This window comes from Thalassospira sp. CA1, from assembly GCF_059052855.1.
Genome location: NZ_JBZCIA010000005.1, coordinates 1 through 57,671 on the forward strand (window position 1 = coordinate 1; position 57,671 = coordinate 57,671).

General features: G+C 55.3%; 52 protein-coding genes, 2 tRNA genes and 1 rRNA gene (1 of these 55 running past the window's edge). 20 read left to right on the forward strand and 35 right to left on the reverse strand.

The genetic code is table 11. The annotated features are described in order from the left end of the window. Positions 1-167 precede the first annotated feature (167 nt). Positions 168-282: ribosomal RNA gene (gene rrf / locus AC5Q5A_RS10165) — 5S ribosomal RNA — on the forward strand. Positions 283-399: 117 nt separating this feature from the next. Then, positions 400-476, forward strand: a tRNA-Met gene (locus tag AC5Q5A_RS10170). A gap of 543 nt (positions 477-1,019) precedes the next feature. On the opposite strand, the gene AC5Q5A_RS10175 is transcribed toward AC5Q5A_RS10170, so the two are convergent. Together AC5Q5A_RS10175 and AC5Q5A_RS10180 are read right to left on the reverse strand one after the other, a co-directional pair. Continuing rightward, complete coding sequence (locus AC5Q5A_RS10175; protein ID WP_493895185.1) at positions 1,020-1,907, reverse strand: COG3904 family protein; 888 nt, start codon at positions 1,905-1,907, stop codon at positions 1,020-1,022. A gap of 108 nt (positions 1,908-2,015) precedes the next feature. Then, positions 2,016-4,421 carry a hypothetical protein gene (locus AC5Q5A_RS10180; protein ID WP_493895186.1) on the reverse strand — a complete coding sequence of 802 codons (2,406 nt, stop codon included), beginning with the start codon at positions 4,419-4,421 and terminating at the stop codon, positions 2,016-2,018. Between the two features lie 99 nt (positions 4,422-4,520). On the opposite strand from AC5Q5A_RS10180, the gene AC5Q5A_RS10185 reads away from it, so the two are divergent. Beyond that, complete coding sequence (locus tag AC5Q5A_RS10185) at positions 4,521-5,009, forward strand: hypothetical protein (RefSeq protein ID WP_338188192.1); 489 nt, start codon at positions 4,521-4,523, stop codon at positions 5,007-5,009. Between the two features lie 138 nt (positions 5,010-5,147). Here AC5Q5A_RS10185 and katG read toward each other — a convergent pair whose 3' ends face one another. Further along, the gene (gene katG, locus AC5Q5A_RS10190) at positions 5,148-7,331 is read right to left on the reverse strand and encodes a catalase/peroxidase HPI (protein ID WP_493895187.1); all 2,184 of its coding nucleotides are present in this window, start codon (positions 7,329-7,331) and stop codon (positions 5,148-5,150) included. 505 nt (positions 7,332-7,836) lie between these two features. Here katG and AC5Q5A_RS10195 point away from each other — a divergent pair. The 6 genes from AC5Q5A_RS10195 (at position 7,837) to AC5Q5A_RS10220 (ending at position 12,407) form a co-directional block, all read left to right on the forward strand. Then, the gene (locus tag AC5Q5A_RS10195) at positions 7,837-8,847 is read left to right on the forward strand and encodes a cation diffusion facilitator family transporter (protein WP_493895188.1); all 1,011 of its coding nucleotides are present in this window, start codon (positions 7,837-7,839) and stop codon (positions 8,845-8,847) included. A 109-nt stretch (positions 8,848-8,956) separates the two neighbouring features. Continuing rightward, a complete protein-coding gene (locus AC5Q5A_RS10200; protein ID WP_493895189.1) occupies positions 8,957-9,889 on the forward strand; it encodes a 2-dehydro-3-deoxygalactonokinase in 933 nt (310 codons plus the stop codon). A gap of 65 nt (positions 9,890-9,954) precedes the next feature. Next, on the forward strand, positions 9,955-10,614 hold the full coding sequence (locus AC5Q5A_RS10205; RefSeq protein ID WP_493895190.1) for a 2-dehydro-3-deoxy-6-phosphogalactonate aldolase: 660 nt from the start codon (positions 9,955-9,957) through the stop codon (positions 10,612-10,614). A gap of 122 nt (positions 10,615-10,736) precedes the next feature. Then, positions 10,737-11,519 carry an SDR family oxidoreductase gene (locus tag AC5Q5A_RS10210; protein WP_493895191.1) on the forward strand — a complete coding sequence of 261 codons (783 nt, stop codon included), beginning with the start codon at positions 10,737-10,739 and terminating at the stop codon, positions 11,517-11,519. A 170-nt stretch (positions 11,520-11,689) separates the two neighbouring features. After that, positions 11,690-11,962, forward strand: coding sequence for a GIY-YIG nuclease family protein (locus tag AC5Q5A_RS10215; protein WP_062957575.1), 273 nt, complete (start codon positions 11,690-11,692; stop codon positions 11,960-11,962). Between the two features lie 97 nt (positions 11,963-12,059). After that, positions 12,060-12,407 carry a hypothetical protein gene (locus AC5Q5A_RS10220; RefSeq protein WP_008890446.1) on the forward strand — a complete coding sequence of 116 codons (348 nt, stop codon included), beginning with the start codon at positions 12,060-12,062 and terminating at the stop codon, positions 12,405-12,407. An 81-nt stretch (positions 12,408-12,488) separates the two neighbouring features. Here the strand turns inward: AC5Q5A_RS10220 and AC5Q5A_RS10225 are convergent, their stop codons facing one another. From AC5Q5A_RS10225 to cysD, 10 genes are all read right to left on the reverse strand, one after another. Continuing rightward, complete coding sequence (locus AC5Q5A_RS10225) at positions 12,489-13,592, reverse strand: ABC transporter substrate-binding protein (RefSeq protein ID WP_493895192.1); 1,104 nt, start codon at positions 13,590-13,592, stop codon at positions 12,489-12,491. Between the two features lie 181 nt (positions 13,593-13,773). Next, positions 13,774-14,412 carry a CDP-alcohol phosphatidyltransferase family protein gene (locus AC5Q5A_RS10230; RefSeq protein ID WP_493895193.1) on the reverse strand — a complete coding sequence of 213 codons (639 nt, stop codon included), beginning with the start codon at positions 14,410-14,412 and terminating at the stop codon, positions 13,774-13,776. Positions 14,413-14,504: 92 nt separating this feature from the next. Continuing rightward, positions 14,505-15,440 carry a glucosaminidase domain-containing protein gene (locus tag AC5Q5A_RS10235; protein WP_493895194.1) on the reverse strand — a complete coding sequence of 312 codons (936 nt, stop codon included), beginning with the start codon at positions 15,438-15,440 and terminating at the stop codon, positions 14,505-14,507. Positions 15,441-15,503: 63 nt separating this feature from the next. Next, complete coding sequence (locus tag AC5Q5A_RS10240) at positions 15,504-16,214, reverse strand: GNAT family N-acetyltransferase (RefSeq protein WP_493895195.1); 711 nt, start codon at positions 16,212-16,214, stop codon at positions 15,504-15,506. Positions 16,215-16,332: 118 nt separating this feature from the next. Beyond that, positions 16,333-19,695 (reverse strand): error-prone DNA polymerase, encoded by a 3,363-nt coding sequence (locus AC5Q5A_RS10245; RefSeq protein ID WP_493895196.1) that lies wholly within the window; start codon positions 19,693-19,695, stop codon positions 16,333-16,335. A 4-nt stretch (positions 19,696-19,699) separates the two neighbouring features. Further along, positions 19,700-21,325, reverse strand: a complete 1,626-nt coding sequence (locus AC5Q5A_RS10250; protein WP_493895197.1) for a Y-family DNA polymerase — start codon at positions 21,323-21,325, stop codon at positions 19,700-19,702. Beyond that, complete coding sequence (locus AC5Q5A_RS10255) at positions 21,237-22,049, reverse strand: ImuA family protein (protein ID WP_493895198.1); 813 nt, start codon at positions 22,047-22,049, stop codon at positions 21,237-21,239. Before AC5Q5A_RS10255 ends, AC5Q5A_RS10250 begins: the two co-directional genes overlap by 89 nt. 86 nt (positions 22,050-22,135) lie before the next feature. Next, the gene (locus tag AC5Q5A_RS10260) at positions 22,136-23,038 is read right to left on the reverse strand and encodes a GIY-YIG nuclease family protein (protein WP_493895199.1); all 903 of its coding nucleotides are present in this window, start codon (positions 23,036-23,038) and stop codon (positions 22,136-22,138) included. Between the two features lie 153 nt (positions 23,039-23,191). Further along, positions 23,192-25,111: a sulfate adenylyltransferase subunit CysN gene (gene cysN, locus AC5Q5A_RS10265; protein WP_287444142.1), complete on the reverse strand. Its 1,920-nt coding sequence runs from the start codon at positions 25,109-25,111 to the stop codon at positions 23,192-23,194. Beyond that, the gene (cysD, locus tag AC5Q5A_RS10270; RefSeq protein WP_063088424.1) at positions 25,111-26,016 is read right to left on the reverse strand and encodes a sulfate adenylyltransferase subunit CysD; all 906 of its coding nucleotides are present in this window, start codon (positions 26,014-26,016) and stop codon (positions 25,111-25,113) included. Before cysD ends, cysN begins: the two co-directional genes overlap by 1 nt. A gap of 343 nt (positions 26,017-26,359) precedes the next feature. On the opposite strand from cysD, the gene AC5Q5A_RS10275 reads away from it, so the two are divergent. Further along, positions 26,360-27,160 (forward strand): hypothetical protein, encoded by an 801-nt coding sequence (locus tag AC5Q5A_RS10275; protein WP_493895200.1) that lies wholly within the window; start codon positions 26,360-26,362, stop codon positions 27,158-27,160. 157 nt (positions 27,161-27,317) lie between these two features. Further along, a complete protein-coding gene (locus AC5Q5A_RS10280; RefSeq protein WP_493895201.1) occupies positions 27,318-28,535 on the forward strand; it encodes an aminotransferase-like domain-containing protein in 1,218 nt (405 codons plus the stop codon). Positions 28,536-28,643: 108 nt separating this feature from the next. Here AC5Q5A_RS10280 and AC5Q5A_RS10285 read toward each other — a convergent pair whose 3' ends face one another. The 4 genes from AC5Q5A_RS10285 to AC5Q5A_RS10300 all read right to left on the reverse strand — a co-directional run bounded on the left by AC5Q5A_RS10285 (position 28,644) and on the right by AC5Q5A_RS10300 (position 32,264). Beyond that, entirely contained in the window at positions 28,644-28,778 is a 135-nt protein-coding gene (locus tag AC5Q5A_RS10285) for a DUF2474 family protein (protein WP_083952901.1), read from the reverse strand. Beyond that, positions 28,778-29,770 (reverse strand): cytochrome d ubiquinol oxidase subunit II, encoded by a 993-nt coding sequence (gene cydB / locus AC5Q5A_RS10290; RefSeq protein WP_493895202.1) that lies wholly within the window; start codon positions 29,768-29,770, stop codon positions 28,778-28,780. Before cydB ends, AC5Q5A_RS10285 begins: the two co-directional genes overlap by 1 nt. Before the next feature lie 2 nt (positions 29,771-29,772). After that, positions 29,773-31,161, reverse strand: a complete 1,389-nt coding sequence (locus AC5Q5A_RS10295; RefSeq protein ID WP_493895203.1) for a cytochrome ubiquinol oxidase subunit I — start codon at positions 31,159-31,161, stop codon at positions 29,773-29,775. A gap of 206 nt (positions 31,162-31,367) precedes the next feature. Then, positions 31,368-32,264 carry a LysR family transcriptional regulator gene (locus AC5Q5A_RS10300; RefSeq protein WP_493895204.1) on the reverse strand — a complete coding sequence of 299 codons (897 nt, stop codon included), beginning with the start codon at positions 32,262-32,264 and terminating at the stop codon, positions 31,368-31,370. 109 nt (positions 32,265-32,373) lie between these two features. Here AC5Q5A_RS10300 and AC5Q5A_RS10305 point away from each other — a divergent pair, with 109 nt between their 5' ends. Then, entirely contained in the window at positions 32,374-33,378 is a 1,005-nt protein-coding gene (locus tag AC5Q5A_RS10305) for a YeiH family protein (protein ID WP_493895205.1), read from the forward strand. A 172-nt stretch (positions 33,379-33,550) separates the two neighbouring features. On the opposite strand, the gene AC5Q5A_RS10310 is transcribed toward AC5Q5A_RS10305, so the two are convergent. After that, on the reverse strand, positions 33,551-33,952 hold the full coding sequence (locus AC5Q5A_RS10310; protein WP_493895206.1) for a DUF779 domain-containing protein: 402 nt from the start codon (positions 33,950-33,952) through the stop codon (positions 33,551-33,553). Positions 33,953-34,024: 72 nt separating this feature from the next. Then, positions 34,025-35,545 (reverse strand): aldehyde dehydrogenase, encoded by a 1,521-nt coding sequence (gene adh / locus AC5Q5A_RS10315; protein ID WP_493895207.1) that lies wholly within the window; start codon positions 35,543-35,545, stop codon positions 34,025-34,027. Between the two features lie 406 nt (positions 35,546-35,951). Here adh and AC5Q5A_RS10320 point away from each other — a divergent pair, with 406 nt between their 5' ends. The 4 genes from AC5Q5A_RS10320 (at position 35,952) to AC5Q5A_RS10335 (ending at position 43,656) form a co-directional block, all read left to right on the forward strand. Continuing rightward, positions 35,952-37,853 (forward strand): sigma-54-dependent Fis family transcriptional regulator, encoded by a 1,902-nt coding sequence (locus AC5Q5A_RS10320; protein WP_493895208.1) that lies wholly within the window; start codon positions 35,952-35,954, stop codon positions 37,851-37,853. Between the two features lie 93 nt (positions 37,854-37,946). Next, the gene (gene asnB, locus AC5Q5A_RS10325; RefSeq protein ID WP_493895209.1) at positions 37,947-39,881 is read left to right on the forward strand and encodes an asparagine synthase (glutamine-hydrolyzing); all 1,935 of its coding nucleotides are present in this window, start codon (positions 37,947-37,949) and stop codon (positions 39,879-39,881) included. 251 nt (positions 39,882-40,132) lie between these two features. Beyond that, positions 40,133-41,677, forward strand: a complete 1,545-nt coding sequence (glpD, locus tag AC5Q5A_RS10330; RefSeq protein ID WP_493895210.1) for a glycerol-3-phosphate dehydrogenase — start codon at positions 40,133-40,135, stop codon at positions 41,675-41,677. A gap of 191 nt (positions 41,678-41,868) precedes the next feature. Beyond that, the gene (locus tag AC5Q5A_RS10335) at positions 41,869-43,656 is read left to right on the forward strand and encodes a Na/Pi cotransporter family protein (RefSeq protein WP_493895211.1); all 1,788 of its coding nucleotides are present in this window, start codon (positions 41,869-41,871) and stop codon (positions 43,654-43,656) included. Positions 43,657-43,668: 12 nt separating this feature from the next. Here the strand turns inward: AC5Q5A_RS10335 and AC5Q5A_RS10340 are convergent, their stop codons facing one another. Both AC5Q5A_RS10340 and AC5Q5A_RS10345 read right to left on the reverse strand, forming a co-directional pair. Next, positions 43,669-44,121 (reverse strand): GNAT family acetyltransferase, encoded by a 453-nt coding sequence (locus tag AC5Q5A_RS10340; protein WP_493895212.1) that lies wholly within the window; start codon positions 44,119-44,121, stop codon positions 43,669-43,671. Positions 44,122-44,332: 211 nt separating this feature from the next. Further along, positions 44,333-44,983, reverse strand: a complete 651-nt coding sequence (locus tag AC5Q5A_RS10345; RefSeq protein ID WP_493895213.1) for a hypothetical protein — start codon at positions 44,981-44,983, stop codon at positions 44,333-44,335. A gap of 210 nt (positions 44,984-45,193) precedes the next feature. On the opposite strand from AC5Q5A_RS10345, the gene AC5Q5A_RS10350 reads away from it, so the two are divergent. The 3 genes from AC5Q5A_RS10350 (at position 45,194) to AC5Q5A_RS10360 (ending at position 48,997) form a co-directional block, all read left to right on the forward strand. Next, positions 45,194-45,919: a response regulator gene (locus AC5Q5A_RS10350; RefSeq protein WP_063088408.1), complete on the forward strand. Its 726-nt coding sequence runs from the start codon at positions 45,194-45,196 to the stop codon at positions 45,917-45,919. Continuing rightward, entirely contained in the window at positions 45,916-47,466 is a 1,551-nt protein-coding gene (locus tag AC5Q5A_RS10355; RefSeq protein WP_493895214.1) for an ATP-binding protein, read from the forward strand. The genes AC5Q5A_RS10350 and AC5Q5A_RS10355 overlap by 4 nt, the downstream gene beginning before the upstream one ends. Before the next feature lie 226 nt (positions 47,467-47,692). Further along, complete coding sequence (locus AC5Q5A_RS10360; RefSeq protein WP_493895215.1) at positions 47,693-48,997, forward strand: adenylate/guanylate cyclase domain-containing protein; 1,305 nt, start codon at positions 47,693-47,695, stop codon at positions 48,995-48,997. 6 nt (positions 48,998-49,003) lie between these two features. On the opposite strand, the gene AC5Q5A_RS10365 is transcribed toward AC5Q5A_RS10360, so the two are convergent. The 14 genes from AC5Q5A_RS10365 to AC5Q5A_RS10430 form a co-directional block, all read right to left on the reverse strand. Next, complete coding sequence (locus AC5Q5A_RS10365; RefSeq protein WP_493895216.1) at positions 49,004-49,600, reverse strand: hypothetical protein; 597 nt, start codon at positions 49,598-49,600, stop codon at positions 49,004-49,006. 85 nt (positions 49,601-49,685) lie between these two features. Next, positions 49,686-49,946, reverse strand: a complete 261-nt coding sequence (locus AC5Q5A_RS10370; RefSeq protein WP_008890480.1) for a RebB family R body protein — start codon at positions 49,944-49,946, stop codon at positions 49,686-49,688. A gap of 58 nt (positions 49,947-50,004) precedes the next feature. Continuing rightward, positions 50,005-50,328: a RebB family R body protein gene (locus tag AC5Q5A_RS10375; protein WP_008890481.1), complete on the reverse strand. Its 324-nt coding sequence runs from the start codon at positions 50,326-50,328 to the stop codon at positions 50,005-50,007. Positions 50,329-50,414: 86 nt separating this feature from the next. Then, the gene (locus AC5Q5A_RS10380) at positions 50,415-50,639 is read right to left on the reverse strand and encodes a RebB family R body protein (protein WP_008890482.1); all 225 of its coding nucleotides are present in this window, start codon (positions 50,637-50,639) and stop codon (positions 50,415-50,417) included. Then, positions 50,636-50,821, reverse strand: a complete 186-nt coding sequence (locus tag AC5Q5A_RS10385) for a hypothetical protein (protein ID WP_063088406.1) — start codon at positions 50,819-50,821, stop codon at positions 50,636-50,638. Before AC5Q5A_RS10385 ends, AC5Q5A_RS10380 begins: the two co-directional genes overlap by 4 nt. Before the next feature lie 41 nt (positions 50,822-50,862). Next, positions 50,863-51,141 (reverse strand): RebB family R body protein, encoded by a 279-nt coding sequence (locus AC5Q5A_RS10390; protein ID WP_008890484.1) that lies wholly within the window; start codon positions 51,139-51,141, stop codon positions 50,863-50,865. Positions 51,142-51,155: 14 nt separating this feature from the next. Next, a complete protein-coding gene (locus AC5Q5A_RS10395; protein WP_287444157.1) occupies positions 51,156-51,452 on the reverse strand; it encodes a RebB family R body protein in 297 nt (98 codons plus the stop codon). 140 nt (positions 51,453-51,592) lie between these two features. After that, a complete protein-coding gene (locus AC5Q5A_RS10400; protein ID WP_008890486.1) occupies positions 51,593-51,928 on the reverse strand; it encodes a RebB family R body protein in 336 nt (111 codons plus the stop codon). A 234-nt stretch (positions 51,929-52,162) separates the two neighbouring features. Next, entirely contained in the window at positions 52,163-52,486 is a 324-nt protein-coding gene (locus AC5Q5A_RS10405) for a RebB family R body protein (protein WP_008890487.1), read from the reverse strand. A 232-nt stretch (positions 52,487-52,718) separates the two neighbouring features. Beyond that, on the reverse strand, positions 52,719-53,042 hold the full coding sequence (locus AC5Q5A_RS10410) for a RebB family R body protein (RefSeq protein WP_008890488.1): 324 nt from the start codon (positions 53,040-53,042) through the stop codon (positions 52,719-52,721). A gap of 153 nt (positions 53,043-53,195) precedes the next feature. Next, positions 53,196-54,422, reverse strand: coding sequence for an RNA polymerase sigma factor (locus AC5Q5A_RS10415; RefSeq protein ID WP_493895217.1), 1,227 nt, complete (start codon positions 54,420-54,422; stop codon positions 53,196-53,198). A 508-nt stretch (positions 54,423-54,930) separates the two neighbouring features. Continuing rightward, positions 54,931-55,431 carry a hypothetical protein gene (locus tag AC5Q5A_RS10420; RefSeq protein ID WP_493895218.1) on the reverse strand — a complete coding sequence of 167 codons (501 nt, stop codon included), beginning with the start codon at positions 55,429-55,431 and terminating at the stop codon, positions 54,931-54,933. Then, entirely contained in the window at positions 55,431-57,032 is a 1,602-nt protein-coding gene (locus AC5Q5A_RS10425) for a hypothetical protein (protein ID WP_493895219.1), read from the reverse strand. Before AC5Q5A_RS10425 ends, AC5Q5A_RS10420 begins: the two co-directional genes overlap by 1 nt. Before the next feature lie 205 nt (positions 57,033-57,237). Then, positions 57,238-57,313, reverse strand: a tRNA-Thr gene (locus tag AC5Q5A_RS10430). Between the two features lie 195 nt (positions 57,314-57,508). On the opposite strand from AC5Q5A_RS10430, the gene AC5Q5A_RS10435 reads away from it, so the two are divergent. Further along, positions 57,509-57,671: the beginning of a class II glutamine amidotransferase gene (locus AC5Q5A_RS10435; protein WP_493895220.1), read on the forward strand. 611 nt of this gene lie beyond the right edge of the window; the window shows 163 of its 774 coding nt (coding positions 1-163); it begins with the start codon at positions 57,509-57,511; its stop codon lies off the right edge, out of view.

Genomic DNA, 57,671 nt, shown 5'->3' on the forward strand with positions numbered 1-57,671 from the left:
AACCAGTACTAATTGATCGATCGGCTTGATTGATCCCTCTTGCTACTGATCTGCATATGACTTGCGCAGCGGTAAAACCAGCAAGACCAATACGTCACAACAATCAATAGTTCGCATAACATCACGATCTTGCAAAGATCTCCGATCTCTTCGCTGTGTTTGGACGGCCCGGTGGCCATAGCGGCCGGGAACCACCTGATCCCATCCCGAACTCAGAAGTGAAACCAGCCTGCGCCGATGGTACTTTGTCTTAAGGCACGGGAGAGTAGGTCACCGCCGGGCCTTCCAAATACAGCATCCATATTCCCTATATACACACCCCAAACATCCAACGCCGCTTCAAACTTGAGCGGCGTTATCTGTTTAAAGCCCAGCGCCTAAACAGAATACACCCACTGACGCGGGGTGGAGCAGCCCGGTAGCTCGTCAGGCTCATAACCTGAAGGTCGCAGGTTCAAATCCTGCCCCCGCAACCAACATTAAATAAGCTCGCCCTTGTGGCGGGCTTTTTTAATGTTCGATTGTCGGGTGCATATGGATTGGAACATCGCAAACAGGCCAATGCCTGTTTGCATAAGGTTCTTTGCGTAGGCCAAAGGCCGGAGCTGAGCGAGCAAAGCGAGCGCTAATCCTGCCCCCGCAACCAACATTAAATAAGCTCGCCCTTGTGGCGGGCTTTTTTAATGTTCGATTGTCGGGTGCATATGGATTGGAGCATCGCAAACAGGCCTATGCCTGTTTGCAGGTTCTTTGCGAAGGCCGTAGGCCGAAGCTGAGCGAGCAAAGCGAGCGCTAATCCTGCCCCCGCAACCAAAACAACAAACCCCGCCAGTGGCGGGGTTTTGTCGTTTTAGTCTTGGGTCAGCATTCGAACCTGCAACCTTCCTTGGCTTATGAGCCTTCTCATAACTTGAAGGCTGAGGCTGTGAAGAAATCGCTCCAGTGGAGCGATTTTAAGCCGAAGGTCGAGCACGGCGAAGCCGCACGCAGACTGCGCAGGTTCAAAACGCGCCACAAGCTCACTCCCCCTCAACCACCCCATCGACAACCCCGGCCTCTATCAGCTCCGCCACCTCCGGGAACCAGATCCCGGAATGCGGGGCGAGGAAGGCTTGCTTAAGGAAACTCTCGGCAATGCCCTGGCTGCGATAGAAGGTGATTTCCTTTTCCTGCTGGCCCTTGATGTCATAAAGCGGGACGGGGTAGTCGAGATCGATCTTGTATTGATGAAAGCCCAGCCGGGCATCGGGGCCAAGGTAACGTTTGGCACCACCGATAAAGGCGGTCGTGCAGGCGGAGCTACAGGCCTCAAACACATAGGTGTCCAAGCCCCGGTCGCGGATCAGGAAGCCAACACCACGCCCTTCATAGACATGCCCGCCAACACTGTGCAGGACGATGCCGGTGACACCCGGATTTTGATCGAGCAAGGCGGTCAAGCGCTGCGCCATGCCAAGGGTAAAGGTGCCGGTGATCTGAATGCGGGTGTTATCCGGGCTGAGTGTGAGCGCATATTGGCTGGCGCGGGCATCTTCAAGCTCGGTCAGGTTGACCGGCATAAACCGCTCCGGGGTAAGCGCACGGAAAGAGGCCGCGATGCTGAGTACGGTAAAGACCAGACAAAGCCCGATCACCCCATAGGTCAGAACGGTCCAGATATTGGCAAGAATGCTCGATTGATGTTGGGTGGCGCGCAGCACACCGACCACCTGCCAGACAAAAACAACGCCATGAAAAAGAAGGATAAACGCAACCGTCGCGATCAGCGCCGGGATGCGATCAGCGATATAGGGCGGGAGCGTAAAGCGATCGGCAAACAGGATCAGAGCCCGGATCAGGATCAGGTTGACACACAGCGCGAATAACAGCGCGTGCTTTCCTTGCCAGTGATCCCGGATATATCGCAACTCATCTTCCCCTAAGTGTTAGGTCCGACGCTTGTCAGCGCAATGTTCTCCAGAAATCTAACAAATCGCTAGTTAAGCGTAGAGCGGATTCTTATATAGGTGTGCTACCTAGCCTAAGTGTATTTTTTGGGTGGAACGTGCAATATCTTCTAACGATTTGCAGTGGTGATAGTTCGCAAAAGGTGCGTATTCTTCTCCTGCTGTACTCCAGATATGTTCAAAATCATAATCGCCAAATAGTTCAATTCCTGTGAGTAAAATCACTGGATTGGTAGGGTGTCGGTTTGATGAGAAACGATTAGTCCATTTCACTAAAGAGCGAATCAGGTCTGTTTCTGTCGCTGTAAACTTGTCTCGAAGAACTGTGATTACTATTACAGCGTCAGGGAAATAAGTGGCGACCTTCTTAATCTGAGAGATATCTTTCTTTTTTATCAGTTCGCCATCACCGAACGATTTTGCTTCTCCTATCACAATTCTCGGGTTGTATTTCTCTCCATACAGCTTTTCTGTGATCCACCCAAAATAATCGACCTCACATAGCTCACCGTTTGGCAGCTTTATACTAAGTGCCGGAGAGAATGTAGAGGTGTTTTCGAAACGGTGGTAGCCGCTGAGAGTGTTGATCGCGAGTAGTGCGCCATAGGAACCGCGTGCATAATCGTGGACAGCAAAGGGACCTATTACCCGATAGCTCCAAAGCACATCATTCGTATTTGCGGTTCCCTGTGGGAAAGGATAGGTGGCGAGGCATCTTTCGCATGTTAATTTATAACTAAGTTGATCAAGGTCATGCCAGTTGGCTTCGGTGCAAGATGGACACTTGGTCGTGGTTCCGAGCCGAATAATACTGCAATCAGTAAATTTAGAAATGCTAACTCGCGATGTCGGGTCAGCTTGTTTGCGTGTCTGAACTAATTGAACCCATCTATTAGCTGGCTTTGCGCGTGGCCCAAATAGCTCTTCGTCGATATAATTCTCTTTATCATGTCGCCTTCGGCGCCCGGCCATCTCATTCAAGAGGCGTAGTGTTTCTTGGTGCTTCAGCAAGTAAATGCCCCATAAGCCACCAATATGATGAAGCACTTGTTTTGCGATATGACCCGGTTCAGATAATTTGGCCTCAAAGCCTAATTCGACGAGGTAAGAGATCACAGCGTCTTCTTGTTTCGGAAGTTCAATGGATGTTGTGGAGTCTACATACGATTGAGCGATAGACCAGCCACTGCGGCCAATAACAATTGCTTCTCGCCCAAAGGTTAGTCGAGGGTAAAAAGGATTGTTGACGTTAAAGGGATACGACGTGGCGTAGACCTCGTTGGTGCTGGTTAGGTCGACCTCATTAATCCATCTGGTGTGATGTCCTCCGCCTGCAATGGTTGCAAAACTAGGTTGCAATGAAGCGAACTCAACCATCGAGTAATCTTGTTTTTTGATTTCTAGCGTTGTTCTGCGCTCTGCTGCTCTTAGATTAAGCCGATCATACTTTGGGCCAACGTTTGGCCGCCGTTCTCGCCAAATCTCATTGCGGAAGAGTTTGGCGGCCCATGATCTATCCGGTAGGTTTTGATCAATTTGAGCAAGGACCTCTTTGATTTGATCTTCTGATAGTGAACGAGAGAGCTCTATCGTTGTGTTGTGCATTATACCGTGTGGGTTACCCTGTAAGGGACGGTATTGATCCCGAATAAATTCGTTTATGTCTTTAACAAGTTCATTCCACCAAGTAATTGGGACAGGTAAGACCGGGGACGATTCAAGGCGAATATTCCAAAGATCAATTAGGTCAAGCGTACTCTCTGGATTGAATACGTAGACAATTGGGTCATTTTGCCAGCCACGATCGAGTTCTATTTTGTAGGAAGTGGAGAAGAGTGGAGTTTCTGCATGTTCTTGATAGACTTTACGCCAAGTCTCTGGCGAGGCAGCTACTTCGGATGGATTGAATACGCTGTGGTAAATATCGTAGAAGTACTTGGAAGCTTTCTCCGATGGATAAAGACCAAACATTGCTTCAACAAGTCCGTTCGCACTCTCTTCTTTGACATATAGGCCCTCATTTTTATCGCGCAAAACGAACTGGCGTTCTCGTTCGTACCGTTCGTGCAAAGCATCAGTAATTGAATGGCCCATGGCTAGTTCGGAATAGGAGCGATAGCTCTCAGGCTGAAGCATTCTGTTTAAGCTAACAGCTCTGGAACCAATTGAGTTCTTGTCCTTAAAAGCATCAAGCCCACACCGCTCCAGAAGTCCTGGTTCAGCCTCCACATATGCATCAGGTTCGAAAAAATTTAAGTATCCCTGAGCAATTGTTTTGCCGCTAGGTTTTGGGCTGTAGGTATTTCGCCAAGCAGGTGGTGCCGATCTGAACACCGGAATAATTGGATTAAATCTACCACCCCACATGCAGCAACAAATGCGCATGAATTTTCGAATGCTCGTTAAATCTGTTGGGCGCACCAGTAGTGCGATTCTAGTTGGTCGAAGGCGAATGGTTGCGTGTAGATCAATCAATTTTCACCTCGGTGCGGGAAGGCGTCTATTTTTCTAAATTTCGCATATCATGATGTATACCTTGGGTGCTGCGCAACTAAAGATGGAGCCTAGGCGAAGATGGAAAGCTATGGAAAAGGAGATATTTTCACGCGAAGGATAGCAATAAAGACATTGAACGCATGGGAGCCATACACTGACTGCGTTTCAATTCTTTTTTCTTTTCAATACCTTGATGTAGCAGATGGTGAAGACGAGTTGCCGGAGTGGCGCATATTCTGGGTGGCCGGTCTAACGCTCTTAAGAACTATTGGTCACGTCTTGGATAAGGTAGATAAACCGGTGTCTTCTAAACACGCTGACGTTATTGGTCGCAATTGGATGCGTATAAAGACGGATCGTCAGCAAAATCGGATTTTTTGGGATTTCGTTGAAGACGGAAGAAATAATCTTTTAAAAACATATTCATGGGGAACAAGCTTAGTAAAAGACGAGCACGGATACTTCGTCGAGTACAAAAGCGGCGATGATGCATTTCAGTTGTTTCGTGAAGCTGTCTACTGGTGGCGGTATCAACTTGAGAAAATCGAGTCTGAAATAGCTGAATAGACCACTTGGTGCGTGTAGTAAGTGGTCGCTATGTTTCCAAGATGTTTGGTCCTGAAAAAAAAACACCCCCGGCGATCCAACCGGGGGTGTTCTCTTTCCGGAACCCTAAAGCTCCAAATCACATCAAGCGATCAGCCCTCACGCCAGATCAAAGCGATCCGCGTTCATGACTTTGGTCCAGGCGGCAACGAAGTCCTTGACGAACTTCTCGTGGTTGTCGTCCTGGGCGTAGACTTCGGCATAGGCGCGCAGGATCGAGTTGGAACCAAACACCAGATCCACGCGGGTGGCGGTGTATTTGGTTTCGCCGGACTTGCGATCAACGATGTTGTAAAGGTTGTCGCCCGCCGGTTTCCAGCTGTAGCCCATGTCGGTCAGGTTGACGAAGAAGTCGTTTGACAGAACACCAACACGATCAGTGAAGACACCGTGTTTGGTGCCACCATGGTTGGTGCCAAGGGCCCGCATACCACCGATCAGGCAAGTCATTTCATGGGCGGTCAGGCCCATGAGCTGTGCGCGATCGAGCAGCATTTCTTCCGGTGAGACAACATAGTCTTTTTTCGACCAGTTGCGGAAACCATCCGCAAGCGGTTCGAGGACATCGAAGCTATCGGCGTCGGTCATTTCATCGGTTGCATCCCCGCGGCCCGGTGCGAACGGGACGGTGATGTTAACCCCGGCATCCTTTGCGGCCTTTTCAACCGCAGCCGTACCGGCGAGCACGATGAGATCGGCAATCGAGACTTTCTTGGCAAGACCAGCCTGGAAGTCTTCGAGTGCCTTCAGGACCTTGGAAAGGCGTGCGGGTTCGTTGCCTTCCCAGTCCTTCTGCGGGGCCAAGCGAATACGTGCGCCATTGGCACCACCACGGCGGTCCGACCCACGGAAGGTGCGGGCACTGTCCCACGCGGTGTTGATCAGATCGGTCGCGGAAACGCCAAGGCCGAGCAGTTTGGACTTGAGATCAGCAACTTCGGCATCCGAAAGGGTGTAGTCAACAGCCGGGATCGGGTCCTGCCAGATCAGGTCTTCTGCCGGAACGTCCGGGCCGAGATAGCAGGCCTTCGGGCCCATATCACGGTGGGTCAGTTTGAACCATGCACGGGCAAAGCAATCGGAGAAATAGTCAAAGTCGTTATTGAATTTCTCGATGATGGCGCGATAGGTCGGGTCCATCTTCATGGCCATGTCGGCATCGGTCATGATCGGCATGCGGCGGATCGACGGATCTTCGACGTCAACCGGCATGTCTTCTTCTTTAATGCCGATCGGTTCCCACTGGTTGGCACCGGCCGGGCTTTTCTTGAGCTCCCACTCATAACCAAGCAAAAGCTTGCAATAGCCGTTATCCCACTTGGTCGGGTGGGTGGTCCAGGCGCCTTCGATGCCTGAGGTCACGGTATCGCGGCCAATGCCACGCTTGGTGTGGTTCATCCAGCCAAAGCCCTGTTCATGGACATCGGCGGCTTCGGGTTCGGCCTCAAGCAGGGATGCATCGCCATTGCCATGCGTCTTACCAACCGTGTGACCACCGACGGTGAGGGCCGCGGTTTCTTCGTCATCCATTGCCATGCGGGCAAAGGTTTCACGCACCTGGGCGGCGGTCTTGAGCGGGTCTGGCTGACCATTGACCCCTTCCGGGTTCACATAGATCAGTCCCATCTGGACTGCTGCCAGCGGGTTTTCCATGGTGTCAGGCTTGGAGACATCGTCATAACGATTGTCAGATGGGGCAAGCCATTCGCGCTCAGCCCCCCAATAGGTGTCCTTTTCCGGGTGCCAGATATCTTCGCGGCCACCGGCAAAACCAAAGACCTTAAGACCCATCGACTCATAAGCCATGGTGCCGGCCAGAATGATCAGGTCGGCCCAGGAAAGCTTGTTGCCGTATTTCTTTTTGATCGGCCAGAGAAGACGGCGCGCCTTATCCAGGTTGGTGTTATCGGGCCACGAGTTCAGCGGGGCGAAACGAAGGTTGCCCTTGCCGCCACCACCACGGCCATCGGCCAAGCGGTACGACCCGGCAGAGTGCCAAGCCATACGGATCATCAGCCCGCCATAATGGCCCCAGTCGGCCGGCCACCAGTCCTGGCTGTCGGTCATGAGATTTTTGATGTCGGTCTTGACCGCTTCAAGGTCGAGCTTTTTGAATTCTTCGGCATAGTTGAAGTCTTCACCATAGGGGTTCACCTTGGTGTCGTGCTGGTGAAGAATGTCGAGATTAAGCGTCTTTGGCCACCAGTCGCTTACTGATTTGCCCGTCTCGGTCATGCCACCATGCATTACCGGACATTTCCCTGCGGTATGTTTTCCGTCCATTTTTTCTCTCTCCGTCGTGGCTGAGATGTTTTAAACAGCTCCTGGACCCGTATCGCGTGTATCGCGCGGTCGTGGGACGCGTTGGTGTGTTGCGTCCGTTTGTTGTTTCTCCCTGATCTAGTTTAACCAAAACCGGCACGATGAAACCAGAAGTTATGCGTGACGGTTTAATGTTGAAGGTAATCATCAACTCAGGGATCGCAATGCGACACGGGGTAATCAATTTTGTGCAACGGGTTTCCCATCGCTTTGAGAAGGCTAACAACGATACAGGTTATAGGGGAAATAGTTATTTCATGTGTTTTCGATAGTTTTTATCGATGAATTGATTTGGGGTGGTGAAAGTGCCGGTTTTGGCCAGGCGCGGTTGGGGCCGTGACATTTGCAATCAGTCGGGTAGACTGTGTTCGAGTTCACAGTCTTAAGGCCTTAAACATGCGGGGTTTTCCTGATCCCGAATGTTGCTAGGCCAAATCATCGCCCCACAGAAAGCGGAAATCCCCATATGTCTCATTCTTCAAAAGGTGCCATCTATATGGCGGCAGCGGCCAATTTTCTGATTGCTGTGGCCAAGTTTGGCGGGGCGGCGATTACCGGATCGGCCGCGATGATGTCAGAAGGCATTCATTCGCTTGTCGATACCGGCAATCAGGGGCTTTTGCTTTTGGGGCTAAAGCTTTCGACCCGTGAACCCGATGAACGGCACCCGCTGGGCTATGGCAAGGAAACCTATTTCTGGTCGTTTCTGGTGGCGGTGATGATTTTTGGCCTTGGTGCAGGCGTTTCGATCTGGGAAGGGGTGGACAAGGTCATTCATCCGCATGCGCTTGATGTGCATGTGGTGGCAACATTTGGCGGGTTTGATATCCGCACCTATCACGTGGTGTTTTCGATTCTGGTCATTGCGATTGTGCTCGAAGGCCTGGCGTTTCGCACGGCCTATATCACCTTCCGCGCACAGCATCCGAACGTGCCGCTGATCAAGGCGGTGCGCAGCAGCAAGGACCCGACGGTGTTCGTCATCCTGTTTGAGGACTCAGCAGCGCTTTTGGGGCTTGTTGTGGCGTGTGTCGGGATTGCGGCGGCCTATTTGCTTGAAATGCCGGTTCTCGATGGTTTGGCATCGGTGATGATCGGGCTTATTCTGGCGGTGACGGCCTTTATGCTGGCGGTTGAGTGCAAGGGGCTTTTGATCGGCGAAAGTGCCAATAGCCAAAGCCGCAAGAAGATCAATGATATGGTCGCGGCCATTCCCGGCATCCTTAAGGTCAACGAGATCATTACCCTGCATCACGGGCCGCAAAGCCTGATTGTGTGTGTCAGTGTTGATTTCGAAGATACGGTCACATCGGTCGCCTTGGAGGCCGCCGTATCGCGGCTTGAAAGCGATATTCGCGCCGAAATTCCCGAAGTATCGAAAGTGTTTATCGAAGCACAGAACTGGCGGGCCCATCAGAAGCTTCTTGATGAATTGGGCAGCGACCCCGATGCCGCCCCCTTAACCCACCCGGCTTAAAGCTTCGGTGCTATTGGCGTGTGCGCTGGTTGCAGTTGAACTGGCGTGCGCGAAATAGTATGAGGAATAAAACCAATAAGCAATTTCACGGGAAGGGATGCGTTCGAACATGACTAAAAAGATCTTCCCGACTTGGATCGCGGTTGATTGGGGGACCTCAAACCTGCGCCTTTGGGCGATGGATGATACCGCGAACATCCTTGGTTCGGCGGAAAGCCCACTGGGCATGAATGCGATTGCAGGCGACCCGAAACTTTCGTTCGAGGCGGTTCTGATCGACCTGATCGAAGATTGGCTTGGCGCTGCCCCGGCAAAGCTGCCGGTGGTGATTTGCGGCATGGCCGGGGCCAAGCAGGGCTGGATCGAGGCGCCTTATTGCGATGTGCCGGCACGGCCATCTGATCTGGCCAAGGGGGCGGTGACACCAAATGTGAGTGATCCTCGCATTTCTGTTTTTATCCTGCCGGGGCTTTGTCAGCGCGGTGACCCTGATGTCATGCGCGGCGAGGAAACCCAGCTTGTTGGCTTTATGGCGCAGAACCCGGATTTTTCCGGCTGGGTCTGTCTGCCCGGCACCCATTCGAAATGGGCACATGTCGCCGATGGCGTGATCAAGGCGTTTCGCACCTATATGAGTGGCGAGGTGTTTGCCTTGCTTTCGCAGCAATCCATCCTGCGTCATTCGGTGGATGATGGCTGGGACAATGCTGCCTTTGCCGATGCGGTGCGCAAGGCATCCGAACAACCAACCGCCTTCCTGCACAGCCTGTTTACCGTGCGGGCCGGGGCGTTGGTGGCAAAGGCTGATGCATCTGTTGCGCCGGGGGCAGCGGTTTTGTCAGGCACGGTCATCGGGGCCGAGATTGCCGATGTTTTAAGGCGCCTTGCACCGGGGGATGACATTGCCCTGATCGGGGCGGGCAAGCTGGCATCGCTTTATCAGGCGGCCTTGGCGGTTCATAACCACAAGGCAACGCCGCAGGACGGGGCTGCGATTACGCTTGCCGGGCTGTCGCGTGCTTACGGCGTTGTGACGGGCTAAATCCCGATCTATTCAGGCCCCGGATGCATGACATGCAAGCGGGCTTAACATACAGGAAGACAGTTATGGCTTATCCGACATCCGTCAATGATCAGATCACCGATAGCGTTTCAGGTGCCGGGCACCGCAAACTGATCGCGATCCTGCGCGGCGTGCAGCCCCATGAGGCCGTTGATATGGCGCGCGCGCTGGTCGATGCCGGGATCACGATGATCGAGGTGCCGCTCAATTCCCCCGAACCGCTTAAAAGCATTTCTGCCATGAAAGAGGCAGTCGGGGATGCCGCGATGATCGGGGCGGGCACGGTTTTGACCACGGATGACGTTGCCAATGTAAAGGCGGCGAACGGTGAATTTGTCGTATCGCCCAACTGCGATATCGAGGTGATCGCCAAAACCAAGGAAGTTGGTATGGGCTCCTGGCCCGGAGTGCTCACACCCACCGAATGCTTTGCCGCGATCAAGGCCGGGGCAGACGGGCTTAAGATTTTCCCGGCCAGCATCATCGGCGCTGAGGGCATCAAGGCAATGCGCGCGGTCTTGCCAAAAGATGTGCCGGTTTATGCCGTTGGCGGTGTCGGCCCGGATGATTTTAGCGTCTATGCCAAGGCGGGCTGCGATGGCTTTGGCCTTGGTTCGGGCATCTATAAGCCCGGCATGACGGCGACTGATGTCTCACAGGCCGCCATTGCCTATGTCAGCGCGCATGATGCGGTGTTTGGCTGAAGGGCCCGTTCCGGAATATTCGGTTTTGAAATAATTCCAAATTATGGAAGTGCGTTTGACCCTTGGGGGCGTGCGGGCTAAATTCCTGCCATTGTCTGAATTCCTGAACATGGGAGGATCCATTGGATCTTGGAATTAAGGGCCGCAAGGCCATCGTTTGTGCGTCATCCAAGGGGCTTGGTCGTGGCTGCGCGATCAAGCTGGCCGAAGCCGGTGTTGACCTTGTGCTCAATGCGCGTTCCGAAGGGCCGCTGAATGAAACCGCGGAATATATCCGTGATACCTATGGCGTGAATGTCACAACGGTCGCGTGCGACATCACCACCGAAGAAGGCCGTAACAAGGTTCTGGCTGCTGTCGATGCGCCGGATATTCTTGTGAACAACGCCGGTGGTCCGCCCCCGGGTATCTGGTCCGACTGGGGCCAGAAGGAATGGGAAGCCGCCGTTCAGTCGAACATGCTCACCCCGATCCTGCTGGCGACCGCGGTTCTGCCGGGCATGATTTCGCGCCAGTGGGGCCGGATTGTGAATATTACGTCGGGTTCGGTCAAATCGCCGATCCCGCATCTGGGGCTTTCGAACGGTGCGCGTGCCGGTCTGACCGGCTTTGTCGCGGGGACTTCGCGCCAGGTGGCCAAGGATGGGGTGATTATGAACAACCTCCTGCCGGGCCAGCACGATACGGATCGTATCAATGCGCTGATGACCAACAAGTCCAATGCCGAAGGCATTTCGCTGGAAGAGGCACGCACCAAAACCCAGGCGGGTCTTCCCACGGGCCGGTTTGGCGATCCGCTTGATTTCGGGGCGACCTGTGCATTCATGTGCAGCGAGCATGCGAAATTCATGGTCGGGCAGAATGTTCTGCTTGATGGCGGAGCCTTCAACTCCACCATGGGCTGATATGTCGCCTTTCGTCACAGGACGGTCTGCAAACACCCATTTGCTGCGCTTCCGGTGCTCACGTACGTCAAGTACGCTGCGCGCCGACTCTCACAAACAGGCATTTTCGACACGCCCTGTGACGAAATCCAACATATCACCAAGTGCCCAACACAAAGGGTGGTGCTAGCATGGCGTCATTCACCTTTGTTTATGTGCTGCGCGAATGTGATTTCAGGCCGGGGCAGGGCAAGGCCGCTTTGCCCCGGACCTATGTTGGCTGGTCGACCGATGTCGAGGCCAGGCTTGCCACGCATAATAGCGGCAAGGGGGCCAAGACGACGCGCGGACGGCAGTGGGAACTGGTTTATGTCGAACGGTTCCGCACCTTCGGGCAGGCGATGAGCCGGGAATGGCATCTTAAACGCGATCGCAAGCTGCGCCGGATGCTGGCGGGTGGATAGGCTGGTTGATTTGGAGACAAATCAGGGCTTGCATCATTGCGCCAAGTGACAGATATGTCCTTGCAACAAACGCATCTAAACCGGGGTATCCTTCATCATGGCATTCGTTCGCAAAAATCCACTGAAACTCAATAATCTGCAGCTGCGCACTCTTGTGCTGGCACAGGTGATTGCCAAGGACCCGAATTCGGGCAAGATTGACGAGGCCACCGGCGAAGCAACGCTTTTGCGTGTCCCCCATGCCCATGGCGACCACGTTCATGTTGGCAAGTTTACCGTGGCCGCCCGCGATGCCAGCGGGTTCGATAATCCGGCTGTCTGGGTTGCCCTTGCCCGCAAGGGGCTGGTCAAGGAAGGCTATCCGGCCAGCATCGTTCTGACCAAGGAAGGCATGGAATACGATACCGGCCTTGGCGATCATTTCCTGGAAGAAAGCGATCACTAGGGTCGGTTGATAGCGATACCAACCTGAGACGAAAAAGCCCTGCATGTGCAGGGCTTTTGTTTTTGCAATGATGTGCGTTGTTTAGTCGACACGGATGAATTTTCCGTCCTGGATGGCCACGAAATAGATGTTGCGGTTGCCATCGCCAAAGGCATCAAACACCAGTTCCTGATGCAGCCCCTGCTGCGGTGGCAGATTGGTCAGCGCATCGGCAAGCGATTGATCCGGGTGCTTGGTGCGGAGTGCGGCAAACAGGACGGTCGCCGCGTCATAGCCCAGAACCGCGGTATAGCCGGGCTGACGACCGAACATTTCGTTGAACGCCGCGACAAATTTCTGGAAGCGCGGATTGGTGTCATAGCGGTCATAGGCCTGTGCCAGTTCCACGCCCTCGACCGCCTCGCCACCGACCTCGATCAGGGCCTGTGAACCTGCCCATTCCGAGACAGCCAGCGGAACGCTTGATGACAGCTTGCGGATTTCCTGCGCCATCATCGCGCTGTCTGTGCTGTTGGTGATCAGAACGATCGCGTCTGGATCTTCGGCTAACAATTGGCTTGCGGCTTCGGCGTGGGTGATATTGTCGGTGTTGATCCAGATTTTGGAGATGACCCGCCCGTCAAGGGCATCAAGTTCCAGAAGGAACTCGCGATACCAGCTGTCGGCAAAGGCCTGGTTTTGGCCATCAAGAGCAAGGGCGACCCGTTCATAGCCCTGATCGATGTAGCGACGGGCATAGGCACGCGCATTTTCACGCGTCGTCGTGTTCATGCGAAACAGGTTGTCACGAAAACCGGCAAAGTCGGCCGCCGAGACCGTCGGCGAAATGGTCACGACACCCAATTCATTGATCACCGGCAGCATAGCCATGCCGATCGAGCTGATGATCGGGCCGACAATCGCATCAACGCCAAGGCGCTTGAGCTCGCGCACATGATTTTGGGCTACTTCCGGGGTTTTCAGATCATCACGCGGAATGATTTCCACCATGCGACCATTGATGCCGCCATCGGTATTGACCTGTTGGGCGGCCAGTTTCAACGCATCAAGCGCGTCCGTTCCGGCATCGGATCCGGGGCCGGACAGGCCGGCAATGAAACCGATTTTGATCGGGCCTGATTGATCACAGGCAACCAGCAAGAAGCATCCGACAAAGACAGAGCACAGAAACCTGATGGACCGCATTTTATTCCTTGCAGTTTTTCTTGATCGGCCCGATAGGCTGGCCCTTTGTTATTGCCTTATCCTGTCATGATCGTCAGCGACAAGGCGACAAATCCGATATGGCAGTTCCCCGAATGTGTTTCAAGCGGTTGATATTGCGATATTTGCCGCACCAACCCAAATCCCGATCCTAGCCCAAGTCCTAGCCAAAGTCGCGTCTGGCCTGAAGCACCCGTCCCATCGTGGTCATCAGGCACAAGGCACCGAAAATGGCGGCGATCATGTTAAACGAGGCCGGGAAGATACAAATAAGACATAAGACCAGTATGGTCTCGCTGCCTTCGGTGATGCCGGTCAGATAGAAGAAGCTCTTCTTGCCTTGGGCTTCGCCATCCGTGCGCCCCTGTTTGGCGGCAATGATCGCATAGGCCAGAAAACTCGACCCGGTGCCGACAAAACAGAAAATCAGAAACGCCGCCATCAGGGCATGTTCCGGGCGACCAATGGCAAAGGCCAGAATGATGCCCGAATAAAACAGAAAGTCGGACACGATATCGTAGTAACCGCCAAGATCGCTTTCCTGACTTTTTGCATTGGGATGGCGCGACCGTGGGGCGGCATGGCGCGCAACCGCGCCATCAAGCCCGTCCATGAACCGTGATCCAAGGATAAAAACAAGTGCTGCGTAATCAAGTCTCAACACAAGACAGCCTGCCCCCAGCAGGCCAAGGAAAAAGCCAACGCCGGTGATGAAGTTGGGCGTAATGCCCGTGCCCGAAAGCGTACGCGCAATCGCATTCAATGGCATATCAATCAGCGGGCGCAGGCGGGCATCAAACATCTGGTGTTTCCGGTTATCTCGTTGAAACAGCGACTATAAGCGCAAGTTCGATGGAATGAAAATCACCAGTTTGTTGATTGCGGGTGAGATGGCTATTCCCCGGCCGGGATCAGTTGGTAATAGGGGCTTTCTTCAAGCACGGCGTCATCGACGGGGCTGAGTTTGTTTTGTCGAATGACGGCCTGGATTTCTTCGATATAGACATTGCCGCGTTCGGAATATCGGGTCAGTGTTTCGGCCAGAACAGATCCCGAAAGGGGGGCCTGATCGGCGATTATTCTGGCGCGCAAATCGCGAAATTCCGTGTAGGCCGACCCGGTATTGAGGTTCATCATATAGGCCCGTACCGAACCGAACGGTGTTTTGAAAGCCGCGATCTTGTAATCACCAAGATGCTTTCGCTGTTCTTCGGGCGTGATGCCATCGCCGCCATAGGTCCATTGACCAAACAATGCATTGCCAAGGGCTGCAAAGCGTGATGTGCCCCAGCCGCTTTCGATGGCCATTTGAGCCATGGCAAGCGACGGGGGAACCGGTGCAATGCGTTTTTCAAGTTCCGCGATGGTTGCCGGGTCTTCGAGGGCTGTTTCAACACGGTATTGTTCGGCCAGTTCAGCAATGATCGAAAGATCGTTGGTGCGGATCGCATCGCGAAGGACACTGCTTTGCAGGGCGATTTCCTCGTTCGCAAGCAGGGTCAACGGGCCGAGTGTCCGGAAAAATGTGCGTTTTTTGGCCGTGACCGTCAGTTGATCGGCAAGTTCGTCACGCCATCTCGTCGGGATGGTTTGCAGGAAAAGCCGGGGAACGATGCGTTCCCCCGCGTTCCAGCGTTCTGCGGTATAGCCAAGATCCTCAAACAGCTTTTCAAGCTGTTCATAGCCATTCAGTTCAATGCGGATAACGTCGCTTTGGTCGGGCGTTGGCAGAAGGATATCCGCCCGTGCAGCGGGAAGGACACCCGCGGCCATCCCAAAGGTGGCAACCGCCAGAACGGAAAATATGCGTATCAGGACACGTTTAAACATGATGTGCCTCGCTGATCTGACCTGACATCGGTGCAGGATCAGAATGCTACCATGCTTTGGGGTTTAACGGCGAAAATCTTCAAGACGTTTGCGCTGTTTTCCAGCCTCGTCAAAGTTATCTGGTGCCAGCCACGCCTCGAACGCGGCCTTGACGGCAGGCCATTCTTCAACGATGACGGAAAACCATGCGGTGTCGCGGTTGCGCCCTTTGTAAACCATGTGGTTGCGAAACGTGCCTTCATAGGTGAAGCCATACCGTGTGGCGGCGGCACGCGACGGGGCGTTTTGATCGTCGCATTTCCATTCGTAGCGGCGATAACCCAGCTCATCAAAGGCACGCTTCATCATCAGATACATCGCCTCTGTCCCGCCGATGGTCTTTGAAAGGGCCGGGGCATAATTGATATTGCCGATTTCGATCACGCCATTGTTGGCATCCATCCGCATGAAGGCGGCAACGCCGACGGCCATGTTGGATGACTTGTCGATGATGGTATGGAGCATCGGGTCGTTACTGGCGTTCATGCCGTCGAGCCAAGCCTTATAGGCGGTGAAATCGGCAAATGGTCCGGTCGGAAGGTATGCGAAGCGCGACCCATCGGGCACCTTGCTGTTGGCATCAAACAGTTGCGTGGCATCGCGGGCAACATCAAGCGGACTTACGATGACGTGGCTGCCGATCATGTCGTTGCGCGGTGGCATTACGCACCCGGTCCAGTTTTCAACCGGGTGGCCGACGGGTTTGCCAAAGATGTCTTTGTGGGGCGTGGTCATGGTGGTTCCTGTTGGTCTGATAAAGTGTGGTTTCAGATCAGCAGGATGGTTGGAATTGGTCCTCTGTTCCAGTGCCAGTTTTGCAAATGTGATGGTGCCAATCGTGGTAGTCAATCAATCAATGGAAATCATGGCTGTCGATCTTAAGGCGCTTGTGACTGGTGGTGGGTGTTTCCGGTTTTGAGCCCAGCTGATCCAGATCACCCGCGTGCCGAGGTGCTGTGGGTGATGTGGCTTCCCCGGTTGGCAGGGCGGTGCGCGGGCTGGCCCAACGCAGGTTGCGCGGATGGTTGTTGGCATCGCGCGCGATTTTGGTGTTCTCGCTCATTGATTGCAGCATATGGCTCAGATCGACCAGCTTGTCGGCAATGATGTGGGTGACACCATCTTCGCGTTGCAATTTGCCGGTCACGCCAAGGACCGTGGCGGTCATCACCTCGCGGCGGTGTTGTTCCATCACCTTGCTCCAAACAACAAGGTTGGTGATGCCGGTTTCATCCTCTAACGTGATGAAAACAACCCCCGATGCCGTGCCGGGGCGCTGGCGGACAATCGCAAGTCCCGCATGGGTCAAACGATCCCCATTTCGCACATTGGGCAGATCACTGGCGGTGCACACCCCGGCGGCACCCAATGCATCACGCAGCATCGCCATCGGATGGCCCTTAAGCGACAGGCGCAGGCTGGCGTAATCTTCGATGATCTCTTCGCCCGGGCCCATGATCGGAAGATCCACCGGCGCCTCTGCGCCGAACTCGGCCGACACCCCCATATTGTGGTTAAAGTTCTGGGCTGCTTCAAACAGGGGCAGGCTTGCTGGTGCCTTGCGTCCCTTGCCAAAGCGGCGCACGGCCCAAAGCGCTTCGCGCCGTGACAGGCCAAGGGAGCCAAACGCATCGGCCTCGGCCAGTTTTTCAAGGGCGGCTGGCGATAAGCCCGTCTGACGCGCCATCAGATAGACATCCTGAAACCCGCCTTGGGGCCGATTGGAAATCAGGGCAAGGGCATCAAGCTCGCCAAATCCCTTGATCTGGCGAAAGCCAAGCCGCACGGAATGATATCCTGCCGTGCGGCCCAGTTCGCGTTCAAGCTGATTGTCCCAGAAGCTGTGATTGATATCGATTTCAAGCACGCGCACCCCGTGATTGCGCGCATCATTAACCAACTGTGCCGGGGCATAAAACCCCATCGGCTGGGAATTCAAAAGCGCGCATAAAAACACATCCGGATGATGGCATTTCAGCCAGGACGACGCATAGGCCAGAATGGCAAAACTTGCGGCATGGCTTTCGGGGAAGCCATAATCAGCAAAGCCTTCGATCTGTTTGAAGCAGCGTTCGGCAAATTCCATGTCATAGCCATTACCCCGCATGCCATTGATGAACTTGGTGCGATGTTCGCCAATGGTGCCGGTGCGCTTGAACGTTGCCATGGCGCGACGCAGGTTATCGGCCTCTCCGCCGGAATAGCCAGCGGCGACAATGGCGATCTGCATCGCCTGTTCCTGAAACAGCGGCACACCGCAGGTGCGTTTCAATACCGCTTCGAGTTCCGGGGATGGATATTCGACCTTTTCGCGGCCCATGCGCCGTTGCAAAAACGGATGCACCATGCCGCCCTGGATCGGGCCTGGGCGGACGATGGCGACCTGAATGGTCAGATCATAAATGCTTCGCGGTTTTAAACGCGGCAGCATGCTCATTTGCGCGCGCGATTCCACCTGAAACGTGCCGATACTGTCGGCCTTTTCCAGCATGCGATAGGTGGCAACGTCTTCCTTGGGCAGGGTGGCCAGATCGTAATCAATGTTCTTGTGATTGCGCAGCTCATCCAAGGCCTTTCGGATGCAGGTCAGCATGCCAAGGGCCAGGATATCGACCTTCAGGATACCCAGCGCATCAATGTCATCCTTGTCCCATTCAATGGTGGTGCGATCCGCCATGGCGGCATTGGCAATTGGCGAGAGTTCGCAAAGCGGCCCGCGCGTGATGACAAAGCCGCCAACATGCTGCGACAAGTGGCGCGGAAAGCCGGTCAACTCGCCCGCGATATCAAGAACGGCCTTCAGGCGCGGTTCATCGGGATGAATGCCCGATTGGCGCATCATATTGTCATGGGCGCCCTTGCTGCTGGATCCCCAGATGGTTTTGGTCAGTTTGACGATGGTGTCTTCCGACAGACCAAACACCTTGCCAACATCGCGAATGGCACTGCGCGATCGATATGAAATCACGGTCGCGGTCAGCCCGGCCCGTTCACGGCCATAGCGTTCATAGATGAACTGAATAACCTCTTCGCGGCGTTCATGTTCAAAATCGACATCAATATCAGGCGGTTCATTACGTGCATTGCTGATGAAGCGTGAAAACAGCAATTCCACCTTGTTGGGATCGACCGAGGTGACATGCAAACAAAAACACACCGATGAATTGGCCGCAGATCCGCGCCCCTGACACAAAATGCCACGGGACCGGGCAAAGGCGACAATGTCATGCACGGTCAGGAAATAGGGGGCATAGCCCAACTCGTCGATCAGTTTAAGCTCTGTCTCGATCAGGTTTTTGACCTTGCCCGGCACACCTTCGGGATAGCGTTTATGTGCGCCTTCCCAAGTCATGCGGATCAGACGTTCCTGAGTGCCTTCGCCCGACCCGTCATTTTCATCGGGGTATTCATAGCGCAACTCATCAAGGCTGAAGGTGCATTGATCGGCAATCTCGACGGTGCGTGCGATCCAGTGCGGGTGACCCGGAAACAGGCGGGCCATTTCACGTGGCGATTTGATATGGCGTTCGCCATTGGGGAATAAACGGTATCCGGCATCCTCAATCGTGCAGTGATGGCGAATGCAGGTCAGGACATCCTGCAATGGTTTGCGTGACCTAAGGTGCATATGGACGTCATTGGTCACCACGGCCGGAATGCCAAGATCAGCCTCGACCATTTCGGTAAACTCAAGACGTTCGCTGTCAAACCCGTCCATGAACCGCCCGATGGCCAGCCAAAGGCGATCTTCGAAATGCGATTTCAAGCTGATCAGTTCAGTGCGAAAGGCGTCATCGGGGACCTGGGGTGGCACGGCGATAAACAGCAGGCCTTCGCTGTGCGTGACGATATCGGCGAGATAAATTTCGCACGATCCCTTGGGCGCGCGACGCTTGCCAAGGGTGAGCAACCGGCACAGCCGGGCATAGGATGCGCGGTCGGTCGGATAACACAGCAAGGATGGACCATCCATCGGATCAAGCCGACAGCCGACAATGTAATTCAATCGGTCGGCATAATTGCGATGGGCGGTATGGCCGCGCACCACCCCGGCCAGCGTGTTGTGATCGGTAATCGCAATCGCGTGCAGGCCCTTGGTGGCGGCGGTCAGGACCAGTTCCTCGGCATGCGATGCGCCGCGCAGAAAGGAAAAATTGCTACTGACATGCAGTTCGGCATAGGCCGGATCGGCTGTACGGGTGGTTTGTTTGGTCATGGCATCATCCGGCAAACAATCCATGTACCGACCAGATATCCTGCCCGGCATGGCCACTGCGAAACAGCCAGATCAACCGGCCTTTCTGATCGCAGATGCGGAAATAATCGCGTGTCATCTGCGACAGGGCGTAATGATCCCGGTCCAGATGGCTCCACCATTCCGGGCAGATGCGCTCTGGCCCGTCGGCCCGCAACACATCAATCATCATCTTGCGCCAACGCAGTTTTGTCGGCGCGCCGTTGGCACTGCGTTCCATGACATCAACCGGTTCGGGCGGATCAATCAGCCGCACCGGGCGTTTGGGCAACGGCGCATCCGCAAGACGTGCCGGTTTGGCAGCCCCGGTGGGCGATTGCCGGATGGCGGCCCGTTCGGGCAGGTGGCTGGCATGATGGGCCGGGCGATATAAAATGTCCTTGGGGCCCAGATGATGGGCAATGCGATCAAGCAGTTGGGCAAGGGCGATATGATCGCTGCTGTCATCCTGTTTGCGATCAAGGCGGACCTGACGAAAGGCAACATGTTCGACCCAGGGGGCATAGACAATCACCTGTTCGATGCCAAAGCCGGTATCAACCCCGGGCATCTTTTCTGCGAGCAATCGCAAGGTATGGCTTTCGGACTGGCAGGGCGTGCCGGTTGTGGTCGTGATGGTATGGGCATGGCCATCGACCCGAATGGACCGGACGATCAGGCGCCTAAGACCAAGGTTTTCATCGCGCAGTTTGGCACAAAGTTCCGCCACCATGCTTTCAATCGCATGCGCCAGCGTGTCAGCACTCCCCAATGGTTCGCCAAAGTTCTGTTTGATTAGCCACGGCGCATCGGGCAGCTCGAAATTCAGATGTTCGGGCAGGCGGCCATAAAACTGATCAAGGCGATGCAGCACATCCGGACCAAGGCGGGTGGTGATATTGGCACGCGGCAGGGGTGTGATATCGCCCAGTTGTTTCAGGCCAAGGCGTGCCAGAACCGCGATGATGTCATCAGATAGCCGCAGACACGATACCGGAAACCCGGCCGCAATCCCGTGATCGCGTGGCAGGGACAAGATGCGCTCACCGGATGCGCCCGGATGGCAACGCGCCGCCGCCCATGCCGCCCCGGCGGTATCGGCAATGGCCGCGCGGGCAGCAATGTCTTGGGCTTTCATGTCGCGCAGGATTTGTTTGATCATGGCACTTTCGCCACCAAACAAATGACTGCCGCCAGTGATTTCAAGCCACATTCCCGCATCCCCATTAAGCCCATGCGCATGCAAGTCCCGATCCGGTGCGATCCATGGGCTATAGCGGTCCATGAAGCGCACCAGACGGGCAAATTTGCCATCACACAGTTCTGGATCTTCGGGGCTGTCCTGAAGATCGGGCAGGATGCTGCGCGCATCAGAAAGGCGCATGCCGCCATGAAGTCCTGCCTTTTGTGCCGCTGCATTCAGGCCGCAGACGAGCACGCCCTTGTGGTCACTGCGCGTGATCACGTGCGGGGTGGCTTGTGCTTTCGGGGCAGTTTTCTGACTGTCAACATCGCGGGGCAGGTCAGGCGTGGGCGTGCCTGTCTTTGGGGTTGTCTTCTGACAGTCGGTTTTCCAGTGGGTCAGCCACAGATAAAGAAAACGTTGTTGCATCGGTTTTGACTTTCCAGCTTCCCGGTCGGACCCCGCGTCCCCCGATCAGGCTGAGATGATGGTCGTTTCCTGTTGGTCGTTCTGTTGGTTCCAAGGCGTTTACAGGTGTGATTTGCCAGCGCGTCCAGGCGCTTGAGGTCGGGATGCGCCCGTTTCTGGCAAGCGGGCGCAAAACAATGATGCGCGTGCCACCACTTTCACAGGCCAGTTGCAGGCGCCGGGCGGTGGTCAGGTCATAGTCGGTGGTTTCAATGATCACCGCACGGACCTGACCGGATTTTGCCACTTCCTCGCAGGTCCAAAGGGCGGTGGCCTGTTGATCCACCGTCATCATCAACGGTTCGGGTTCAAGGGCCGTCATCGGCAGGGACAACGCATAAAACCCGCCCTGATCAAGGGCGCGACGCTGCCGGATCCAGAAGATGCCCTTGCCGGGGGGTGGGGCAGATGGAGCATCAGAGGGCGCATCCACAGACAATGTCGCCAGATACCACGCCAAAAGGGACGCCGCGCAATCATCATGGCCGCACAGAACTTCATGCAGGCCAGTCGGGGCAAGGCCGCCGATGCTGATATGATCGCGCAGGAACGTGCCGCCAAAGGCACGCGCAATGACCCCGTCTGCCCGATCTGGCCCACCGGACAGACAGGAAACCTGAACTTTCCATTGTTGCTCGGCACGCGCCAAAGCTGCGCGTGCCTGATGAATGCGTCTGTCTGACATTTTATTGTTCCTGTTTTGTTCTATTTTATGTGGTCAAAGCGGAACAGGAGTCAATAGGTGCATTCTAGCAGATGCTTGATATCAATTTAGTCGGTGTCAGAAGGCAGTTCAGTCGAAGAACTGATTTGTTCATTTTGCCAGTCTGCATAGGTCTTATTCGTGCCTGCGACGCGCCAAGTTGTACGGCCATTATCAGGGCGTCCAAAAATAGTTGCAGATGCGGCACTCGGACTGGAAAAAATTGTATCCTCTTTGAAATAAAGAATTCCGTCACGCTCAGGAACCAGACGCCCTTCTTCAATGAGTTGTTCATGAAGACTACGGTAGCCACCAGCACTGCTATCCCACGATGATCTTGCATGAGAGCCCGCTAGTACAACAAAGTCGCCGTCAACTTGCCGTGCTTTCGCGGTCAATTTGTATTTTGGGCTATAAATTTCAAATGTGGGAGATCTTTCAGTGGAGGCCTCTTTTATGAGCGGGGATTCTGCTGTATTTGGCTTTTCTCTAAGGAAATCCATACCCAGAACAGGCATCACAATTCGAATTTGCTCGATAAAAAATTCCATATCGGCAAGGTCTGCTTCTGGTAGGTAACCATACTCAGGTGCTGTAGCGTTAACGAGATTAATGCGCCCAGTGCTAGCTGCGATAGAAATTAAGCGGCTCTCCAAATACCTTGCGTGGGCTTTGGTAAGGTTTTGGTCTTTGCTGGTGATTACGAATGTTTTGTCCCAAAATTCTTTTGATGCATCATTGTTGTGACTTATCAGGCGTCGCGAAACGTTGTCACTTTCCCCTATGTAGACGAGAGTTTTGTTTGGGTTCTCTGGGTTTGGACCTGAGAGGAAGTAAACACCCGTTCGGGTAACTTCATGGCGTTTCAGTAAGTGGGGCAGGTTGATCCTTGGTGCGGAGATAATATGTCCAGTCCAATTCATTATCTCGGCAGTAATAATTCCAGTAGGTGTACCATCTACAAGGAACAATCTGATACTTCTGCCCATAGCCATAAGATGTGCATGCCTTTGCTAATGCGTGTATAGGTAGCTTTAGTTTAAGCTTATTCGTTTAATGGCTGTCAAAAGAAAACCCGGCATTCGCAAATGCCGGGTTTTCCTGAATATATGTCTGAATGCAGATCAGATTTCCGGGAACCAGGCCCCGAGAACACCGAATTCTTCAAGCTTGGAGACAATCGCCTCTGCGGCTTCTTCGGCGGTTTGATCGGATGTGTTGACCGTAATCTCGGCGTTTTCCGGCCGCTCATAAGGGCTGTCGATCCCGGTGAAGTTGGCGATCTCGCCCGCACGGGCTTTTTTATAAAGCCCCTTAACATCGCGCTGTTCGCAGACTTCAAGCGGGGTGTCGATAAACACCTCGATGAACTCGTCTTTCTCAACAAGGCTGCGCGCCAGTTGGCGTTCGCTTTTGAACGGCGAGATAAAGGACACCAGCGTAATCACGCCCGCATCGACAAACAGCTTGGCGGTTTCACCAACACGGCGGATGTTTTCCACGCGATCGGCATCGGTAAAGCCAAGATCCTTGTTCAGGCCATGACGCACATTATCGCCATCAAGGGTGTAGGTATGTTTGCCAAGGGCATGGAGCTTCTTCTCAACCAGGTTGGCGACGGTGGATTTGCCCGCACCCGACAGGCCGGTGAACCACAGAATGACCGATTTCTGGCCTTTCTGATAGGCACGTGCCCCCTTGTTGATATCCATTTCCTGCCATTTGATGTTGGTCGCACGACGCAGGGAATGGTTGACCATGCCCGCCCCAACGGTGGCGTTGGTAAAGCGGTCAATGATGATAAAGCGGCCCGAATGACGGTTCTGATCATAGGGATCAAACGCCAACGCCTTGTCGGCCGAGATATTGGCAATCCCGACTTCATTAAGCTCAAGCGTTTTTCCGGCCACATGTTCAAGCGTGTTCACATTGACCTTGTATTTAAGGTCGCTGATCTGCGCATTGGCAACCTGTGCGCCCATCTTGATCAGATAGGGGCGGCCGGGCAGAAGATGATCTTCATGCATCCAGATGATGCGGGCTTCGAACTGATCGGCAAAGTCGGGTTTGGCATCCGCATGTGCCAAAATGTCGCCACGCGAAATGTCGATTTCATCTTCAAGGGTCAGGGTAATTGCCTGACCGGCAATGGCTTCATCTAGGTTTCCATCAAAGGTGACGATGTCCTTGACCTTGCTGGTCTGACCCGATGCGGTCACGACAACCTCGTCACCCGGTTTGACGCGGCCTGATGAAATGGTGCCGGAAAAGCCCCGGAAATCAAGGTTCGGGCGGTTGACCCACTGCACCGGCAAACGGAACGGCTTTTCAATCGCATCCTGTTCGACCTGCACATCTTCAAGATGGGCCAGAAGCGTCGGGCCGGAATACCAGGGCGTATTCGCGCTCGGCTCGATCATGTTATCACCACGCAGGGCCGAAAGCGGGATCGCGGTGATCGAGCTATAGTTCAACTGTTCGGCGAATTTCAGATACTCGGCAACGATCTGATCAAACTTGGATTGGTCATAGTCGATCAGGTCCATCTTGTTAACGGCCAGTACCACATGCTTGATGCCCAAAAGCGATGTGATGAAGCTGTGACGACGGGTCTGGGTCAGAATGCCCTTACGAGCATCAATCAGGATCACGGCAACATCAGCAGTCGAGGCACCGGTCGCCATGTTACGGGTATATTGTTCGTGGCCGGGGGTATCGGCGACGATGAATTTGCGCTTGTCGGTCGAGAAGAAGCGATAGGCAACATCAATGGTGATGCCCTGTTCGCGTTCGGCCTGCAAACCATCAAGCAGCAAGGCGAAATCAATCTCGCCGCCCTGGGTGCCGACCTTGCGGCTATCTGATTCAAGGGCGGCCAGCTGATCTTCAAAGATCAGTTTGGAATCCCAAAGCAGACGCCCGATCAGGGTCGATTTACCGTCATCCACGCTGCCGCAGGTGATGAAACGCAGAAGGCTTTTTTCTTCCTGAGCCTTGAGGTAGCCGAGAATATCATCGGCGATCAAATCAGACTTGTGTGACATCAGAAATAGCCTTCCTGCTTCTTCTTCTCCATCGACCCGGCCTGGTCGTGGTCAATCATGCGGCCCTGACGTTCGCTTGAACGAGTCAGGAGCATTTCCTGAATAATATCGGGCAGGGTGGCTGCCTCGGACTCGACCGCCCCCGTCAGCGGGTAGCAGCCAAGGGTCCTGAAACGCACCGATTTCATTTCCGGCGTTTCGCCCGGGTTCAGCGGCATGCGGTCGTCATCGACCATGATCAGCATGCCGTCGCGTTCGACCACCGGACGTTTGGCGGAATAATACAGCGGCACAATCGGGATCTGCTCGAGATAGATGTATTGCCAGATATCAAGCTCGGTCCAGTTCGAGATCGGGAAAGCACGGATGCTTTCACCCTTGTTGATCCGGGCGTTATAGATATCCCACAATTCCGGGCGCTGGTTTTTCGGATCCCATCGGTGGGTTTCGGTCCGGAAGGAAAACACGCGTTCCTTGGCACGTGCCTTTTCCTCGTCACGGCGTGCACCGCCAAAGGCGGCATCGAACTTGTATTTGTTCAGCGCCTGTTTAAGCGATTCCGTCTTCATGACATCGGTATGCAGGCTGGAGCCATGGGTGAACGGTCCAATGCCGCGCTCCACGCCGTCCTGATTGATGTGAACAATCAGATCAAAGCCATATTCAGCCGCCATCCGGTCGCGAAATTCGATCATTTCGCGGAATTTCCAGGTGGTATCGACATGCATCAATGGAAAGGGCGGCGGGGCCGGGTAAAACGCCTTGCGCGCCAGATGCAGCAGAACTGATGAATCCTTGCCGATGGAATAAAGCATCACCGGCCGCTCGAACGATGCCGCCACCTCGCGGATGATGTGGATACTCTCTGCCTCAAGCTGGCGGAGATGGGTCAGATTAGGCTGCATTCTCTTTCCTGCCGATCGATCATAAATGTGGCAATCAACACATAATTTAGTGTTTATAAAAGTATTTCACTTAGCTTTGATGGGTAATATGGAACGCCCCGCAACGCAAGTGTGATTTCTATTTTTACACAAAATTTTGTAGTCGAATGACTATCAACACCTTTAATAGTGTTTAATTCGAAAGGCGTGGCAGGGCAAGTTTATTTGCATCGCAGGGCCTTTGTTTTGGTAGGGAGACCTCAATCATACCTTCCGAGCTGGATTAAGCCAGATGCATTGACCAGATACCCCATTCATCGCCATATCAATCGCACGCAATTGCGGCGGCGATATGTGGGGGGCGATGAACGGACACGCACAGCCATTCAAGACCTGGATTATTCAGGATGGTATGGCCCTGATGTGGCAGGGGCGGGGCATTGTTGCCATTTCGGTGTTGCTGACGGTTCTGATCAGCGGGCTTGGATCTGTCATGCCCGGCCCGGCATTGCTGGACGCTGAAGGCACGCCCAACCTGACGGGCGCCATCTGGCAAGTCATCTGGTTTGCGGTTTATGCCATTCCGCTGATCCCCGTTGCCTATGTCAGCCACATCGCTGTCCTGAGGGGCGAGGTCGGGTTTGCGGCCATGCTATCAAACGGTTTGGCCGGGGTGCTGCATTTTGCGCGGGGCATGATGGCTGCAGCATTGGTGGTGGCGGTTTTGGGCACGCTCTATCAGCTTGTGTTTGTGTCTGATCTTCTATTGATGAGTACAGGCCGCGTTGATGCGTCGGCCGCTTTGCGTCTTGGTGCGGGGGCTGTGGTGGCCCTTCTGGCCTTTGTCCTGTTTGTGCTGTTGGGCGCATGGGGTGCGATGATCGTTCAGGCGGGGCAGGCAAGGTTTGGCGATGTTCTGGCCGTTGGACGGCGATGCTTCTTCTATCTGCTTGTGCGACTCTTGGCGGTGGTTCTGTTCCTGCCCATTCTCTCAGCCTTGGTGTTGCCAGTCATGGGGCAGGTGGTGGCGATACTGGTTGCCATCGGCATCCCCGCCGATCCGGCATTTCTGATCGTCAGTGCTGTATTTTCCGCGTTGATCGGCTGTTTCGCGGTTGTGCTGGTTTCCGTGGTCTTTTGTCGGGCCTGGCTGCTGGCAAAATAAAGGGCACAGAGCAAAACCGCATGGGGCTGTAACAAGCTTGGCGATAGACCAAATTGTAATTTTATTTCAAATTTAGATGGTTCGATAAAATAAACTTGATTTAGGTCAGTGTTGCTTGCCAAATAACGGCAATGTTGCTGACCTAAAGAGTGCTGCCATGTCTGTTCAATGGAATGAAATGATCGTCGCCGATGCCCGTGCCCTGCGGGCGTCCGAAATTCGTGACCTGCTGAAAGTGGCCGAACGGCCAGAGATTATTTCATTTGCCGGTGGTGTGCCCGATCCCAAGCTTTTCCCGCTTGCGACCTTTAATGATGTTTATGGCGATCTGACCGGCGATGAGCAGGCCGGGCGTCGCAGTCTGCAATATTCCATCAGTGAAGGCCTGCCCGGGCTGCGGCAATGGATTGCGGACGATCTGGCGGCGACGGGGGCTGTGCGCGATATTGATAACATCCTGATTACCTGTGGCGCGCAGCAGGGGCTGGATATGCTCGCCCGCCTGTTGCTGGAACCGGGGCGCGAGATCGTTCTGGAAAAGCCAAGCTATCTTGGCGCGATGCAGGCCTTTTCCATGCGTCGGCCAAGCTATGTCGGCATTGCCATGGATGATGAGGGGCCGGTGATTGCCGAACTTTATGCCGCCTTTGCCAAGGGGGCCCGGATTGCCTATCTGTCGCCGGATTTCCAGAACCCGACCGGGCGATCCTATTCGCTTGATCGCCGTTTGGCGGTGCTGGAGACTGCGCGCAAATATGGCGCGGTGATCCTTGAAGACGCGGCCTATTGCAAGCTTGCCTATGAAGGTGAAAGCCTGCCGTCGCTTTTGGCCCTTGATGACACCCATGGCGATCCGGATGCCGGAACGGTTATTCAGTTGGGTACCTTTTCCAAAACGCTGGCACCGGCCCTTCGTATCGGCTGGATCACGGCACCGCGCCCGGTGATCCGTCAGCTTGTTTTGATGAAGCAGGCGGGGGATCTGCATGTTTCTACGATCAATCAGGAAATCGCACTGCGTGCCGCGTCGAAACTGTTCCCAAGCCATCTGGAAACCCTGCAGGATGCCTATCGCGCCAAACGTGATGTGATGCTGGGCGCGCTTGAGGACTTCATGCCCGAAGGTGTCAGTTGGTCGCGCCCGCAAGGGGGCATGTTTGTCTGGTTAACATTGCCCGACAACATCAACAGCCGCGAACTTCTGATCGATGCGATGGAGGATGCCAAAGTCGCCTTTGTCCCCGGTCAGGCATTCTTCTGTGATCAAAGCGGCATCAATACCGCGCGCCTGAGCTTTGCCACCGAAAGCAACGAACGTATCCGCGACGGGATTGAACGTTTGGCCCTGCTGATCCGGCGCAAGGACAACCAGTAAGCAAAAAAGAACCCGGCAGCGGGTGGGGAGTGCTGCCGGGTAGAGACCTGCTGTCGGGGGTAATGAAGCAGGTCACGGGAGTTTGCATTCGTCAGGGCATGTGCATGGTCATGCCTGCCCCATCAGGGCGCGCAGCAGTAATGATGCTGCGCCAAGCACGACAACCCCGCCGACATAAAGGCCGACAAACCACAGCCATCTGCGGGCTTTTGGGGATTTGACAGGTGATTTGATGCTGGCCATCAGTGATACCCCTCATCCCCGGTCTTGCCGCGAAATACCCAATAGGCATAGGCGGTATAGGCCAGAATGATCGGCAGCAGGACCACAGCCCCCACCAGCATGAAGGCAAGGCTGTTTTCCGGGGCGGCCGCATCGCGGAATGTGATCATCGGCGGCACGATATTGGGATAAAGCGTGATCCCGAAGCCAAGATAACTCAGGAAGAAAATGCCAAGCGTGATGCTAAACACCGTCTTTTCACGCTTCTTGACCGCGTGCCACAGCCAGTAGAGCAACCCGACCGTCACAAGCGGAATGGGGGCGAGATACAGCATGTTTGGCAATTCAAACCAGCGCTGGGCATAGGCCGGGTTGACATAGGTCGTCATCAGCGACACCACGCCAAGATTGGCCGCCATCCAGATTACGGCTGGTTTGGCAAGTTTGCGCAAGTTGCCCTGAAAATTGCCTTCCATTTTCATGATCAGCCAGCCGGTGCCAAGCAGGGCATAGCCCACCACAACTGCCGTGGCGCAGAACACCGAAAACGGGCTCAGCCAATCAAACGCACCGCCAACAAAACGCCCGTTTTCAACGGCGATGCCTTCGATAAAGCCGCCCAGCATCGCGCCTTGCATCGCGGCTGCGATGATCGAACCGGCGGAAAAGGCAAAGTCCCAGTGTTTCTGGTGGTTCTTGCTTTTGAACCGGAACTCAAACGCCACACCACGGAAAACAAGCGCCAACAGCATCGTGAAGACCGGAATGTAAAAAGCGGTCATCAGCAATGAATAGGCCTGCGGGAAGGCGGCATAAAGCCCACCCCCGCCCAGGATCAGCCAGGTTTCATTGCCATCCCACACCGGGGCGACGGTATTCATCATCCGGCCGCGATTTTTCGGGTTCTTGATGAAGGGAAACAGGATGCCAATGCCAAGGTCAAAGCCATCCAGCGTGACATAGGCAAAGACGGCAACAGCAATCAGCAGAACCCAGATCAGTTGATAATCCATGATCATTCTCCTGCCACGGGCGGATGTGCGGCGGTCGATTGGCGACCACCCGCCCGCAAGATTTCGGTTTCTTCAGGGATGTGGGCGCTGCGCGGGTCCTTGACCATGGCGCGCAGGATATAGGCCGTGCCGACCCCGAACACGATGGCATAAACCACAACAAAGGCGATCAGCGATCCGGCAATGGCAGTCGGGGCGACGGGCGACCCGGCCTCGGATGTTCGCATCAGGCCATAGACCACCCAGGGCTGCCGCCCGACCTCGGTGGTAAACCAGCCCGCCAGAATGGCAACAAAGCCACTTGGCCCCATCAGAAGGGCAAAGCGATGCAGATAGCCACAGCTATAAAGCTTCTTGCGCAGGCGTGCGATGACACTCGCAATGCCCAGAAGTGCCATCAAAACACCCAGCCCGACCATGATCCGGAAGGTCCAGAACACAATTGCCGCGTTCGGGCGATCTTCAGGCGCGAAGTCCTTCAAACCCGTGATCTTGCCATCCCATTCATGGGTCAGGATCATCGACCCCAGCTTGGGAATTTCGAGTGCGTATTTGGTTTCTTCCTCTTCCATGTCGGGCATGCCAAACAGGATCAGGGGTGCACCTTCGCGGGTGTCAAAATGCCCTTCCATCGCGGCCACTTTGGCCGGCTGATGTTCAAGGGTATTAAGCCCGTGCAGGTCACCGGCAAAGATCTGGATCGGGCCGAGGATGGCCGCCATCCACATCGCCATGGAAAACATGATCCTGGCCGCCCGGTTTTCGCGATCACGCATCAGATGCCATGCGCCAACCGCACCAACCACAAGGGCGGTGGTGAGGTAAGCCGCCAGCACCATATGCACCAGACGATAGGGGAAGTTCGGATTGAAGATTGCGTCGATCCAGCTTGAAACAACCGCCCGGCCATTTTCGATCACATAGCCGTCAGGCGTTTGCATCCAGCTATTGGCCGACAAAATCCAGAAGGCCGAGAAAAGGGTGCCGATCGCAACCATGGTGGTAGCGGTAAAGTGCAGCTTCGGCCCGACACGGTTCAAGCCAAACAGCATGATGCCAAGGAACCCGGCCTCAAGGAAGAAGGCGCTCAGCACCTCATAGGCCAGAAGCGGGCCGATCACACCGCCGGTAAATTCGGAAAACGGTCCCCAGTTCGTGCCGAACTGATAGGACATCACAATCCCGGATACGACGCCCATGCCAAAGGCCAGGGCAAAGATTTTCATCCAGAATTTGTAAAGCGAAAGATAGGTCTCGTCCCTGGTGCGCAGCCACAGGGCTTCGAGCACAAACAGGAAGCTTGCCAGTCCGATGGTGAAGGACGGAAAGATAATGTGGAACGAGACGGTAAAGGCAAACTGTATGCGCGCCAATAGTTCTGCATCAAGCATTGGCAGGGTCCTCTAAGGTGGCGAAGCCTCTGGACAACTCTGCATCTTCCGCGATCGGAAGTGCCCTTTGACGGATGCATGTGTCGTTGGTGGGTGGCGCATGCACAGGTTGCCCTGTCAGACCGACCATTAGAACCGACCCCGAAATGCTGCATTGCGAATGCGCAATTTACACTTGGAATATTTTTAAATTCGATTGTAGCGATCTAGGTGCTCGGTGGCGAAAGGCACAGTTTCTCAAGTGCTAGCGAACTTTGCGTTTGCTGGCGTTCTTTATGGCGCAGCACCATGAATTTGCGCGGTGGGATCGGGAAGTTGGCACGCGCAAGGCGGCCCTGGGCGATCAGCGAGCTGACCGCGAATTGTGAAACGGCGGTGGCGGCGATGCCGTTTTCAACCGCGGTAATCACCGCCTCGTTACTGGGCAGGACAAGTGCGGTGCGCAGGCGCGCGGGGTCAACGCCCAGATCGCGCAAGGCGGTTTCGAATTCCGATCTGGTGCCTGAACCTGCTTCGCGCAGGATCCAGTTGGTCTGGGTGACAAGGGCCTGTGGGTTTAGCGCGCGGCCATTGGCCCAGGGGTGTTTGGGGGAAACAACAATCACCAATGCGTCTTCGGCGACTTCGCGTTTGGCCAATGCCGGTTCATCAATGTCGCCTTCGATAAAGCCGATATCGGCCGCCCCGCCACGCACCGCATCGGAAACGGTTTTGGTGTTGCCAATCGTCAGGCGGATTTCGATGCCGGGATACTGATCATGAAATTTCATCAGAAACGGCGGCAACCAGTAACTGGCAATCGTCTGACTGGCATAAACATTAAGCTCCCCGCGTTGCATGCCGCCCAGTTCCGCCAAGGTCAGTTCTGCTGCCCGTGCACGGGCCAGTGTTGATTTGGCTTCATCAAGGAACAATCGCCCGGTCTGGGTCAGCTCAATCCGCCGTCCGACCCGGTTAAACAGCGCCACACCATAAAAGCCTTCAAGATTCTTGATCGCGGAGCTGACGGCCGATGGCGTCAGGCCAATGGCCTCAGCCGCGCGGGTCAGATGTTCGCGTTCGGCAACCGCGACAAAGATCTGAAGCTGTTCAAGTGTCATCATGGTTACGTTCAACCGTTCAATTTAATTGAATGAAACATGAGTTTTTATTCGATGGAAGTAAATGGTTGGGTGTGGGATTTTCTGCCTGTGATCAAAACACAGGAAAACCATGTTTTTTAACACCCACCTCAAACCGATCTTGCCCGGGCTTGCTGTAACCGTTCTGGTCGCACTTGCCGCCAAGCTGGCCGAACATGCCGAGCGTATGTTGTTCGGGCGTGGCTGGGTGGAAAGTCTGGTTTTTGCCATTCTGATCGGGGTGGTGGTGCGATCCGTGTTTGGATTGGCGCCGCGCTATTTTGCCGGGGTGCGGTTTTGTGCCAAGACGGTGCTTGAAATTGCCATTGTACTTTTGGGGGCGTCGATTAGCGCGCAGGCCATCGGGTCGGCCGGGGGCGGGTTGGTTGCGGCCATCATCGCGGTGGTCTGTATCAGCCTGTTTGTCAGCTATCACATCGGGCGCGCACTTGGCCTATCGAACCATCTTTCGATGCTCGTCGCATGCGGCAATTCAATCTGTGGCAATTCGGCAATTGCGGCAACCGCCCCGGTGATTGAGGCACAATCAGATGATGTGGCGGCCTCGATCTCCTTTACGGCGGTTCTGGGGGTACTGTTTGTTTTTGTTCTGCCGATGCTTCATGCCGGGCTTGGATTATCGGCAACCCAATACGGGATATTTTCAGGGCTAACCGTCTATGCCGTGCCGCAGGTTCTGGCGGCAACCGCCCCGGCTGGCACCCTTGCGGTTCAGGTCGGCACGCTGGTCAAACTGATCCGGGTTCTGATGCTGGGGCCAGTGATCTTTGCGCTGGCCGTGATTGGCGGTCGGGCACGTGAAACCAAGCTTCCGATTGCCCAGGTCGTGCCATGGTTCATCATCGGCTTTATCGCCATGATGGTGGGCTGTTCGTTTGATCTGATCCCCGATATTGCCCGCGCGCCGATCAAAACCACATCGTCCTTCCTGACCATCCTTGCCATGGCCGCTTTGGGATTGAGTGTTGATATCCGCAATATCCTGCATGTTGGCGGGCGGGTGGTGATGGCGGCCCTGTTGTCGCTGATGTTTCTTTGTGCCCTTTCGGGGGTGGTGCTTGTGGTGCTGGCATAAAAAATGCCCGCTGCCCAAATGGGGGGAAGCAGCGGGCAAGGGGGAAGAAGCCACCCATGCGCCGGATAAGCTGGCAGCTTCTTATGGCGTTTCGCTGGGGGTGGACACCATGGGAGGAGATGTCGAAAACGAAACGCCCGGGTAGATCCAGGATCGAAAAGCGTTGGCTTTGCTAATCCGTGATTGGTGCCTTTTCTTCATGCGCCTTAAGCGCGTTCCATTCTTCGTCGCTAAAGATGCGCGATCGGGTCAGGAAGCGTTTGCCCTCTGGTCCTTCAAGCGAGAACATGCCGCCGCGCCCGTCGACCACATCAATGATCAGCTGGGTATGGCGCCAATATTCGAACTGTGCGCGCCCGATATAGAACGGGCTGCCTTCAATCTCGCCGAGCAACACGTCCTGATCACCGGTTTTGAATTCCCCGTCGGGAAAGCACATCGGTGCACTGCCATCGCAGCAGCCCCCGGACTGATGAAACATCACCGGCCCGTGGATATCCTTGAGCTTCCTGATCAGTTCAATCGCGGCATCTGTCGCAACCACCCTGTCAGGCGCGTTTTCTGATCCAGTCAATGTCACCTCCTTCTTTGCGAAAGGCGACCGGACGCAAGACGGTGCTTGCGTCCGGCTGTGAAGAGGATCGGATCAGAAGAAGCCCATCGGTTTCGGATCATAAGAAACCAGAAGGTTCTTGGTCTGCTGATAGTGGTTAAGCATCATCTTGTGGTTTTCACGCCCGATGCCCGATTGCTTGTAACCACCAAAGGCCGCATGCGCCGGATAGAGGTGATAGCAGTTGGTCCACACACGACCGGCCTTGATATCACGGCCGAAGCGATAGGACCGGTTGGCATCGCGGGTCCAGACACCAGCCCCAAGGCCATACAGCGTGTCATTGGCGATATGAAGGGCCTCGGCATCGTCCTTGAACGTGGTGGCCGAAACGACCGGGCCAAAGATTTCCTCCTGGAAAATCCGCATGCGGTTATGGCCCTTGAAGATGGTTGGCTGGATATAGAAACCATCGGAAAGGTCCCCACCCAGATCGGCCTTGTCACCGCCACACAGGACTTCGGCACCTTCCTGTTTGCCGATATCCAGATAGGACATGATTTTTTCCATCTGTTCGGTCGAGGCCTGTGCACCCATCATGGTGTCGGTATCAAGCGGGTTGCCCTGTTTGATGCTGGCAACGCGCGACAGAACGCTATCCATGAACTTGTCATAGATGCTTTCCTGAATGATCGCGCGCGACGGGCAGGTGCAAACTTCACCCTGGTTCAGGGCAAACATTGCCATGCCTTCGGCGGCCTTTTGGCGGAAATCATCGTCCGCTGCCATGATGTCTTCAAAGAAGATGTTCGGCGACTTGCCACCAAGCTCCAGGGTGACCGGAATGATGTTTTCCGATGCATATTGCATGATCAGGCGGCCGGTGGTGGTTTCCCCCGTAAAGGCGACCTTGGCGACACGGTTGCTTTGTGCCAGCGGCTTGCCGGCTTCCACGCCAAAGCCCTGCACAACGTTGACAACGCCCGCCGGGATCAGATCGGAAATCAGTTCCATCAGAACACAGATTGATGCTGGGGTTTGTTCGGCCGGTTTCAGAACCACACAGTTCCCCGCAGCCAGTGCCGGGGCCAGTTTCCACACCGCCATCAGGATCGGGAAGTTCCATGGAATGATCTGACCAACCACGCCAAGCGGTTCATGGAAGTGATAGGCGACCGTGTTGTCGTCAATCTCGCCAAGCGAGCCTTCCTGTGCGCGAATAGCACCCGCGAAATAGCGGAAATGGTCAATCGCAAGTGGAATGTCGGCTGCCAGCGTTTCACGCACGGCCTTGCCATTGTCCCAGGTTTCGGCGACGGCCAGCATTTCAAGATTGGCTTCCATGCGATCAGCAATCTTGTTGAGCATATTGGCCCGTTCCGTGACCGAGGTCTTGCCCCAGGCCGGGAAGGCGGCATGTGCGGCGTCAAGTGCCTTTTCAATGTCTGCAGAGCTCGATCGTGCAACTTCGCAGAACGGCTTGCCATTTACCGGCGAGACATTTTCAAAATACTGACCCTTGGCAGGGGCCACCCATTCACCGCCAATGAAGTTTTCATAACGGCCTTTGAAGCTGACCTTGCTGCCTGCGTCATTTGGATTCTTGTAGATCATTTGGGTTCCTCCGAGATAACGGGCGATTTGCCGCCCGCATTTTTGATTATGACGATCCGTTACCCGCAAAGGTCGTGCCACTTGGCGATTTCCGTGCCGGCTTGTCAGAAAGAACCTGTTTTTCAGATGGTTGCGGGTTTCCCGTTGAACCGGGTGTTTTGTGCCATCGGTATGACTGGAACAGGGCGATTGGCACAAATTGTTCCAAAAATGGAACACTCATGGTTTTGCCGGAATTGGCGGGCGAAACTGTTTGGCGTGGGGGACGTCAAATGTGTTACGATTTCGCCTGTGATCGCCTGTGATCGCCTGTGATCGCCTGTGATCGGCTGTGGCAAAAGTCACGCACCGGAAGAATCCGGTCCAAAATAATGGCAAAAACACCGACACAAGGGAGATAGCGTCTATGTCAGGAAACCTTCCCGGCGGACGGATAGAAGCAGCCCTGCAGCTGAGCGGTGGGGCGCAAAATCGTGCGGTGCTTGAAAGCTGGCAACGGTGTGAACAACGCTTTGGTCTGGCTCATGACACCTTGCGCCGTCCCGAAGTCATATCTGAAAGCCAGACCCGGCAATTGCGCGATCGCAACGGGCGGCTTTATCACCATGCCCATGACCTTGTGCGCACGCTGTATCGCAAGATCGATGCATCCGGCTATGCGGTGTTTCTGACCGATAATAGCGGCGTGATCCTTGATAGTGTTGCGGCCCATTCCCTGTTGCCATCGTTTCGCACCAACGGCCTGCTCCCCGGTGCGGTCTGGAGCGAGGAACGCGAAGGTACGAACGGCATTGGTACCTGTATTGTCGAAGGTCGCCCGATCACCATCCACAAGGACGAACATTTCCTGGCACAGCATTCGGTTCTGACCTGTACAGCAGCCCCCGTCTTTGATCCTGATGGCAAGGTGTGCTCGGTCCTGGATGTATCGGCTGTGCGCGAAGATATCAAACGCCCCGATTGCCTGCGCGTGCGCGGCATGGTGGCCGATTATGCCGATGCGCTTGAACGTATCCTGTTTTTTGATGAACGCGCCGGTGATGTGATTGTCCACCTTCATCCCGATGCCCGTCATGTCGGATCAACCCGTGATGCGATGATTTCGATTGCGCCAGATGGCACAATCAGCGGGGCGACATCGACTGCGCGTCGCATTCTGGCGGCGTGTGATAATTCCGCCGATATCGCCGATATGTTCGAGATGGATGTCGACAACCTGATTGCCAAACTGGCAAGCCCGGACGGGCAGGGCACCTCGGCAACCCCGCTTAATATCGCGGGCGGCGGGGTTTTGTTTGGCAGTGTCACCATCCCGCAACGGATGCGCCGCCGTTATGTCGGGCGCTCAACACCGGTGGCGCGCAAGGCGCCATCCCTGCCAGCCCGACGCACGACTGATATCCCGGACAAGGACGCCGCGTTGCGGCGCATTTTTGAAATCGGCACGCGGCTTCATGCGCGCGATATCAATGTCCTGATGTCGGGTGAAACCGGCAGCGGCAAGGAATATCTCGCCCGCCACATTCATGATGCCACCCTTGGCAAATCAAAGGCCTTTGTTGCGATCAACTGTGCCGCCCTTCCCGAAGGACTGATTGAAAACGAACTGTTTGGTCATGCCGGTGGCGCCTTTACCGGCGCAGCTCGCGACGGGTTTGGTGGCCGCATCCGCGAGGCCAATGGCGGCACACTGTTTCTCGATGAAATCGGCGATATGCCGCTGGCCGCCCAAGGCCGATTGCTGCGTGTGCTTGAAAGCCGCACGGTTGAGCCGCTTGGCAGCACCAAGTCCGTGCCGGTCGATTTCCGCCTGATCTGTGCGAGCAATGTCGATTTGAATGCGGCGGTAGCCGAGGGCAAATTCCGTGAAGACCTGCTTTATCGCATCAAGGGCGCGCGCCTTGCCGTGCCGCCGTTACGTGAACGCAGTGACCTGGCTGATCTGATTGGGCGGCTTTTGGCAGCGTTGTCGGATGAGTATGTCGCATGCAGTGATGATGTTCTGGCACTTTTGACCCGTCACGCTTGGCCGGGCAATGTGCGCGAACTGATCAATGTGTTGCAATATGCCGCCGTCTTTGCCGAAGACGGGGTGATTGACCGTCATCATTTGCCCGATGATTTCCATGCAACGCAGGATAATGCACCGCCATCGCCGGGCCAGACCATCGCAAGGGCGGAGGCCGATGCCCTGCGCCAAGTCCTTGATGATCAGCAATGGCACATCAGCAACACCGCCAAGGCACTGGGCATTGGGCGCAACACGCTTTATCGCCGGATGGCGCGGCTTGGGATCAATCGGCGTTAAAAATCGTCGAATTACCCGGCTTTTGCGAATGTTTTCATTGTAGGGCACACCGTTATTGTTTTAAGTAACGGCAGGGCTTTACAGGATATTTTCATGTGTGGAATTGCCGGTTTATGGCTGTCTGAACAAGCTGATGCAACGCGCTTGGGCGATCGTGTGTCGCGCATGAATGACGCGCTGTATCACCGTGGCCCGGATGGCGGTGATGTCTGGCTTGATGAGCAAGAGGGTATTGCCCTTGGGCAGCGCCGCCTTGCCATCATTGATCTTTCCGATGCTGGCAAACAGCCGATGCATTCCGCCAATGGCCGTTATGTCATGGTCTATAATGGCGAGATCTATAACGCCCCGGAACTGCGTGAAAAGCTGACGTCGGCCAATATTACGTGGCGCGGCCATTCCGATACCGAAGTCATCCTTGAATGCATTGCCCATTGGGGCCTGCGCGACACCATCAAGCGCCTGATTGGCATGTTCGCCATCGCGCTTTGGGACCGCCAGAAGAAAAAACTGTTCCTTGTGCGTGACCGGCTGGGCATCAAGCCGCTTTACTGGTCGCGTTATGACGGCCATATCGGTTTTGCGTCCGAGGTCAAAGGACTGCTGGCAGGCGATGCCATCTCGCGCGAGGTCAACCAGACCGGCCTTGATGCCTATTTGCGCTTTGGTTATGTGCCATCGGGGCTTTCGATCTATGCCCATGCCAAGATGCTGAAACCCGGCCATATCCTTGAAATTTCATCGCATGATCAGGCGACCGAAAACGCCTATTGGTCGGTCGAAGATGCGGTGCTTAACGGGCAGACACATGCCTGGAGCGGCGATGATCAAAGCGCAATTGATGCGCTTGAAGATTTGCTGCGCGATGCGGTGCAACGCCGCATGGTGGCCGATGTGCCGTTGGGGGCGTTCCTGTCGGGCGGGATTGATTCATCAACCGTCGTTGCCCTGATGCAGTCGGTTTCAGACCGGCCGGTCAAAACATTCTCCGTCGGGTTCGAGGACGAGGCCTTTAACGAGGCGGCCTTCGCCGGTGAAGTCGCAAAGCACCTCAAGACCGACCATACCGAGCTTTACGTGACACCCAAGGATGCGCTTGATCTGGTGCCGAAGCTTTCGGAAACCTATGACGAGCCGTTCTTTGACAGTTCTGCCATTCCGACCTATCTGATCTCGGCCCTGACCCGCAAACACGTTACCGTGGCCCTGTCGGGCGATGGCGGGGATGAAACATTCGGCGGCTATAACCGCTATCTGTGGGCCAAGCAGCTCAGTCGCGCGGCTGGCAGCATTCCATTTGGCAGTGGGCTTGTGTCGCGTGGCCTTAAAATGCTTTCGCCCGATCATTGGGACAAGCTTATCGGGCTGATGCCGGGCAAGAAATCGACCAGTGCGATTGGCGATAAAATCCACAAGGCCGCACCGCTGCTGGCGATCCGCGATGATATTGATCGCTATCATGCGCTGATTTCGCTGTTTGATCCGGACAAGCTGCGCGGCAAGCATGCATCGAGCAAGAAATTCCGTGTGCCGGGCGAGAAGTTCTGTCGCAACCGTCATCTCGATTATGTGTCCTCGATGCAGGCCATGGATACGATGATGTATATGGTCGATGATGTGTTGACCAAGGTGGACCGGGCATCGATGGCCAATTCGCTTGAGGTGCGCGTGCCGTTTATTGATCATCGTGTGATCGAGTTTGGCTGGCGTTTGCCCGCCCGGCTTAAGATGAATGGATCGGTCGGCAAATATGCCCTGCGCCAGATCCTGTATAAATATGTTCCGCGCGAAATGATTGACCGGCCGAAAACCGGCTTTGGCGTGCCGCTGGCCCAATGGCTGCGCGGGCCGCTTCATGAATGGATGGGCGACCATCTGGCCAATGAAGCGCTTTATACCGACTTCGGTCTGGATCGCCGCCAGATCGAAAAGCTCCGGTCAGAACATATGTCGGGCAAGCGCAATTGGGGCCATCAGCTTTGGACGATTGCCATGCTGTCTGACTGGCAGAAACGCTGGCTGGCCTGATCTGCCCTGACATATTGCGTGTTGCGCACACTTGATCCCCGTCTGAACCTCAGGCGAGGTTTTTCATTTTCGTTCACGAATGAACGTTTTCTTTCCTGTGGTTGATTCGGGTTTATCAAGCATAACTGAAGCATGTGCGTGCAAGAGGCGCATGGCTGTGTCGAATAAATGTCACAATTCGAAACTTGAAAATTTTCGAAAATGAACTATTTTCTCATCAAAGAGTTTCCCTTCTGCGATGAGAGGCCCCCATGGCTGGCACTTCAAACTATGATCTAATCATTATCGGCGGCGGCATTAACGGTGCCGGGATCGCGCGCGATGCGGCGGGCCGGGGCCTTAAAGTGTTGCTGTGTGAAAAGGATGATCTGGCCAGTGCCACCTCGTCGGCCAGTACAAAGCTGATCCATGGTGGGTTGCGCTATCTGGAGCATTACGAGTTCCGTCTGGTGCGCGAAGCGCTGACCGAACGCGAAGTATTGCTGGATAATGCGCCGCATATCATCTGGCCGCTGCGCTTTGTGCTGCCACATCGCAATGATCTGCGTCCGGCCTGGATGATCCGTCTTGGATTATTCCTGTATGACCATCTTGGCGGGCGCAAAAAGCTTCCGGCGTCCGAGGGCATTTCATTTGCCAAGCACGTTTCGGGTGCGCCGCTGCGTGACGAGATGACAAAGGGCTTTGTCTATTCCGATTGCTGGGTCGATGATGCGCGGCTTGTGGTTCTTAATGCCATGGACGCAAAGGACATGGGGGCAGAGATTTTGACCCGCACTGAATGTGTCGGGGCAAATCGCACAGGCGATGGTTGGAATGTGACGCTGCGCGATCAGGAAACCGGCGAAAACCGTGAGGTATCAGGGCGCATGCTGATCAACGCCGCTGGGCCGTGGTGTGCCGATCTGATCAATCCGGAAAACGGTGTGGTTAAATCCGACACCAAGGCCAATATCCGTCTGGTCAAGGGCAGCCATATCGTCGTGCCCAAGATGTTTGACCATGATTTCTGCTATATCTTCCAGAACGGTGATGGCCGCATTGTCTTTGCCATTCCCTATCAGGATGACTTCACCCTGATCGGCACCACCGATGTTGATTTCAAGGGCGATCCGGCCAAGGTCAAGATTGATCAGGATGAAATCGATTACCTGTGCAAGCTTGCCAGCGGCTATTTCAAAAAGCCGATCGCATCTGATGATGTCGTCTGGACCTATTCCGGGGTGCGGCCGCTTTATGCCGGTGAGGGCGCGGAAGCAAACGCCTCCAAGGTGTCGCGTGACTACACCCTTAAACTTGAAGCCAACGGTGATCATGCCCCGGCACTGCATGTGTTTGGTGGCAAAATCACCACCTATCGCAAGCTTGCCGAACATGCGCTTCAGATCATTTCAAAGGAACTGGGTACCAAGGACACCCCGTGGACGGCCAATGCTGTGCTGCCGGGTGGGGATTTCCCCAATGCATCCTATGAGGCAGCCTTTGCTGATTATGCCGCGCGCTATGACTGGATGGATGCGGTGATGCTCAAACGTCTGCTGCGCGCTTATGGCACGCGGATCGACCAGATTGTTGGTGATGCAAAAACTGTTGGTGATCTTGGCAAATGTTATGGTCATGACTTGTATGAGGCAGAGGTCCGCTATTTGATCGAAAACGAATGGGTGCGTGATCTTGATGACCTGATCTGGCGGCGCTCGAAGCTTGGTCTGCGGTTGTCTGGTGATCAGGTTGCGGTCCTGCGCGAACGTTTGGCACAGGAAAAGTCAGACCATAAATCGGTTGCCGCCGAATAAGCCATTGATCGCCTGCGAGCTGTCAGGCCTGATCACCGGATTGTTGGCCGGGCGCGGCAATGGGCTGGGCTAGGCTCGTGGAATGTCTGCCACCTGACAGTTTGGCAAGGGACTAAACATCCAATTGGGTTTCGTCCCCAAACTGCGCTATGGTCGGTTTGTTTTCAACCGATTACCTCGACCGGTGCCCAATGCCACCCATCCTGAAATCCATCCTTGCAAGCACGCTCTTGCTCCTTGTGACCCACTCGACTGCATGGGCGGCGGACGACGCGCCATCGCTTGATACTTGGTCGATGGCCATCGGTTTGGTTGGCGGGCTTGCGCTGTTTTTATACGGGATGGATCACCTTGCGGGCGCGCTTAAAACCCTTGCCGGGGCAAGGCTGCGCCGCGTCTTGTCTGGCATGACGCGCAATCGTATTTGGGCAGCCGTTTCGGGTGCGGTCATTACCGGGTTGGTGCAATCTTCAAGTGTTACGACCGTGCTGGTGGTCGGCTTTGTATCCGCCGGACTGATGCCGTTTGCGCAATCGATTGCCGTGATCATGGGGGCCAATGTCGGTAGCACCCTGACCGCGCAGATCATCGCCTTTCGGATTGATGCCATCGCCCCGCTTGTCATCGCGATTGGCTTTGCCATGACGATGCTGGCCGATCGCAAGCGGTTTACGCTGATCGGCAAGGCGGTGCTGGGCATGGGGATGCTGTTCTTTGGCATGGGTATGATGAGTGATGCCATGGAACCGCTTCGGACCTATGGCCCGTTCATCGATGTGATGGGCCAGATGCGCAATCCGTTTCTCGCCATGTTGGTCGCGGCGGCCTTTACCGCGCTGGTGCAATCAAGTGCGGCGACCATGGGGATTGTCATTGTTCTGGCCGGGCAGGGGTTGGTGCCCCTTGATAGCGGGATCGCGCTTATTTTCGGGGCCAACATCGGCACCTGTGTCACGGCCCTTTTGGTGACGATTGGCAAGAACCGCGATGCGTTCCGAACCGCCCTTGGTCATATCCTGTTTAACCTGGTCGGGGTTTTGATCTGGCTGCCCTTTATTGATCATCTGGTGACGCTTGTGGAGTTCATCACCACCGGGCGCACCGCCGAGACCGTCGATATTGCGCGTGAAATTGCCAACGCGCACACCATTTTCAACGTTGCCAACGTCATCCTGATGATCGGCTTTGTGCCCCTGATCGCACGCCTGATTGAAAAGCTGGTCCCGGCCGAAATAGATACCGAACCGCGCCTCAGCCCGGAGCCGAAATATGTCATCCACGAACTGACCATTGCCCCGGCAGCAGCCCTTAGTTTGCTACGCAATGAAGTCATGCATATGGGCGATGTGGTGATTGATGTCGTGCGGCGCGGGCGCGAAAACCTGCGCAACCCGACACGACCGAAGCTTAAAAAGCTTGGCGAACTGGATGACGGGGTCGACAGCCTGCAAGACGCGATTGCGCTGTTTGCGGCAAAGCTGCCGCGTGCGGAACTGCTGGCAGCTGACCTCAACCGCATGCAGAACGAGCTTGCGGTCAGCAACCATCTTGAAGCTGTTGGTGATCTGATCAGCGAGGAAATGGTCAAGCTGGTTGGAGAATGGCTTGATATTCGCCACATGCCATCAGACGAAAACCGCCAGAAAATGGCAGAGCTTTATGAAATCGCCGAAGATTGCCTGAAACAGGCGATGACCGCCTTTTCCGCTGAGGATCTGGAGGCCGCCAATCGTGTGCTGGGCCGCAAGGCGGAGTTCACCACCAAGCTTGATACGACCCTGCGCAAGGTCAGTGATGAAATCGGCCCGCGCGATCTTGATATTCGTCGGTATCGGATTGAGGTCGCGATGGTCGAACGCATCAACCGCCTGTATGAGCGCGCACGCCGGATCGCCCATGCGACCATCGCGATTAAAAATCAGCAGGAACCAGCACCGACGGAACAAAACGCGGCATCGACCATTGCCGATGCCATGTAATGTTTTGACGCCTTAGCGGTCGGCAGGCGGGGTGTTGATGTCTTTTTGCATCACCGTGACGTCGCAGGCGCGATAGCCAAGATGGTGATAAAAATCCTGTGTCGCATGGTTATCCGCACGCACCATCAATTGCATCCGCCAGACACCCTGATCGCGCAGCCAGTTTTCCCCGACCTTCATCAGGCGGCGACCCAGCCCGGATTTCTGCATGGTTGGTGTGACGGCCATATAATAGACCCAGCCACGGTGCCCGTCATGACCCGCCATGATAGAGCCGATAATGTTATTGCTGTTATCTTCCCAAGCAAAAAGGGTGGCTTCCTTGCTTTCAAGAGCAAAACGCACATCCCATTCTGGCGGATTATACGGGCGATAAATCCCAGTTTCCTGCCAAAGGGCTGTTAATGCGGGGATATCAGAAAGGGTGGCTGTTCTGGGCTGGGACTTTGGGGTGTTGGTCGTCATGGTGCTTCTTTCATGGGGCTGTTTATAGAAGCGCGTAACAATGCTTGGATTACGCAAGGCCGTCAAACCCAATTGCGTGACAAGCCGATGAAGTTAAACGCCAAAACGCAAAACGCCCCCAAGGGGAGCCTTGAGGGCGCAGGCGGGTCCGGGGTATCGGTTGGGATGGGGGAAGTCCCCGGACCGGGGAAGGTCAGGTTTGACGGACCGATCAGCTGATCGGGCGTCCGGTCACGCTGCTCAGTTCCATTTCGCGGACGATGTCACCGGCCTGATTGGAAACGGTGGCGGTATAGGTACCGCGCGGGGTTTCGCTGATGTCACCCAGTTTAAGCTCACCATTGCCAAACCGGATCACCATCGCATTGGCCAGAAGCGTCATCTGATCAGCGGTGAATTTGCGATCAAAACGTGCGGCCTTGTCTTTGTTCGGTTTACCGATCAGTTTGCGCAGGTCATGACGGGTGCCGCGATCCATGCGGCCGGTTTTTTCATCAAATTTCAAAACCTCGACCACATCACCACTGGCATTCAGCAAGACAACATCAATCTTGCCTGCCTGTTCGGATGCCTTTGCATCACCGGTTTGGAGGTTGGCTTCACCCATTTTCAAAAGCATCGCATCAACCAGCGTGCGGGCTTCGTCGGTGGTCAATGGCACGGCGCGTGCGCGGCCTTCGCCATGGAACATGCCGCCTTTGCCGTACTTGCCATGTTCGCCGTATTCACCGTGTTCACCCCGCATATATTCGCCTTTATGTTCACGTTCGCCGGGCGATGCATAAGTCGCTGCAAACGGGGTTGCGATCATGGTGGTGGCAATCAGGGCCGCGGCAAGTTTAAGGGTGGTTTTGCGTTTCATCGGGGACCTCATCAGGTTTTTGGGGGATCAATGTGTTGAAGCCCGTTATCGCCTATGATTGTCGCGAAATGATCCCGGTGAACCGGCAAAATGGTCGCAAGCTTTGCCAAAAGGCCGTTTTGCGACAATCTGATACAAATTGCCGTTTCTGCCGGAAGTGCCGACGCGTTACCTTAGCCGTGGAACAGAATTTTGATTTCAGGACCGCATATGAGCGACCAGCCCCACATTCTTGTTGTCGATGATCACCGTGATATCCGTGACCTTCTGGGGCGGTATCTGCGCCAGCATGAATATCGCGTGACGCTGGCATCTGACGGGCGCGAGTTGCGAAAGCTGATGGCGGATAACATCGCACCCGACCTGATCGTGCTGGATCTGATGATGCCGGGCGAGGACGGCCTGAGTTTGTGTCGCTGGCTGCGTGAAAATTATGATGTGCCGGTTGTGATGCTGACCGCCCTTGGCGAGGAAACCGATCGTATCATTGGTCTTGAAATGGGCGCAGATGATTATCTGGCCAAACCGTTCAATCCGCGCGAATTGCTGGCCCGGATCAAGGCCGTGATGCGGCGGGCGCAAAGTCTTCCGGTCGGGCGCAAGGGGCCGCTTCCGGGCGGGCAGGTGCATTTTGACCGTTGGGTGCTGGATCGTACCCGCCATGAATTGCGCGATGCCAATGATGTGGTCGTGCCACTCAGTGCCGGGGAATATGGCCTGCTTTGTGCCTTTGTCGAACATCCCAACATGGTGCTTAACCGCGATCAGTTGCTTGATCTAACCCGTGGGCGCGAAGCCGTGCCGTTTGATCGCAGCATCGATAATCAGGTCAGCCGCCTGCGCAAGAAAATTGAACATGATGCCAAGAACCCGACCCTGATCAAGACCGTCTGGGGCGGGGGATACATGTTCACCTGCGAGGTGACCGAAAAATGACCAAGCGCCGCCTGATCAAACGCCTTTGGCCGCAAAGTCTGACCGCGCAGCTTGTCTGTCTGCTGTTGGGCGCAATCATCCTGACCCACATCGTCCTTGGTGTCATGCTGGCCGAAGAACGCCGGGATGCGGTGGCGTCTGAGCGGCGCGGTTATGCCCTGTCACGGGTGGCGGCAATTTCGCGCATTCTGACAACAACCCCGCGTGATAACTGGGCCGATGTGTTGCGCGTGGCGCAATCACCGCAAAACCGCCTGCGGCTGGTGCCGGAAAGTGATGTGGTTTCCGGTGACGGATTTACCTCGGACACGCTGAGCCAGCGTTTGAACGAGGCACTGGACCTTGAAACCGGGGTTCCGGCTCGGGTTGAAATCCTGTCCGAGGATGAATGCTGGACGGAACGTAAAACACTCCGGCGTGAAAAGGATGCGTTTCTGGAACGTGACCGTATGGAGCGATCCGGCCACGACGATGATCATCATGATCGCGATGATGACCGTGATGATGATCGCCGAGCCCCTTGGTCGTTGCGCTACCTTGATCGGTTTGATTGCGATACCTCGCCGGTGATGCGCCTTGTTGTGCCGATCAGGATCCTTGGTCTGGACGGGGAGCCAACCGGCACAGCGCCCGATGTCTGGCTGGAAGCCATGATCGGCGGGGTGGTCTCGCCACCGTGGTTTGTGTTCGACAACCTTTTGCGTGTTCTGGCATCCGGGCTTGTCATTGCCGTGATTGCCTTCTTGCTGGCGCGCCGGATTTCCCGGTCGTGGGACGTTTTGACACGGGCAGCCGACCGTGTCGGGCGCGGGGATTATCCCGAACCGGTGCCTGAAACCGGTCCGATTGAAATCAGACGCGCCACAAGGGCCTTTAACCGCATGACTGCCCGCCTCAAACGCTTTGTCGAGGATCGCACAAGGATGCTGGCCGCCATTTCGCATGATCTGCGCACACCGATCACGTCGCTGCGTCTGCGCGCCGAGTTTGTCGATGATCCGGAAAACCGTGCACGCATCATCGAAACCCTTGATGAAATGGAACAGATGGTCGAAGCGGCGATGACCTTCGCCCGCGAAGAAACCGCGAACGAGGAAACCCGCAAAATCGATCTGACCGCCCTTGTTGAATCCGCGGTCGAGGATCTGGCGGAAACCGGACGCCCAATCAGATATATTGGCGAGGTCGATACCCGGGTTTATCCGTGCCGGCCGCTTTCGATCAAGCGCGCCTTTGGCAATCTGGTGTCCAATGCCCTTAATTTTGGCGATACGGTCGAGGTTGCGGTGCGCGATGCCGATGACGGCGGCCTGTGGATCGAGATTGCCGATGACGGGCCTGGGATACCGGTCGAACAACGCGAACAGGTGTTTGAACCATTCTTCAGGATTGAAGCGTCACGCAATCGTGATACCGGCGGTATTGGTCTTGGGATGGCAATCGCGCGCACAGCCGTCCGGGCGCATGGTGGCGAAATATACCTTGAGGACTCCCAGAAGGGCGGGCTTTTGGCGCGTATTTACCTGCCGCCGGCACAGCCGCAATAACGTTGAATTCAGTCGTTTTGAGACTGCGTAATTCCGGTGCCGGCAAAGTGCGACAGTTTTTTGACAGATAGCCCTTGCGTTTTAAGTGACCAATAGTCATTTGTTTGCCGGAAAATAACTGTTTCCAAATCAATAATTGCTAAATTGCATTGCTGTTCTATTTAGGGTCTGGATTTGAACCAACGGCAGTGCGACAATCAAGCAGACGAACGGACGGAGCGTGCCCATGACCAATAACCAGTCTTCATCCGGCGTGGTAACCCCGCTTCCCGGAACCAACAACGCGCAAGCCGCGCGTGGCTTTGTGCGCTCTGTTAACGACTGGCTGATGGAATGTGCGCTTGATGATACCGACATCAGCGAACTTCTGTCAGGCATGGCCAGCCGTCTGGTCGCATCGGGAATCCCGATTGATCGCGTTATGGTCGCGTTCAAGACCCTGCATCCGCTGTATGAAGGTGTTTCCTATATCTGGACCAAGGAAAACGGCCAGGTTGTGCGTACCACCCACATGGGCGATGACGAAAAGGATCGCGATTGGGCCGAAAGCCCGATGAAATGGATGCTTGATAGCGATGTCAGCTTCATGCGCCGTCATCTTATTGGCCCCAGCGCGGTTGTCGATTTCCCGATCCTTGAAACTTTCCGCCGCCAACGGGGCACAGACTATTACGCCCTGATGACCCCGTTCGTAACCGACAGCGACAGTACGCTCAATAGCAACCGCATCTTCATGACCTATCTGACGCGGCGTCCCAGTGGTTTCTCGGACGAGGATCTGGCGATCCTGTCAGGTATTCAGCGCCGCTTTGCCGTGTCGTGCAAAATGCGCATCAACCACGAAGAAACCCGCACCATTCTGGAAACCTATCTTGGCACCGATGCCGGGCAACGTGTCCGCAATGGTCAGATCAAACTGGGCGACAGCACCAAAACCCGCGCAGTAATCTGGTTTTCGGATATGCGCAACTCGACCTCGGTTGCGACCCATGTCGGTGATGATGCGTTTCTGGGCGAAATGAATGATTTCTTTGGCGCAACAGCCGGTGCCGTGCTTAAGCACGGTGGGCAGGTTTTGCGCTATATCGGGGATGCGACCTTGGCAATCTTCCCGATTGGTGACGATGAAAACAATCTTGAACAGGCATGTGTGTCTGCCGTCTATGCCGCTGCCGAAGCACAGCTCAATATCGATGCACTTAATGCCAAACGCGAAGAAGAAGGAAAGCCATCCTTTGATTATGGCCTTGGCATGCATGTTGGCGATGTCATTTACGGCAATGTCGGCGTCTCCGAACGCGTCGATTTTACCGTGGTCGGCCAGGCTGCCAACGAAGCGGCCCGCATCGAACAGCTTACCAAGCAACTTGGTCGACGTGTTCTGGTCAGTTCGACCGTGGCCCGGTTCATTTCCTGCCCGACAGAGGAAATGGGCGCCTATGAGCTTCAGGGGACAGGTGTCAGTCTTAAACTGTTTGCCCCGGATTTCTCAGAAACCTGCCACCGTATCGAGCTGATGCGCAGCGCCTGAGCCTGTTTAGGCGAGGCTGTCAAAATCCTTCACCACCGAACTGGCTGACGTGCCGACCTTGGAAAAGGTTGTCTGGGCGTCACTGACCGCATCGGTCGCAGCCTTGATGATCTTGGAATAAGGGTCGACTTCCTTTGTGGCCAGCATCTGTTGCATGGCGACACCGGTGGTGGCGGAGGCCATCGACATGATATTACGCAGATAATCCGTGGAATCCTGCACCGCATAGGCGGCGGCCTGGGCAACCTTTTGATAGGCGACACCATTGGCACCGGGGATCGCACCGTTCAGAACCGCATGGTTGGTCGTGCCGACAGCTTGCACGATCTGCGGGTTCAATGCCGTGCTGAGCGGCGGGGTGCCCGGCGGATTGTCCGGAGCTGCGGGATCAGACGGGGATGCCGGTTTGTTTGCATCATCCTTGTCATCGGCCTTTTTATCGCCGTTCGCAGCGCCACCGTCCTTCGCGTCCTTGGTGTCTGCGGCGTTTTTGTCGTCGTCACCACCCTTGTCGGCGGGGGACGCGGCTTTGTCCGGCTCATTGCCCTGATCTTTGTTTTCAGCTTTCGGATCTTCGTTCTGTTTTGCGTCGTCGTCTGCCATCGAAAACCTCATATGCAACGAGTCAAAAGACCGGTTTGATTATCTCTGTCGGGACGGGCCAGGAGCCATAAAATCTGCGGGCGCGTTATTCGCCGCTTTTGCCGCCGCCCATGCCACCGCCAGTACTTTCCAGGATCATACGGCAGGCGCTTGATGTGACGGCGTTGCCGATCTGCTGCAGGCCACCTTGGGTCTGCATGGCGTTTTGCATCGACAAACTGATGGAATGTGCCATCGTCTGATACACAAGCCCCATGGCATGTGCCGGTGCTTCGCCCAGAACCTTGACGTTGTTCTGGGTCACTGCATCGGTGATTTGTGAGTTTACAGGGGTGTTGTCTGCCATTTCACGCCCTCATGTTTTGACCGTATTTGGTCCGGGCAGGACCAGACGGATCATGTGCCTAGCGGCGGGTTGCTGCCAAAATTACGAGTAGTGTCAAAAGCGCATCGCTGTTGTCGGACCGGCCGAGTTTGGCTGTTGCCTGCGCACCCGCCATGGTGTTGACGGAATAAAGCTGCATCACGCCCTGATTGGTGGCGGCTTGCGAACACATCGATGCCTGTTGCTGTGCCTGAACCGCGTTCTGGAACAGGATCGATGTTGAATGGGCCGCACTTTGGTAAATCGCACCCATCGCATTCGCAGGCGCGGAACCAAGAACACTGACCGCACTCTGGGTCACAGAGTCTGTAATCTGACCATTCACCGGGGTTGGAATTGCCATGTTATCCTCCGAAAAAGCGATCGGTCTGACCGCACATCTCTAGACGTCGCACGGACGTGATTGTGATCAATTAGAGTCTGTTGCGCCTAGCCCGCCTGGGCGGTGATCAGGGCAACAAGCTTTGACGTTGCTGTATTGGCAACCTGTTGCATGTTGCCTTGTGTCAGGGTTGCGTTTTCCATGGCTAGGCCGGTGGCATGTGAATGCGACTGCATGGCCATGGAAACCGCCTGTGCCGGGCTTTCACCCAGAATTTTGACGTTGGTCTGGGTGACAGCATCGGTAACTTGCGGGTTTACGATATCACTCATGTTACGTCCTTTGTCTGTTCGCCCTGGGCGCTGGCGGCGTAGTCAAACTTTTCCTTGTAGTCCGATCCATCCCCCATAAACATTGGGTCGGCCTGGCCAAGCCAAGAACTGGTTTCGGTGTTATCTTGACCTTCACCTTTCTGATCGCCGGATTCTTGTGAATCTGCGTCTTCGAGGGACACGGTATCCGAATCCCCTGTCGCATCGAGGCCGTCGTAAGATGCTATTTCCCCTTCGTCCCAGTCTGCTGTGTCGTAAAAAAATTTGGCTTGTTGTCCTGGACCGACAGGGTGGCCTTTGCGCATTCCATGGTGGTTGCAAGGCTTGCGACCGCCTGTTGCTGCTGTTCATTGACCATGTTGGCAAACAGGATCCCCTGTGCCTGGGCCTGCGACAGATAGGTCTGCATCGCGCCCATCGCCGGGCCATTGGCAATGACCGATGTGTTGGTCTGGGTGACGCTGTCGGTAATTTGTTCGTCGACTTCGTTCGGATTGCTCATCGGGGTGATCCTTATTAACTACGACGTTTCATCATTTGCAGAATGCTCTGGGTCATGGTCGTCATGCCGATCATGGCATTCTGCTTTTGGGCCGAGACCATGTTCGCCATCAGGATGTTCTGCGATTGCGCCTGACCCATCATGGATTGCAACGCGGCGAAGCCCGGACCGGCCCCCATCGTGGCAACATTGGTCTGGGCAACGCTGTCAGTGATCTGATCTGAAACCGAGCACTGATGTTCATCTTCGTGGTGACTGGCGGGGTGGTGCTGGGATTTCTTGCCGTCTTGCTCAGGTGGTGCCGATGGCATGTCCGTCTCCTTGTCTGGAGGAATGGGCTGGCGGAAGTGCTACGTATCGGTTTGACGCCGAGCGCGGGCATTTGTGAAAGAAAAAGCCCGGCAAGCGCATGCATGCCGGGCGGGGTTGGCGGCGAAACCAGTGGGGATGTTTAGGACACGGCCGTACCGGTCGTGGCCTTAAGGGCCGACAACAGCGAAAGCATATTGTCGGGAACGTCGCTTGCGGCGAGTTTCGAGGTCGCAACGGCCCCCGCCATGGTGTTGACAGAGTAGACCTGGATGACGCCCTGATTGGTGGCCGCCTGAGAGGAAATGCCCACCTGATGCTGGCTGCTGACAGCGTTCTCATAGAGAATGCCATGAGAATGCGCCAGCGACTGGTAAAGCGAGCCCATGGCCATTGCCGGCGCATCACCCATGACCTCGACATTGGCTTGGGTGACGGCGTCGGTAATCATACCATTGACCGGAGTGTTATCAGCCATTGTGTATCTCCTGGTTACCTAAAGAAGTGCCGGAAGGAACGTAAGGCCCCGAACCGACCCTTTCCGCATGTCCTGCGGTCAGACAGATGACGGGGGACTTGGTGTCTTGTGACGATGGGCTGGCAAAAACTTGGATTGCTTGCAGAACCGTCGCCACAATGAAAACGGGCGGTCGCAGATCAATACGACCGCCCGGTGTGATATTGGCTGGACGGGCCGAAACCCTGATCAAAATCAGTTTCTGGTTGCCTGAAGCGTCGTCAGAAGCGTCAGCATGTTGTCGGGCACATCGCTTTTGGCGATCTTGGAGGTCGCAACGGCGTCAGCCATGGTGTCAACCGAATAGATCTGCAGGATGCCCTGATTGGTCGCGGCCTGCGAGGTGATGCCGTTCTGCTGCTGGGCGCTGACGGCGTTCTGATACAGGATGCCCGTCGAATGTGCGAGGGACTGGAAGATCGAACCCATCGCCATTGCCGGGGCGTCGCCCAGAACTTTCACGTTCGCCTGGGTCACGGCATCTGTGATCTGACCATTTAGCGGAGTGTTATCAGCCACTGTTTATCTCCTGTTTGCCTAGGGAAATGCTGGAAGGAAAAGATGTTCCAAACCAGCCACTTTGCGTGTGTTGCGGTCAGACAGATGACGGGGGGCTTGGCGTCTTGTGACGCCGGGCTTTGCAAAAGAACCGATTGTTTTGCAAAGCCTTGACCAAATGAAATCGGGCGATCGCTGATGATTGCGACCGCCCGATTTGAAACTGGCTTTGGGGCCAAAGATGTTTTGAGAATCAGCCCTTGGTTGCCTGAAGAGCGGTAAGAAGCGACAGCATGTTGTCGGGTACGTCGCTTTTGGCAATTTTGGAGGTCGCAACAGAGTCTGCCATCGTGTCGACCGAATAGATCTGGATGACGCCCTGGTTGGTTGCGGCCTGCGAGGTGATGCCGATCTGCTGCTGTGCGCTGACGGCGTTTTCATAAAGAATGCCGGTGGAATGTGCGAGGGACTGGAAGATCGAGCCCATTGCCATTGCCGGGGCGTCGCCCAGAACTTTCACGTTAGCCTGGGTGACTGCATCAGTGATCTGACCATTTACCGGGGTCGGAATCGCCATTGTAAAGTCTCCTTCGTTACGCTTTGCGGTGTGCTGCTTGCTGTTGTGTTTCTGTCGGGGTTTCGCCGTCCCGTTTTCAGTCTATCGACGCTGGTGGTGTATCGTTGTGACGCGTCTTTTTTGCGAGTTGGTCGTTTTTTTACGCACGTATTCTTATTGAATGCCCGAAGCCCTCAGGTGTTCGCGGGCCAGCTGAACACGTTTGCGCACTGCGCAGTTGCTTAAGCCCAGGGCCGCTGCAATCTCGTCATAAGTGCGGTCCTGAACACAGCGCATCAAAAGCGGCTTGCGCAGTTTTTCCTGCATCTCAAGAAGGGCCGCTTCGAGCTGATCCAGTTTTTCGCCAGCGAGATATGATTCCTCGGGGCTTGGTGTGATCGGGGCTGTCATCGGGGATGCCGGTGTGTCAGCCGCCCCATGGGTTTCTTCGCGGTATTCCGCCTTGCGCCGGTTTTGCCGGTGCAAATCAATGCAGGCGTTATGGACAATGCGCGACAGCCAGGCGCGATGGTTGCGGATTTCATCCATGGATTCTTCGAATTTGGTCGATGCCTTGACCATCGCCTCGGACAGTGCATCTTGCGCATCATCCATATTGCCTGACATCAGTTTCAGGCATTGTTTCAAAAGCGTGTCTTGCTGATCAATCCACAGCGGCCAGAAATTCGGTGCCGCCGGGCCCAAATCGGCATCCGGTTGCGGATGCGTTTGCGGCGTGGATTGCGGGGAGGAATATTGTCCGTCATCGGGGGTATTTGGTGTCCCCGGTGCCGTCGGTGTTTGCCGGACCGGCATATGGGGCACCGGTTGGCGCAATGTCGGGCTTTCTGCCCCCGGCACAAGACCACGCAGGATATCAAGCGGGTCGGTCGGTGTGCCGCCAGGCGTGCCAAGCGCACCGGCAATGATGTCTTCGGGGCTCGGGCCGCTCCGCGATGGTTCAAGGCCCGGGAAGCCTGCCAGCGGGTTGAAGTCTGCCGGGTAACCGGGCGGCGGGCTGTATCGTGGCTGGCCCTGGTTTGTTGCCGTGCCGGGGTTTGCGGTTGCGGCGGGGCGGGTGTCTGCCGGCTTTGCCGCGGGTGCCATCGATTGCATGATGGCGCGTGCATCAAGGGCGCTACTTGCCGGGGGCGTCAATCTGTCGTGACCGGACTTTTGATCGGCTTCTTGATCTCCGGGGTCGTCGGTCGCGGCAAGCTTTGCCAGATAATCTTCGGCAATGCGCGCCCGTTGTTCGGGTTTTAACCGGGACCAGATTGACGTCACCTTGTCATCATCACCCAACGCCAGCGACAGGCTTTGTTCAAGACTTTTGGCAAAGCTGATCTCGGCTTCTGTCAGGGTTGCCTCATCCTGCGGACTGTTCTTTTCGTTCTGCACTATGGACCCCTCCGGTTGATTGAATGCAACCATAGGCTGATTAAGTTTTGCGGTAATCATTATGACGTAGCCGCAAAATAATTGTGAATAAAAGTTTCTATACATCCTATAGTTGTGTTTTCGTGCGCAACGGCGCAGCCGTCGCGATGCGGGCTGAGGATAGGTTGGGGACAGATCGTCGCGCTTTGATGCGCTTGTTATTGCCGTTCCTGTTCCGGGCGATGCCCGGTTGCAGACATCAAGCTAGGGTCAGGACCTACTAATTTGGTTCGAATGGCAGACGTTATATTTGTGAAATCCAAGGAAACGCCCGCCGGGCGGGCTGCTATCCCGGCCAAGGGGGCTGACGCAGGAGTTTGCAAATATAACGTCTGTCCTTCGGATTTACCGGATTTGCACGGGCTACTTTGTCGCAAAGCCTTGAAAGATGTATATCTTCCTGCGGTTTTGCTTCGCGTATCCGCACAAATCCGGTGAACCATTCAAATCAAATTAGTAGGTCCTGACCCTAGGTCTTTTTGCCGGATGTCTTTTGCTGGGGCGCGGGACCTGAAGATTGGGGGTCTTGTTCCTTTTTCGGATCCCTTGGCGGGAAGGCTTCGGCGAGGGCGGTTTCCACCTTCTCGGACAAGGCCTGCATGCGCAAGTCAATCTCGCGTGCGATGATGTTGCGGATTTCATTTGCGATATCGAACATGACCTGCTGGCCGTTTTGCATGTTTGGATCCGATGCCATATGCGGTGCCCCTTGTTGTGCCGCCTGAGGATGTGGGGTGGCTTGCCCTGTTTGCTGGCTGCCGATTGCGGGCTGCGGGGCCTGTGCGCCGGATTTCACGTTTTCGGCATGATTGGAAATGGTCTGTTTTTGATCAAGAACCTGGGCGCGGGCCCGTTCGGCGGCTTGCGCCATGGCCTGCTGGGTTGCCAGATATTCCTGATTGAACGCCTTCCGGACCGCGTCCTTGCGATCACTTGCCGTGGTTACATCGTTTCGCGCCTGCCCAGACATCAGGTGCCTCCTTTGCTGCTATCAGTGCTGCCAGAGTTGTCACTGTTGTCACTATTGCCGTTCTTGCCTTTGCTTGTGCCCGGTGACGATTTGGCATTGCTGCTGCTGCTGGTTTTGCTGCTGTCGCTGCTGTCTGCGTCACCATCATCGCCCGGATCGGATGTTTTTGCCGCTGCGCCGGATTTCGCCGGCGTGGGTGTGGGCGCAGCTTTTGCTGTTGTCGACGTCGAACTCGGCGCTGATGCTGGTGCGCTTGTGTCTGCATCAAGCATAAAGGCCGGTGGAATGAACCCGTATTTTTCAAGATCGGCGGCATCCGGATCGGTTGGCAGACCGGTCAATCCGGTTTCAAGCCGTCCTCTGCTATCAGAGATCATGCTGGCAGCCCGGCAGGCCGATTGATCATGCTGGGCATTGCAGCTCAGGATCGCGGTTGGGGTGCTGGTTCTGGCCTGGGTCATCAGCTGGGCGGTGACATCAAAGCTGGTCTCGGCTTCATAGCGCACCAGAACAACAAGACCAGCCCCCTTGTCGCCTTCGCTGGGCGGGGTGATCTGGACCCAGAACGGGATGCTGGAATTGGGGGCGACCATCACATTTCCCGCAACGATGGGGCTTGGCAGGGTACCGACATATTCCAGATGGATCGGCACCGGCGCACGATCAGCAAAGATCAGGCGGATCAACGCCACATCCGGGGTTGCTTCACTCCCCGTCGCGCCAACCGTCTGTTCAAGATGGATGGCATGCGGTGCGCCGCCATAAATCGGCACTTCGGACATCTGGGGGGCAGCGCCATTGGCATCGATTGCATCAAACAGAAGTGCGCGTAATTGTGACGGGGCTGCGTTCGGTGCCGTGACAGAAAGTTCGGACTGCGCATCTGTTGATGTGCCGACATGCAAAGACCATTTACACAAGGATTTTGGCACATCCGGTGCCAGCATTTTCGCAGAAATGGCTGTTTGCGCACTGGTCTTGGTCGGCGACAGGGGATAGCCCTGTTCCATGCTGATCGCCCAGTCCGGCGTATCGGCGGTGGTGTCTGCCTTTCCCTGAAGGGTCGGCATGGCGGTGCGGAACATGTCATCGCGGATGACGGGCCCCGTCATGTCGGTTGTGCTGCCGTCCGCATGGATCGTGGTTACGCCCCATTGCGCGTCCGTGGTGCCAGACTGGGTATTGGTGGCAGCCGAACCACTGTCAGTACTATACCAAGGGTCCATGTTTTCAAGCGGGCTGGCGTAGCCTTCCGTCGGCGCACTTGCGGTTATTGGGGTTGGCGATGACGTCCCGCCATCAAGCAGATAACGTTGAATGATCTGAAACGCGGTTTCCATTGGCTGTGACTGCTGTGATGGCTGAGCCTGACCGCTCGATGCAGCTTGCTCAAAGCCCGGCAGGCCAAAGTCACGGCAAAGGGCTGCCATCATATCAACGGCGGCCTGCTCGGAGCTGATCGCGTCCGGGGCTTCGGTTGGTTCGCGCAGATTGTTTTCGGCGTCTGCCGCACCCGCTTCGGATGACGGTTGCCCGTTATCGGAATTGTCGGTGGATTTGGTCGAAGCCTTGGCTGGTTTGGGCGCGTCACTATCGGTCATGCCTGCACTCCCCAATGGTGTCTTGCAACACTCAAAAGGGCCGCCATCATGCCGCCCCTGATCTGCAAGAAGTTATAACGGTTCCTTGCAAACAGACGCATCGGGTAGGGGGAATGTGAAAAGATTGCGCTGCAAACGGCCAGAAAACACAAAACCCGCCAAAGATGCAGCAGGCTGCGTCTTGGCGGGTCTTTGTTTTACAAAATGGTGCTGGTGATAGGATTTGAACCTACGACCTACGCATTACGAATGCGCCGCTCTACCAGCTGAGCTACACCAGCACGATTCATTTTGTGGCGCGGAAAATACGGACAATCACCCGCCTTGGCAAGAGGTTTGTTGTTCTTTTTGCCAACAAATGCCGGACTTTCAGCCATGCCGTGAAATCAGGACAGAGACACACAATATCACATTGACCATGCTGTGATTATTCGGCTTAGATGTGCGCGATCAAAATTCATGTGCGGGGGCAAATCATGTGTCGTTGGCTGAGCTATATCGGGGATCCGGTTTATCTGGAAAAGCTGGTCTTTGAGCCGCGCCATTCACTGGTCGAACAAAGCCTGCACGCCGAACAGGCCAAAACGCCGACCAATGGCGATGGCTTTGGCCTTGGCTGGTATGACGAACGCCCGACAC

Excerpts from the sequence above, each read along its gene's own strand:
- AC5Q5A_RS10185 (WP_338188192.1), top strand. The coding sequence starts at position 4,521 with ATGGAAAGCTATGGAAAAGGAGATATTTTCACGCGAAGGATAGCAATA.
- katG (WP_493895187.1), bottom strand. The coding sequence starts at position 7,331 with ATGGACGGAAAACATACCGCAGGGAAATGTCCGGTAATGCATGGTGGC.
- AC5Q5A_RS10195 (WP_493895188.1), top strand. The coding sequence starts at position 7,837 with ATGTCTCATTCTTCAAAAGGTGCCATCTATATGGCGGCAGCGGCCAAT.
- AC5Q5A_RS10200 (WP_493895189.1), top strand. The coding sequence starts at position 8,957 with ATGACTAAAAAGATCTTCCCGACTTGGATCGCGGTTGATTGGGGGACC.
- AC5Q5A_RS10205 (WP_493895190.1), top strand. The coding sequence starts at position 9,955 with ATGGCTTATCCGACATCCGTCAATGATCAGATCACCGATAGCGTTTCA.
- AC5Q5A_RS10215 (WP_062957575.1), top strand. The coding sequence starts at position 11,690 with ATGGCGTCATTCACCTTTGTTTATGTGCTGCGCGAATGTGATTTCAGG.
- AC5Q5A_RS10220 (WP_008890446.1), top strand. The coding sequence starts at position 12,060 with ATGGCATTCGTTCGCAAAAATCCACTGAAACTCAATAATCTGCAGCTG.
- AC5Q5A_RS10225 (WP_493895192.1), bottom strand. The coding sequence starts at position 13,592 with ATGCGGTCCATCAGGTTTCTGTGCTCTGTCTTTGTCGGATGCTTCTTG.
- AC5Q5A_RS10230 (WP_493895193.1), bottom strand. The coding sequence starts at position 14,412 with ATGTTTGATGCCCGCCTGCGCCCGCTGATTGATATGCCATTGAATGCG.
- AC5Q5A_RS10235 (WP_493895194.1), bottom strand. The coding sequence starts at position 15,440 with ATGTTTAAACGTGTCCTGATACGCATATTTTCCGTTCTGGCGGTTGCC.
- AC5Q5A_RS10240 (WP_493895195.1), bottom strand. The coding sequence starts at position 16,214 with ATGACCACGCCCCACAAAGACATCTTTGGCAAACCCGTCGGCCACCCG.
- AC5Q5A_RS10245 (WP_493895196.1), bottom strand. The coding sequence starts at position 19,695 with ATGACCAAACAAACCACCCGTACAGCCGATCCGGCCTATGCCGAACTG.
- AC5Q5A_RS10250 (WP_493895197.1), bottom strand. The coding sequence starts at position 21,325 with ATGCAACAACGTTTTCTTTATCTGTGGCTGACCCACTGGAAAACCGAC.
- AC5Q5A_RS10255 (WP_493895198.1), bottom strand. The coding sequence starts at position 22,049 with ATGTCAGACAGACGCATTCATCAGGCACGCGCAGCTTTGGCGCGTGCC.
- cysN (WP_287444142.1), bottom strand. The coding sequence starts at position 25,111 with ATGTCACACAAGTCTGATTTGATCGCCGATGATATTCTCGGCTACCTC.
- cysD (WP_063088424.1), bottom strand. The coding sequence starts at position 26,016 with ATGCAGCCTAATCTGACCCATCTCCGCCAGCTTGAGGCAGAGAGTATC.
- AC5Q5A_RS10275 (WP_493895200.1), top strand. The coding sequence starts at position 26,360 with ATGAACGGACACGCACAGCCATTCAAGACCTGGATTATTCAGGATGGT.
- AC5Q5A_RS10280 (WP_493895201.1), top strand. The coding sequence starts at position 27,318 with ATGTCTGTTCAATGGAATGAAATGATCGTCGCCGATGCCCGTGCCCTG.
- AC5Q5A_RS10285 (WP_083952901.1), bottom strand. The coding sequence starts at position 28,778 with ATGGCCAGCATCAAATCACCTGTCAAATCCCCAAAAGCCCGCAGATGG.
- cydB (WP_493895202.1), bottom strand. The coding sequence starts at position 29,770 with ATGGATTATCAACTGATCTGGGTTCTGCTGATTGCTGTTGCCGTCTTT.
- AC5Q5A_RS10295 (WP_493895203.1), bottom strand. The coding sequence starts at position 31,161 with ATGCTTGATGCAGAACTATTGGCGCGCATACAGTTTGCCTTTACCGTC.
- AC5Q5A_RS10300 (WP_493895204.1), bottom strand. The coding sequence starts at position 32,264 with ATGATGACACTTGAACAGCTTCAGATCTTTGTCGCGGTTGCCGAACGC.
- AC5Q5A_RS10305 (WP_493895205.1), top strand. The coding sequence starts at position 32,374 with ATGTTTTTTAACACCCACCTCAAACCGATCTTGCCCGGGCTTGCTGTA.
- adh (WP_493895207.1), bottom strand. The coding sequence starts at position 35,545 with ATGATCTACAAGAATCCAAATGACGCAGGCAGCAAGGTCAGCTTCAAA.
- AC5Q5A_RS10320 (WP_493895208.1), top strand. The coding sequence starts at position 35,952 with ATGTCAGGAAACCTTCCCGGCGGACGGATAGAAGCAGCCCTGCAGCTG.
- asnB (WP_493895209.1), top strand. The coding sequence starts at position 37,947 with ATGTGTGGAATTGCCGGTTTATGGCTGTCTGAACAAGCTGATGCAACG.
- glpD (WP_493895210.1), top strand. The coding sequence starts at position 40,133 with ATGGCTGGCACTTCAAACTATGATCTAATCATTATCGGCGGCGGCATT.
- AC5Q5A_RS10335 (WP_493895211.1), top strand. The coding sequence starts at position 41,869 with ATGCCACCCATCCTGAAATCCATCCTTGCAAGCACGCTCTTGCTCCTT.
- AC5Q5A_RS10340 (WP_493895212.1), bottom strand. The coding sequence starts at position 44,121 with ATGACGACCAACACCCCAAAGTCCCAGCCCAGAACAGCCACCCTTTCT.
- AC5Q5A_RS10345 (WP_493895213.1), bottom strand. The coding sequence starts at position 44,983 with ATGAAACGCAAAACCACCCTTAAACTTGCCGCGGCCCTGATTGCCACC.
- AC5Q5A_RS10350 (WP_063088408.1), top strand. The coding sequence starts at position 45,194 with ATGAGCGACCAGCCCCACATTCTTGTTGTCGATGATCACCGTGATATC.
- AC5Q5A_RS10355 (WP_493895214.1), top strand. The coding sequence starts at position 45,916 with ATGACCAAGCGCCGCCTGATCAAACGCCTTTGGCCGCAAAGTCTGACC.
- AC5Q5A_RS10360 (WP_493895215.1), top strand. The coding sequence starts at position 47,693 with ATGACCAATAACCAGTCTTCATCCGGCGTGGTAACCCCGCTTCCCGGA.
- AC5Q5A_RS10365 (WP_493895216.1), bottom strand. The coding sequence starts at position 49,600 with ATGGCAGACGACGACGCAAAACAGAACGAAGATCCGAAAGCTGAAAAC.
- AC5Q5A_RS10370 (WP_008890480.1), bottom strand. The coding sequence starts at position 49,946 with ATGGCAGACAACACCCCTGTAAACTCACAAATCACCGATGCAGTGACC.
- AC5Q5A_RS10375 (WP_008890481.1), bottom strand. The coding sequence starts at position 50,328 with ATGGCAATTCCAACCCCGGTGAATGGTCAGATTACAGACTCTGTGACC.
- AC5Q5A_RS10380 (WP_008890482.1), bottom strand. The coding sequence starts at position 50,639 with ATGAGTGATATCGTAAACCCGCAAGTTACCGATGCTGTCACCCAGACC.
- AC5Q5A_RS10390 (WP_008890484.1), bottom strand. The coding sequence starts at position 51,141 with ATGAGCAATCCGAACGAAGTCGACGAACAAATTACCGACAGCGTCACC.
- AC5Q5A_RS10395 (WP_287444157.1), bottom strand. The coding sequence starts at position 51,452 with ATGCCATCGGCACCACCTGAGCAAGACGGCAAGAAATCCCAGCACCAC.
- AC5Q5A_RS10400 (WP_008890486.1), bottom strand. The coding sequence starts at position 51,928 with ATGGCTGATAACACTCCGGTCAATGGTATGATTACCGACGCCGTCACC.
- AC5Q5A_RS10410 (WP_008890488.1), bottom strand. The coding sequence starts at position 53,042 with ATGGCGATTCCGACCCCGGTAAATGGTCAGATCACTGATGCAGTCACC.
- AC5Q5A_RS10420 (WP_493895218.1), bottom strand. The coding sequence starts at position 55,431 with ATGTCTGGGCAGGCGCGAAACGATGTAACCACGGCAAGTGATCGCAAG.
- AC5Q5A_RS10425 (WP_493895219.1), bottom strand. The coding sequence starts at position 57,032 with ATGACCGATAGTGACGCGCCCAAACCAGCCAAGGCTTCGACCAAATCC.